This window comes from Modestobacter sp. SYSU DS0511, assembly GCF_054050755.1.
This window is the reverse complement of record NZ_JBJGZY010000027.1, coordinates 1-54,347: the sequence shown is the minus strand read 5'-3', so window position 1 is coordinate 54,347 and position 54,347 is coordinate 1. Positions and strand designations below refer to the sequence as shown.

The window sequence follows — 54,347 nt, the reverse complement described above, 5'->3', positions numbered from 1 at the left end:
GGGCGGGGGCCGGGGGGGGGGCGGACCCGCCCGACGACTGGCGTCCGGTCGGCGCTGGGTGATCGTGCCGGTCCGCGGCCGGCTCGGCGTTGTCCATCGGGGCTGACTCCTACACCGCCTGGCACGTGGGGCACCAGTAGAGGTTGCGGCCGACCATCTCCTGCGTGCGGATCTCGGTGTCGTCGATCCGGCAGGGCAGCCCGGTGCGCCGGTAGACGTAGTGGGCGTCGGCGAGCTCGGCCGGGCCCCGCTTGCGCTGCCGGTCGGCCCGCTCCGTGGTGACGATCCGCCCCTCGCGGACGCCGGCCCTCAGGAGCTTCACCAGGTCCGCCCACATCGCCGCCCAGGTGGCCTCGTCGACGTCCTTGCCGAGCCGGAACGGGTTCACCCGGTGCCGGAACAGGATCTCCGCGCGGTAGACGTTGCCGACACCGGCGAGCACCTCCTGGTCCATCAGCAGCGCACCGATGGGCGTCTTCGACCGGCTGATCCGGGCGAACGCCTTCCCCGGGTCCGACCGGCGGCGCAGCGGGTCGGGGCCGAGCCGGCCGAGGATCGCGGTGACCTCCGGCTCGGTGATCACCTCGCACACGGTGGCGCCGCGCAGGTCGGTCCACACCCCGGCGCCGTCCGGGCCGTCGCCCTCCCAGCGCATCCGCAGCGCCCCCTTGGCGGGCGGCGGCGTGCCGGTGCCGGTCGTGTACTTCCCGTACAGGCCCAGGTGCACGTGCACGGTGTCCGGCCCGAACCGGGCGAACAGGTGCTTGCCGTAGGAGGTCACCTCGTCGAGCACCCGGCCGTCGAGCAGCTCGGCGCCGGCGGTGAACCGGCCCTGCGGGCTGGTGACGTGCACCGGGCGGCCGGCGAACAGCTCGTCCTGCTCCTTCGCCAGCCGGAACAGGGTGTGGCCCTCAGGCACGGGCACCTCGCACGATCACGCCGTCCAGCTTCACCTGACCGGGCACCGTCTGCCATGGGAGGGTCAGCGGCGGGTGGCGCGGGTGTAGCGGTCCAGGGCGACCAGACGTTCGTGGGCGTGGTCGACGATCGGCTCGGGGTAGCCGGCCGGGACGCCGCCGGGCGCCGTCCACGGCTCGTGCACGTGCTTCACGTCCAGACCGCGCAGCTCGGGCACCCAGCGCTTCACGTACGTGCCGTCGGGGTCGAACCTCCTGCCCTGGGTGGTCGGGTTGAACACCCGGTAGTACGGCGAGGCGTCGGTGCCGGTGCCGGCGACCCACTGCCAGCCGTGCTGGTTGCTGGCGAGGTCGCCGTCGACCAGGTGCTGCATGAACCAGCGGGCGCCGAGGGTCCACTCCTGGTGCAGGTCCTTGACCAGGAACGAGGCGACGATCATCCGCCGTACTTCAGGTAGGGCGACAGCCGGCTCGTGCCGTTCGTGCCCGGGGTGTCGCGGCCCTCGGCGTAGCCGGGCAGCCGCTCGTCGCGGAACCGGTGCCAGGCCGCGGTCGCCGCGGCCTCCCCGGCCGGGGGCAGGGCGACGCCGTCCAGGTCCGGGGCCGGGGGAGGCTCCTCGGACCGGAGGCCGCTGGTCCAGGGGACGCCGTCCGGGCGGGCGGCGGGGGAGTGCCAGCCGTGCTCCCGCCAGACGCGGGCGAACGGGGAGAAGACCTGGAACGGCGTTCCGTCGCGCTTGACCACCCGGCCCGGGGTGACGGCGTACGGGGAGCCGGTGCGCACCAGCGGCGCCTCGCCCAGCGCCCGTTCGACGGCGGCGTCGCGGCGGCGGCCGTAGGGGCCGGCGTCGGCGGTGACGTGCACGCTCGACGCCCCGACCTCGGCGGCCAGCGCGGGCAGCACCCGCGCCGGGTCCCCGGACCGGAACACCAGGGCGCCACCGGTCTGCTCGCGCAGGTCGGTCAGGCAGTCGAGCAGGAACCGCCGGCGCGGGGCTCCCGACGGCCCCCACAGCCGGTCGTCGAAGACGAAGACGGGTGCGACGTCACCGCCCGGCCCGGCCGCGTCGAGCGCCGCGAGCAGTGCCGGGTGGTCGGCCAGCCGGAGGTCGCGGCGGAACCAGAGCAGCGCGGTGGGCACCCGGCCGAGCCTAGGGACGCCCCTGGCTCACCGCAGGGTCACAGCGGGGGTGCGCTCAGTGGTCGGCGGTGGCCAGGCCGAACGTCGGCTTGTCGTCCTCGGCGACCAGGTCCAGCTCCTCGGGGTGCTCGACCAGGTACTTGCGGACGAACGAGCAGTAGGGGAGCACGGTCAGCCGGCGGTCCCGGGCGGCGACGAGGACGTCGCGCACCAGGCGGGTGCCCAGGCCGCGGCCGCCCATCGCCGGATCGATCTCGGTGTGCGGCAGGGTCATCGAGCCGCCGTCGACGTGGTAACTGGCCAGGCCGACGACGCGCTCCCCGTCGCGGATCTCGAACCGCCCCTTCTCGGGGACGTCCACCACCGTGATGTCCATCTGCTCTCCACCTCCCGCGCCACCGGCGCCGTTGCCGGGGCTCGTTGCGTGCTGAGACAAGGTAGCGGTCACAACACGTTGTCGCCTGCATCTCCTCCGACGAGTTGGACCGCCGTGGCGTTCCCTCCGGCGCGCGCCGGGCGTGGCGGGGCTGCGCCGCGCAGGGGTGGGGAGTGCCCGGACCAGGCGCGCCCGGTGTCCCATCCGGTCACCCGGTGAGAATGGCGACGAGCACATTCTTTGCGATCGCATGAACATCGCAAACACTTCGCAAACCGTGCGTGACCCAGTTCCGGCACGAGTCGGTCGTGTCGCGGTCAGCCCATCGGTACTGGTCAGCGGGGTGCCGCTCGGCTCTCAGGGGGCGTCCCGAGGGCCGACTCGCCCGCCGGTGCAGTGTCGTCCGCCACATCGCCCGGGCGTCACGGGCCGATAACAGAATGGCTCGACCGGGCCATTCGTGCATTTTCCGACCAGCTCCACTGTTAACGTCCTCCACCGAGATGGCGGGTCCTCCCGCCCCCGGCTCGTCGGCCGGCGTCGCGTGAGGCGGGTGGAAGCGCTCGCGGCGTCCCCCGATGCGCCGGAGCCGCGTCGCCAGGCGTTGCTCGCCCGACCAGGGCGGCGCGTCCGGCGGGATGATGAGGCGTTCGACGTCGTTCCCGGAGCGGCGCGCCCAGCTGCGTCCCGCCCGGCGGCCGGGTTCGTCCGACGACGAGAGGTGATCGTGCCCGCGATACATGCCGAGGGGTTGTTCAAGGTCTTCGGTCGGCGTCCCGCAGAAGCGGTGCGCCGGCTCCAGGAGGGGGCGTCCGTCGCCGAGGTCAGGGAGCGGGGCGCGACACCGGCCGTCGTCGACGTCGGCTTCACCGTCGAGCCGGGCGAGATCTTCGTCGTGATGGGGCTCTCCGGCTCCGGCAAGTCGACCTTGATCCGGATGCTCAACGGACTGCTCGAGCCGACCGCCGGCCGGGTGACGATCGGGGACGCCGAACTGACCTCCCTGGACGCCCGCGGAGTGCGCCGCCTGCGCCAGGAGCGGATGAGCATGGTCTTCCAGCACTTCGCGCTCTTCCCGCACCGCTCCGTGCTGGACAACGCCGCCTACGCCCTCGAGGTGCGCGGTGTCGACCGCCGCACCCGCCACGCCCGGGCCCGCGAGGCGCTGGCCGAGGTGGGGCTGGCGGAGCGGGCCGACGCCCGGCCCGACCAGCTCTCCGGCGGCATGAAGCAGCGGGTCGGCCTGGCCCGCGCGCTCGCCGCGGAGACCGACCTGCTGCTCATGGACGAGGCGTTCAGCGCGCTGGACCCGCTGATCCGCCGGGAGATGCAGGACCAGCTGCTGGACCTGCAGTCCCGGCTGGGCAAGACCATCGTCTTCATCACCCACGACCTCAACGAGGCGATGCGGCTGGGTGACCGGGTCATGGTCATGCGCGACGGGCGGGTGGTGCAGCTGGGCACCCCCGAGCAGATCCTGGACCAGCCGGCCGACGACTACGTGGCCTCGTTCCTCGCCGACGTCGACCGCGGCCGGGTGTTCACCGCCGAGCACGTGATGGCGCCTGCCCCGGTGGTGGTGCCCCAGGTCGCCTCGCCGGCGGCCGCGCTGGACGCGATGCACGCCCAGCGCGCCTCCGCGGCCCTGGTGGTCGACGGGCTCGGTCAGCTGACCGGGACGGTCGGCCTCCGGGCAGCCCAGGCCGCGGTCGATGCCGGGCAGCCTGCCCTGAACGGGGCCGTGCGCCCGTCGGTGACCGTCGGACCGGAGACGCGCCTCGCCGACCTGCTCGTGTCCGCCGGTCAGGACCAGCAGCCGGTCGCCGTGGTCGACGACACCAACCGACTCCTGGGCGTCGTCCCGCCCACCGCGGTGCTGGCCGCGCTCGGTGGTGCCACCGCCGAGCCGCCGCGCCCGGGGCCGGCGACCCCCGCCGCGACGAAGGAGGACCCCCGTGGCTGAGACGTCCGTGCGCGCAGCGACCGACAGCGGGTCCGACAGCGAGCTGCTGCCCCGCATCCCGCTCGGCGACTGGATCGACACCGCGTTCGACTGGCTCAGGGACAACTTCGAGCCGGTCTTCGACGGGATCAGCACCGTGACCCGGACCGCCGTCGACGGGCTGGCCGACGCGCTGCTGCTCCTGCCGGCGATCGCGCTGGCCGTGCTGTTCGCCGTCCTCGGTGCCGTCGTCCGGTCGGTCCGGTTCGGCGTCGTGTCGCTCGTGGGCCTGCTGGTGATCATCAGCCTGGAGCTCTGGGAGCCGGCGATGCAGACGCTGGCGCTGATCCTGGTGGCCACCTTCGCCGCGGTCGTCATCGGCGTACCGGTGGGGATCGCGGCCGCACGGAGCGAGCGGGTCAGTGCGGTCGTCCGGCCGGTGCTGGACTTCATGCAGACGATGCCCGCGTTCGTCTACCTGATCCCCGCAGTGACGTTCTTCAGCATCGGGGTCGTCCCCGGCCTGGTCACCACGATCATCTTCGCGCTGCCGCCCGGCGTGCGCCTCACCGAGCTCGGCATCCGGCAGGTCGACCCCGAACTCGTCGAGGCCGGGCACGCCTTCGGCAGCCCGCCCGGTCAGATCCTGCGCCGGGTGCAGCTTCCCCTGGCGCTCCCCACGATCATGGCCGGCATCAACCAGGTGATCATGCTGGCGCTGTCCATGGCCGTGATCGCCGGGCTGATCGGCGCGGGCGGCCTGGGCAGCGTCGTGGTCACCAGCATCTCCCGCCTGGACATCGGACTGGGCTTCGAGGCCGGCCTCGCCGTGGTCATCCTCGCCGTCTACCTGGACCGGCTGACCGGTGCACTCGGCCAGCGCCGTGGGCGGCTCTCCGGTTTCCCGTCCTTCCTCAGCCGCGGTGGCAGCGTCGCCACCAGCCCCGTCGCCAACAGCCGGGGCGTCGACGCGCCGCTGGCCGGCGGCGGTGACCAGAACTCCCGAACCGAACCTGCCCGGTGACCGCACGGGCCCCCACCTCGTGGGAGCCCTCCGCGGACCGGAGCACCAGTGGTGCCGGGGCAGTCGACCGGCACCCGTACGAGAGGATGAGATGAACAAGCACCTGACCACCCGCACCACCCGGATCGCCGCCGGCCTGGCCGCGGTCGCCCTCACCGCCACCGCCTGCGGCGGGGACAGCGACACCGACGCCACCGCGGACGGCGGCGCCACCAGCGGCGCGGCCTGCGAGTCGGTGAACCTGGGCTTCATCCCGTCCTGGACCGACGGGCTGAGCATCGCCTGGCTGTGGGACGGGATCCTCGACGAGCAGGGCATCGAGGTCGAGATGACCGAGATCGCCGACGCCGCGCCGCTCTACGCCGGCCTGGCCGGTGGCGACGTCGACGTGTACCCCTCCGCCTGGTCGGAGGTCACCCACGCCGACTACATGGCCGAGTACGGCGACCAGCTCGAGGACCTCGGGGCCTGGTACGAGGGCGCGAAGCTGACCTTCGCCGTCCCCGAGTACACCGACATCTCCTCGATCGCCGACCTGGCCGGCAACGCCGACATGTTCGGCGGCCGGATCGTCGGCATCGAGCCGGGCGCCGGGCTGACCCGGACGACGAGGGAGAGCGTCATGCCGGCCTACGGGCTGGAGGGCGACTACACCCTGGTGGAGTCCTCGACGACGGCGATGCTCGCCGAGCTGCAGTCGGCGACCGAGGCCGACGAGGACATCGTCGTCACCCTGTGGCGGCCGTTCTGGGCCAACAGCGAGTTCCCGGTCAAGGACCTCGAGGACCCGCAGGGTGCGCTGGGCGACGCCGAGGGGCTGCACACCCTGGCCCGTGAGGGCTTCTCCGACGACTGCGCCGACGTCGCGTCGATGATGGAGAACTTCTCCCTGACCGACGAGCAGTACGGCTCGCTGGAGAACATGGTCGTCAACGAGTACGGCGAGGGCCGGTACGACGAGGCCGTCCAGGCCTGGCTCGAGGAGAACCCGGACTTCGTGGACTCCCTGCAGAGCTGATCGTCCGCCGCGCTCGGCGCGGCAGCAGTGAGGGGCTCGACGGCGACGCCGTCGGGCCCCTCACCCTTCCGGGCCCGCGCCTCGTCGGGCGCGGGCGGGCCGCATGCCAGGATGGACGCCGCCGCCCCCGTAGCTCAGGGGATAGAGCATCGGTTTCCTAAACCGTGTGCCGCAGGTTCGAATCCTGCCGGGGGCACTGCCGTGGTCGACCGCTGTCCGACGCTGATGGCGAACGCCTTCGCCTGGCGGCTCGGTCGGCCGCCCGGGAGCATGACCCTCCGTGCCACTGGAGCCCCTGCCGCGGTTGTTCGTCGTCGGCTGCCCGCGCTCGGGGACGACGCTGCTGCAGTCCTTCCTCGCCGCCCACCCGGACGTGCAGGCGTTCCCGGAGACGCACTTCTTCTACCGGCTGCCGACCGACCTCGACGCACTGATCGCACCAGACCTGGCGCGGGACCTGCCGGAGATCGCCGGCTTCCTCGGCCGGCCGGCGATGCGCTGGCCGGAGCCCGCGGCCGGGCGGTCGGTGGCCGAGGCGTTCCTGGCCACGGCGGAGGAGGTCACCCGCGCACACGGCCGGCGCACCTGGGTGGAGAAGACCCCGGCCAACCTCTACGCGATCGACCGGATCGAGCAGCTGGTGCCCGGCGCGCGCTTCCTGCACATCCTGCGCGACGGGGCCGACGTCGTGGCCAGCCTGCACTCGGTCTCCACGGGGTGGGGGAGCACCTACACCGTCGACCAGGCGGTGGACCTGTGGGCCGAGTGCGTCGCGATCACCGCCGAGCACCGCGGCCGGCCCGGGCACACGGTGCTGTCCTACGCGCGGCTGGCCCAGCACCCCGACCAGGTGCTCCGCGCGGCCTGCGCCGACGTCGGGCTGCCCTACGACCCGGCGATGGTCGCCGGGCGGGCCGGTGCGGCCCAGGGGCTGATCAAGGACTTCGAGACCTGGAAGGGCGACAACACCGGTCCGCTGGTGCACCGCCCCCGGGAGAAGTTCGCCCGGGTCTTCGACGCCGAGACGCGGCGCCACGTGGAGAAGCGGGTCGGGGAGGTCGTCGTCCCCGAGCTCACCGGCGACTGAGCGGGGGGCGTGGGCCGCTGGGGCTGACTACCGTGCAGGCATGGGTGCGGTGATCGCGGTCGTCGTGATCCTCGCCCTGCTCGCCGTGATCGCGGCCTGGGGTTCGGTGGCGTTGCGGAGCTCGGCCGGCCCACCGGCGCTGTCCGAGCGGGACCGGGCGCTGCGGGCGCAGGCGATCGCCACGGCCCGCTGGACCACCGCCCACGACGAGGTCGACGGGGTCACCCGGGTGCTGCTCCGCCGCGCGTGCACCGGCCCGGACGGGCGGCCCGAGGTGCTGGAGGAGCGGGTCTTCGAGAGCTTCCCGGCGCGCGACCCGCTGTGGGAGGCGCGCTTCACCGAGGCGATGGCCGGCGCGCGGTTCCGCTGCCAGTACCTCAACACCGAGGAGGGACTCGGCGGGACCTGACCCGGCAGGGGAGGATGGCCGGCATGGGTCAGGTCGTCGCCACCACCGAACGGATCGTCCGCGCGCCCGCCGAGCAGGTGCGCGCCGCGCTCGCGGACTACGCCGTCACCCGCCCGCGGATCCTCCCCGAGCAGTACAGCGAGTACCGGGTCGACGCCGGCGGCAACGGCGCCGGCACCCGTGCGCACTGGCGGCTGCAGGCCACGTCCAAGCGGGTGCGGGTGCAGGACGTCACCGTCAGCGAGGCGCCCGACGGCTCACTGGTGGAGACCGACGCCAACTCGAGCATGATCACCACCTGGAGCGTCCGGCCCGCCGACGAGGGCGTGAGCACGGTCCGGGTGAGCAGCACCTGGACCGGCGCCGGTGGCATCGGTGGCTTCTTCGAGCGCGCCTTCGCGCCGAAGGGGCTCGGCCGCATCCACACCGCGGTGCTCGACCGGCTGGAGCAGGCCGTCACCAACGGCTGAGCCCGCCTCCCTCCTGGGGATGAGGTGCCGTCAGGGAGCCGCCGCGACCTGTCGACAACACTCCGGTGAGCGTTCTCCAGCACGGCACCGGGCTCAGCTCGGACCCGAGCGCGGCCGTGGCCGGCCGCAGCGCCGCCGCCGCGGCGGTCGCCGGCCTGCCGTCGGGCAGCCCCGCGCTCGTGCTGGTGTACGCCTCGGTCCGCTACGACCTCGCCGAACTGCTCTCCGGGATCCGCTCGGTGACCGGGGACACGCCGCTCGTCGGCGCCACCAGCTGCGGCCACTTCGCGGGCGCGCAGGTCGCGGGCCCGGGCACCGGCGTCGCCGTCCTGGTCCTCGCCGGCGGCGACTACCGCTTCGGCGTCGGCTGGGCCGAGGGCATGAGCACCAGGCCCACCGAGGTCGGCGCCGAGGTGGTGCGCGCCGCGCGCGCCGGCACCGGCGACCACGACCTGCCGCACGCGGCGCTGTTGCTGCTCACCGACGGGCTGGTCGGCGGCCAGCAGTCCGTCGTCGCCGGGGCGCACCGGGCGGCCGGGGCCAGCGTGCCGATCGTCGGCGGGGTCGCCGGGGACGACTGGCAACTGACCAGCACCAGCGTGCTGATCGACGACACCGCCCGCACCGACGTCGCCGTCGGTGTGTGGATCGCCTCCCCGCGCCCGCTGCGCGTGGCCACCGCGCACGGCTGGATACCGGTCGGGCCGCCGCAGCTGGTCACCCACGCCGAGCGGGCCGTCATCCACGAGATCGGTGGTCGCCCGGGCGCCACCGTCTACGCCGAGGCGATCGACCTCGACGAGGCGCGGCAGCGGGGACGGTCCGAGGCGGTCGTGCAGAGCTCCTACGCCCTCGGCGTGCTCGAGCCCGACGGGTCGCACCTGGTGCGGGCGGTCTTCCTCGCCGACTCCGGTGACCTCAGCTGCTTGGAGCCGGTGCCCACCTTCGCCGCCGTCCAGGTGATGAGCGCCGAGCAGCCCACCCTGCTCTCGGTCGTGGACGACGTCGTCGCCGGCGCGCTGGGCACCGGGGGAGAGCAGGTGCTGCTCACCTTCGACTGCGCGGCACGGCAGACGATCCTCGGGGACGCCATCGGCGAGGAGATCTCCCGGCTGCAGCGCGCGGCGGGCGAGGCCACCGCGTTCGGTCTCTACACCTACGGCGAGTTCTCCCGTTCCCGCGGCGCCGGTGGCGTGCACAACGCCACCCTGACCGCGCTGGCGTTGTGACCGCCGACCCCGCTGCGCTGCCCCGGCTGCGGTGGCGCGGCAGCTCGGGAGCGGCGGAGCCGGAGACCGGCGAGCTGTGGGCGATGGTCGCCCAGGCGCAGTCCGCCGCCCAGGACGCCTACCGGCACTCCGCAGGCCTGGTCCGCATGCTCGACGTCATCGGGCAGGGCGGGCCCCCCGAGCAGCTGGCCGCCCGTGCGGTCGAGGCCCTGTCGGAGGTGTTCTCCGCCGACCTCGTGCTCTGGGGCCGCATCGGGTCCGACGGGATGGACGTCGCCGCCGCCTGCGGCTTCGGCGACCAGCACGCCGTCGCCCTGCCGGAGCTGCCCGGCGCTGCCGACCTGTTCACCGCCCGCACCCCGGCGGCCTGGTCCGTGCCGGCCGGCACCCGCCCGCCGGTCGTGGCCGGGGTGGCCGTGCAGCAGGTGGTGCACGTCCCGGTCGCGACCGGCGACCGGCCCGGCCCGGCCCTGCTCCTGCTCTTCTCCACCCCGTCGGGCCTCGGCCCGGGCGACCTGCTCATGCTGCGCGCGGTCGCCCAGCGGCTGTGCTCCTCCCTGGAGGACGCCGACCGTCGGCGCACCGTGGAGCGGCTGGCCACCACCGGCTCGCGGCTGACCCGTCAGCTCCATCGCCAGCCGCTGCTGGAGGAGGCGGCCCGGATCCTGGCGACCATCAGCGGCGCCCCCTGGACCAGCGCGGTCACCGTCGAGGACGGCATGGCGGCGATGACCGCCACGGCCGAGTGGGTCGAGGACGACACCGCGCAGTGGCCCCGCCCGGTGCAGGAGCTGCGGGCCTGGCCCGCGGCCTGCCGCGGCGAGCCGCACGTCATCCACGACATGGCCACCGGCCCCGGCGCCCTGCCCGGGCACCTGCGCGGTCAGGGCCGGGCGCTGCTGTGCATCCCGGTGGTCGTCGACGCCGAGCCGGTGGCCCTGCTGTACGCGGTCGACCCCCGACCCGGGGCGTTCACCTCCGCCGCGGTCGACGCCGCCTGCCTGCTGGCCGGCTACGTCGCCGCCGCGCTGGTCAACGCCCGGCTGTACTCCGCGCTGGCCGAGAGCGAGTCCCGGCTGCGGGTGCTCACCGACGCGATCAGCGACCTGGTGGCCGTCGTCGAGCGGGCCGGCACGGTGCGCTGGGCGTCCCCGTCCTACGCCCGCGGGCTGGGTGCCGGTCCGTCGCAGCTGGTCGGCACCAACTGGCTGGACCGGGTGCACCCCGACGACCGCGCCGTCGTCCGGGAGGCGCTGGCCGCCTGCCCGGAGGTGAGCAGCGTCGAGCACCGGCTGCGCCAGGGCACCGATGCCTGGGCCTGGGTGGAGACCCGGCTGGCGGTCGCCCCCGGCGACGCCGGCAGCACCGTGCTCTCCTCCCGGTTCGTCGGCGAGCGCCGCCGGCTCGAGGACGAGCTGCGGCTGCAGGCCACCTCCGACCCGCTCACCGGGCTGGCCAACCGGGCGCTGGTGCGCCAGGTCCTGGCCGACCGGCTGACCGGCCCGCGGACGGGGCCGGTGGGGGTGCTCTTCTGCGACCTGGACGAGTTCAAGGCGGTCAACGACCGGCTCGGCCACGAGGCCGGCGACGACCTGCTGTGCCAGGTCGCCGACCGGCTGCGCGGGTGCCTCCGCCCCGGTGACCTGCTGGCCCGCCTCGGCGGTGACGAGTTCGTCGTGGTGCTGGACGACGCCGCCGACCGGACCGCGCTGGCCACCGTCGGCGACCGCATGCTGGGCGCGCTGCGCCGCCCGTTCTCCCTCGATGACGAGCTGGTCCGGATCGGCGCCAGCATCGGCGGTGCGCTCGGCGACCGGGCCGGCGCGGCGGCCGTCAGCGACCTGCTGCGCGACGCGGACGCCGCGATGTACGAGGCCAAGCGCGCCGGGCGTGGGCGGGTGCAGGTGTTCGACGCCGCCGCTGCCGAGCGGTCGGTGCAGCGGCTCTCGCTGCGCCAGGAGGTGCAGGGCGCGCTGGCCCGCGGCGAGCTGCGGGTGGTCTTCCAGCCGATGGTCGCCCTGGCCAACGGGCGGCTCGAGGGGGTCGAGGCGCTGCTGCGCTGGCGGCACCCCGGCTTCGGCGACGTCCCCCCGGACGTCTTCGTGCCCCTGGCCGAGGAGACCGGGGCGATCGGCCCGATCGGCGACTGGGTGGTGGAGCAGACCTGCCGCGAGCTGGCCCGCTGGCGCGCCCTGCCCGACGCCGACCACGTGCGGGCGTCGGTGAACCTCTCGGCGGTCCAGCTGGAGGACCCGTCGTTCGTCGACCGGGTGCTGGCCACCGTGCAGCGGCACGGCGTGCCCGCCGGCTCGCTGCGGCTGGAGGTGACCGAGAGCCTGGAGAAGACCGCCGGGCAGCTCGCCCAGCTGCACCGGCTGCGCGCCGCGGGGGTGGGCCTGGTCCTCGACGACTTCGGCGTCTCCTACTCCAACCTGGTCCACCTGCGCGACCTGCCGGTCGACACCCTGAAGATCGACCGGTCCTTCGTCGCCGGGCTCGGCTCCGACGGGGACGACGCCGGGCTGAGCACCGGGATCGTCCGTGCGGTGCTGGCGCTGTCGGAGGCCGCGGGCATGGCGGTGATCGCCGAGGGCGTGGAGACCGAGCAGCAGCGCGACGCACTGCTGCGGCTCGGCTGCCGCACCGCGCAGGGCTGGCTGTTCGCCCCGGCGGTCGACGCCGCCGCCGTCACCGCGCTGCTGGTCGACGGCGGCGTGCTGGCCACCACGGGCTGAACGGCACGGGCTGAACGGCACGGGCTGAACGGCACGGGCTGAACGGCACGGGCGCGCCGGGGCTCCGGCGGGGACGATGGTGCGGTGACCGCAGCACCTCCCGTCGTCGACGGCCTCGACGAGCTCACCGGCCTGCTCACCGACGGCGGTGCGCTGGTGCTCTCCGGCGCCGGGCTGTCCACCGACTCCGGCATCCCCGACTACCGCGGCGTCACCGGCTCGCTGCGGCGGCACACGCCGATGACCTGGCAGACGTTCACCGGTGACCCGCGGGGGCGGCACCGCTACTGGGCGCGCAGCTACATAGGCTGGCGGCAGATCGCCGGGGCGCGGCCGAACGCGGGGCACGTCGCCGTCGCCGGTCTGCAGGCCGCCGGTGCGCTGGGCCCGGTGATCACCCAGAACGTCGACGGGCTGCACCAGGCCGGCGGCGCCCGGGACGTCGTGGAGCTGCACGGCGGGCTGGACCGCACCGTCTGCCTGGCCTGCCGGGACGTCGCCGACCGGGCGGCGCTCGATGCCCGGTTGCGGGCGGTGAACCCCGGGTTCCGGCCCGAGGTGACCGACGAGGTGAACCCCGACGGCGACGTCGAGCTGCCGGAGGAGGCGCTGGACGGGTTCGTGATGGTCGACTGCCTGGCCTGCGGCGGCGGTCCGCTCAAGCCCGACGTCGTCTTCTTCGGCGAGACCGTGCCGCGCGACCGGGTGGACGCCTGCTTCGCGCTGGTCGAGCAGGCCGGCTCGCTGCTGGTGCTCGGCTCGTCGTTGACCGTGATGAGCGGCTACCGGTTCGTCATCGCCGCGGCCAAGCGCGGCATCCCGGTGGGGATCGTCAACTCCGGCCCGACCCGCGGCGACGCCAAGGCCACCGTCCGGGTCGATGCGCCCCTCGGCGTCGTCCTGCCCGAGCTGGCCCGCCGGCTGCGCTGACCCGGCGGGCTGGGCGCCGCTGACCCAGGATGGGCGGTGATGCAGACCTTCCTGCCGGTCGCCGACTTCACCGAGTCCGCCCGGCTCCTGGACAACCCCCGGCTCGGCAAGCAGCGGGTGGAGTGCCTGCAGGTGCTGCGCGCGCTGGAGCTGCCCGACTACGGCTGGGCCAACCACCCGGTGGTCACCATGTGGCGGGGGCACACGGCGGGGCTGGTCGTCTACGCGCTGGCGATGGTGCGGGTCTGGCGCGAGCGCGGTTTCGCCGACAGCACCGAGACGCTGATCAGCGAGTTCGCCCCGGACGCGGCGCGGATGAGCCAGGACGAGGCGGCCGCGGCCGGGCTGCTGCCCAGCTGGGTGGGCGACGAGGAGCTGCACCTGTCGCACCGGTCGAACCTGCTGGCCAAGGACCCGGGGTTCTACCGCGCGCGCTTCCCCGCCGACCCCGATGATCTGCCCTACAAGTGGCCCGGCGCGGACGACGTGCCCTCGACCCCGGCACCCGAGGGCGTGCCGGTGTGGGTGGTGCGGCCACGGGCGCACAACGAGCTGGGCGCCGCGCTGGCCACCGGGGTGGTGGGGCTGGGCACCCAGTCCGGCGTCGACGTCGACGCGACCGGGATGTCACCGGCCGAGCTGCGCGCGCTGTCCAAGGAGCTCTCCGGCCGGCGCCCGGCCAAGGACCTGCGGCAGCTGTCGGCCTTCCTCGACGAGGTGCGCCCCGGTGACCTGGTCGGGCTGCCCGTCGAGCACGGGGCCGGGCTGCTGCTGGGCGAGGTGGTCGGCGACTACGCCTTCGCCGGCCGCGAGCTGCTGCCGCACCGGCGGGCGGCCCGGTTCGACCGGGTGGTGCCGCGGGCGGCGGCCCGCCCGCCCGCGACCCTGCAGGACCCTCGGGCGCTGTTCCGGGTGGTGCTCGACCCCGACGCCGTCCCGGGGGAGCTGCGGCGTGAGCACCCGTTGACAGGCAAGTCGCTGCTTGCCTAACGTCTCGTCCCGTGGGTGACGTGTCCGGTGACGTCTTCAAGGCGCTCGCCGATCCCACGCGCAGGGCGATCCTCGACGAGCTCACGGACCGGGACGGGCAGACGCTGTTCGAGCTCTGTGCCCGGCTCGCCACCAAGCACGGTCTGGGGTCGAGCAGGCAGGCGGTCTCGCAGCACGTCGGCGTCCTGACGTCGGCCGGTCTCGTCCGGACCAGGCGCGAGGGCCGCTACACGTTCCACCACCTGGACCCGGCGCCGCTGCGCGAGCTCACGCGCCGGTGGACGGATCCCCACCCGGAGGAGGACCCATGAGGATCAACGTCATGAGCGTGCTGGTCGACGACCAGGCGAAGGCGCTGCGCTTCTACACCGAGGTGCTCGGCTTCGTGCCGAAGCGGGAGATCCCGCTCGGGGAGCACTCCTGGCTGACCGTGGTCTCGCCCGAGGACCCCGACGGCGTCGAGCTCTTCCTCGAACCCGACGAGCACCCGGCCGCCCGGCCGTTCAAGGAGGCGCTCGTCGCGGACGGCATCCCGTTCACCTCCTTCGCGGTCGCCGACGTGGCGGCCGAGTACGAACGGCTGGCCGCGCTGGGCGTGCGGTTCACCCAGCCGCCCACCGACATGGGCGTGGTGACGACGGCGGTGCTCGACGACACCTGCGGCAACCTCATCCAGATCGCCGCGACGAAGGACTGACCCCGGGCGTCACCGCAGCCCGGCGCCGACCTCCGTGACCGCGGCGGCCAGTCGCTGCCGCGCCTCGGGCAGGTCGGCCGGTTCGCGCGCCGCGTGCACGAACCGCCAGGCGGCGGAGTACAGCTGCCGTAGCTGCAGGAAAGGCGCGAGCTCGGCGTCGCCCACCGGGTCGGGCATCGCGTCCAGCGCCGCCCGGCCGTCGAGCCGGCCGGTGGCGCGCAGGCTGGCCAGGTCCCAGGCGCGCGGGCCGCGTGAGGTGTCCTCCAGATCGGTCCAGCGCAGCCCCTCGCCGGTGACGAGCACGTTCCCGGGGTGGGTGTCGCCGTGCAGGGTCATCTCCTCGCCGATCAGCCGCGGCCCCAGCGCGGCCAGCAGGTCGCCGGCCGTGTGCAGCGCCGTCGGATCGGCACCCAGGTCGGCGCCGGAGGCCAGGAAGACATCCAGGTCCGCCAGTGGCCGGTCCAGCGGCGAGCCGTCCCACAACGGCGGCAGGGCGGCGAGCACCTCGTGCAGCTCGGCCAGTGATCTGCCGGCCTGCTCGGGGGTGGGTCGTTCTGGCGACACATCGACATGTCGCCAGAACGACACGGTGAGCCCGTCGTGCTCGTGCGGACCAGGCGGCAGCAGGTCCGATGGTGGCACCACCGCTGCGCCCGCCGCGGCCAGCGCCGTCGCGAGCGCCACCTCCCGGGCGAAGGGCTCGCGGATCCGCGGGCGCAGCAGCGGGGTGTACACCGCCACCCGGGCCACCAGCGGCGCCGGCGGCAGGTGCACCACCGCGTTGACGCCCCAGGACAGCAGGGCGGGTTCCTCGACCCGGACCCCGTGTTGCCGGGCCGCGGCGACCGCAGCGGCGACGGCCTGGTCCGCCGAAGCGGTCACGCCGTCGGCAGCGGCACGTTCTGCAGCCGCACCTGCCCGCGGGCGACGACCTTGCCGTCGTCGGCGCGGGTGATCGTGACCAGCCACAGCTGCAGCGTCTTCCCCTGCTGCACCGGCTCGGCGAGCACTTCGACCCGGCCGGCCGTCATCGGGCGCAGGAAGTCGGTGCTGTTGTTGACGCCGACGGCGAACTGGCCGCGCTCGGTGACCGCCAGGCTGGCACCGACGCTGGCAGCGCCCTCCACGATCGTGCAGTAGACGCCGCCGTGCACCACGCCCCACGGGGTGTGGTGCTGCGGCCCCAGCTCCACCGAGCCGGTGACGCGGGCGCCGCTGACCTCGGCGAGCTCCAGCCCGCTGGCGGCGACGAAGGCGCTCGTGTTCGTCAGGTCCGGCGTCACGGGGCGTCCCAGACCAGGCAGAACGGGTGGCCCACCGGGTCGGCGTAGACGCGGAAGTCCCCGCCACCGCCGGGCAGCCGTCGCGCGCCCAGCTCGAGCACCTGCGGCTCCGCCACGTCGATGTCGGCGACCCGGATGTCGAGGTGGAACTGCTGGGGGCGGGCCGGGTCCGGCCAGTCCGGCGGCACCAGGTCGGGGGCCTGCTGGAAGGAGATGCGGTACCCGGCGCCGGTGATGGTCACCCAGTCGTCGCCGGGGGAGCCGTGCACCTCCATGCCGAGCAGCCCGGCGTAGAAGGTCGCCAGGGCGTGGGCGTCGGGCGCGTCGATGACCACCGAGTGCAGCTGACCGATCATGACCGCATCCTCTCCCGGCCGCTCCGGACGGCGACAGCGGTGGTCCGGCCACCGACCGCAGCACCCCGGCCGTTCAGCGGGCCGGGGCGTGCCGCACGATCGGGGGCATGGCCGACGTCGCACCGTCCCTGGGCACGCTGAGCTGGCTGCCCGCCGCCGAGCACCCCGAGCTGCTGGCCGCACCGGTGGCGGCCGCCCTCCCGGCGCTGGTCGGCCCGGCGTGGGTGGCGTCCATCGACGACGGCGCTGCCGACACCGCCGACTTCACCGACGCCTACTCGGTGCCGCTGGCCGCCTCGGCCAACTGCGTGGTGGTCGCCGCCCGGCGTGGGGGCGAGACGACGCTGGCCGCCTGCCTGGTGCTGGCCACCACCCGCGCCGACGTCAACGGACTGGTCCGCCGGCACCTGGGGGCCCGCAAGGCGTCCTTCGCCCCCCAGGACGTCGCCGTCGCCGAGAGCGGCATGGCCTACGGGGGCATCACGCCGGTGGGGCTGCCGGCCGGCTGGCCCGTGCTGGTCGACGCCGCCGTGGCCGCCAGCGACCTGGTGGTGATCGGCTCGGGCACCCGGGGGAGCAAGCTCGCCGTGCCCGGGCCGGTGCTCGCCGCGCTGCCGGGCGCGGAGGTGCTGGAGGGCCTGGGCCGGCCGGTGGGCTGACCCGGCCGACCTACGCTCGGGGCGTGACCGGACCCGACGAGCAGCCCGCTCAGCCCCCACGGCCCGCCGTGCACCCGTCGCGGCCCGACCGCGCGCCGGACGACAGCGACGTCGGCTGGGGCGAACGGTTGACCGACCCCGACGACGGGGACCGCCGCTACCTGGAGGACCGGCCGCCGCACTGGGGCAGCGACTGAGCGAGGAGCTCGTCCAGAGGCCGTTCCAGCACCCCGCCTCGTGAGTTCGGCACCGGCTCGCGGTCACGGCCGGCCGAGGGTGACGGTGAGCGTCCCGGTGGCCGCGGCGACGGCCAGCCGCCCGGCGGTGTCGGGATCGACGGCGAGCACCAGCAGCCCCGAGTCGGGCGGGGGCGGGCTGTCTCCGGACGGCGCCGGGGTGGTGACGACGAGCGCGTCAGTGGCGACCACCTCGACCGCCGGCTCGGCCCCCGCACCGGCGGTGACGAGCACGTCGACCCGGTCGCCCGGGCGCAGCAGGGTGGCCACCGCGAGGTCGGCCAGCCGGACCGGGGCGGCGACCTGACCGTCGGGGACGGCCGACCACAGGCCGGGCCCGACCAGGCGGACGTCGGTGACCGGCTCCCCGGCGCGCACCGGGGACGCCAGCACCTGCCCGGCGAGCGCGCCCGGCTCGGCGGCCGCCCCCGCAGGCGCTGCGGTGCCCGGCAGCCGGGCGACGGCCAGCACGTCGGCGGTCAGCGCCGCGCCGGTCGGCAGGTCGGTGGCGGCCACCACGACCGGCACGGTGACCGGCTCCGCCGGGAGCGCCGGTGCCGGCTGGAGCGCCAGCACCAGGGCCAGCCCGGCGAGCGCGGCGGCGGCCGCCTGACGGAGCAGGTGGACGGGTGAGCGCGGGCGGTGGAGGCGGATCACCCACCCAGCGTCGCCCCGGCGCGAGCGGCTGTCGCCGTCGCGCCGGGACCTGGGGACGGAGCGGCCGGCTGTGGACGACGGTCGGCGTGAGCCGCCGGCGTCAGCTCAGCTGGCGGCCTTGCTGGCCGAGCCGGAGGTGCTGCTGCTCGACCCCGAGGAGCTGGTGGTGGAGCTGGAGCTGTTCGTCGAGCTGGAACCGGAGTCGCCGCTCTTCGCGGTCGAGGTGCTGCTGCCGCCGTCCTTGCTGCCGCTGCCGCCGTCCTTGCTGCCGCTGCGGCTGTCGGTGCGGTAGAAGCCCGACCCCTTGAAGACGACGCCGACCGAGCCGTAGACCTTGCGCACCGGCGCCTCGCACTCCGGGCAGGTCGTGACCGCCGGGTCGCTGAAGGACTGCACGCGCTCGAACTCGTGCTTGACCTCGGGGTTGGTGCAGACGTACTGGTAGGTGGGCACGGTGCTGGGAGCTCCTCGTCTCGTGGCCGGGCTGGCACTCGACCCCGGCGACTGCCAATGATGCGCTGCGCGGGGCCGCGCCGTCCACGCCGGACACCCGCGCCGGGGGAGTGGGCCGCGTCACACGATGCCGGCGGGTCAGCGCAGGTGCCGCAGGAACGACTCCGGGGCGGCCAGGAACTGACGCCAGCTGGCGGTGAGCTCCAGCTCCGACCACACCGCCGGCCGCAGCCCCCACTCGCCGACCTCCAGCAGCGCCGCGCCGGGCAGTGCGGCCACCACGGGTGAATGGGTGGCGACGACCACCTGTGCGCCCCGGTCGACCAGCGCTAGCAGGTGCGACACCAGCGTCAGGCTGCCGCCGAAGGACAGCGCAGCGTCCGGCTCGTCGAGCAGGTAGGTGCCCTCGCCACCGGCCCGGCTGGTAAGCACCTCGAGGAACGCCTCGCCGTGGGAGAGCTCGTGGAAGGCCGGGCCGCCGCCGACGGACTCCAGGTAGGTGTAGAGGCCGTGCAACGTCTCGTCGCGCAGGAAGTAGCCCCAGCGGGAGGCGCCCGGGCTGCGTTCGACCAGCAGCCCCAGCGACTCCGGTTCGCTGGGCCGGGTGCGGTGCCGGGCGTTCGCCGAGCCACCCTCCGGGTTGAGCCCGAGCGTCACCGCCAGCAGCTCCATCACCGTCGACTTCCCCGACCCGTTCTCCCCGACCAGCACCAGCGCACCGGCGGGCAGCTCCAGCCCTTCGTCGACGAGCTGGGCGACCGCCGGCACGGTCAGCGGCCAGCGGGCCCGCTGCTCGGCGGTGGGCGGCGCGGTGCGGTCGGGCTTGATGCGGCGGATCGGTCGCTGGTCCACGCCGGACATCCTGGCCGGGCGGTACGACGAACCGGACGTCGTCCTCCCGCACCAATGGCTGTCCTCCCGCACCGATGCTGGTGCGGGGGGACAGCCGGTGATCAGGTCACCTGATCACCGCTGGGCGAGGCACGGGGCAGCGGGGGGCCTGCGTCAGCGGCCGAGGTGGCGGTACCGGCGGGTGCGGCTGCGCATCCGCTCGACGTCGTCGCGGCCCAGCAGCCCGGCCAGCTCCTCGGCGAGCACCCGGCCGAGCCGGCGGCAGAACTCCACCGGCTCGTCGGCGGCGTCGGGGCGCTCGGGCACCACCCGGTCGACGATCCCGGCCCGCCACAGGTCGGTGGCCCGCACGCCCTGCGAGGCGGCCAGCTCGTCGGCCCGGTCGACGGTGCGGTGCACGATCGCCGAGGCGCCCTCCGGCGGCAGCGGGCCCAGCCAGCCGTTGGCCGTCGCCAGCACCCGGTCGGCCGGTACCAGCGCCAGCGCGCCGCCCCCGGTGCCCTGGCCCAGCAGCACGGTGAGCGTGGGTGCGGAGAGCATCACCAGGTCCTGGAGGCAGCGGGCGATCTCCCCGGCCAGCCCGCCCTCCTCGGCCGCGGCCGACAGCGCCGCACCCGGGGTGTCGATCAGGGTGACCAGCGGCAGGCGCAGCTCGGCGGCCAAGCGCATGCCCCGCCGGGCCTCCCGCAGCGCCGCCGGCCCCAGCGGCGCGGTCAGCGACTGCCCGCGCCGGTCCTGCCCGAGCACCACGCACGGCGCGCCGCCGAAGCGGGCCAGCGCCAGCAGCAGCCCGGGGTCCTTCTCCCCGGCGCCGGTGCCCGACAGCGTCACGACGTCGGTCGCCGCGGTGCGCAGCAGCTGCCGGACGCCGGGCCGGTCGGTGCGCCGGGACGCGGTGACCACCTGCCACGCCGTCCGGCCGTCCTCGGGGTCGTCGGCGTCGGTGCCGTCGCCGTCGACCGGGCCCTCGACCGGGGCGCCGCGGTGCCAGGTCTCCCGGGCGGAGAGCACCCGCAGCGCGCGGTCGGCCACCTCGGCGACCTCCGCGTGCGGCACCACGCCGTCGATCACCCCGTGCTCGGCGAGGTTCTCCGACGTCTGCACGCCCTCGGGGAAGGCCTCGCCGTACAGCGCGGAGAACACCCGCGGGCCGAGGAAGCCGATCGCCGCCCCCGGCTCGGCGATGGTGACGTGCCCGAGCGAGCCCCAGGAGGCGAGGACCCCACCGAAGGTGGGGTCGCGCAGGTACACCAGGTAGGGCAGGCCGGCCTCCTTGTGCCGGGCGATCGCCTGGGTGATGCCGATCATCTGCAGGAAGGCGACGGTGCCCTCCTGCATGCGGGTGCCCCCGGAGACCGGGGCGGCCAGCAGCGGCAGGCCCTCGGCGGTGGCCCGCTCGACGGCGGTCATCAGCCGCTCCGCGGTGGCGACGCCGATGGAGCCGGCGAGGAAGCCGAACTCCCCGGCGACGACGGCGACCCGCCGTCCGCGCAGCAGCCCCTCGCCGGTGACCACCGCCTCGTCCTGCCCGGTGCGCTCGACGGCGCGGGCCAGGTCGCGGGCGTAGTCGTCGTCGACCTCCCGCGGCGGTACCGGGGTGTCCCAGCTCCGCCACGACCCGGCGTCCAGCACCAGGTCGCGCAGCGCGCGGGCGTCCAGGCGGGTCACGAGTCGCCGGCCAGCCAGGCGCGGATCGCCTCGCCGTCGGCGCCGAGCACCGGGGGAGCGGTGTGCTCGCGGCGGGTGGTCTCGATCTCCCCGTCCGGTCCGGGAGCGAAGAACCGGAGCGGCGGGCCGGGCAGCGTCAGCGCACCCGCCGTCGCGTGCTCGACGGTGATCTTCAGCCCCTGGGACTCGACCTGGTCCCAGGCGTAGACCTCGTCCAGGGTGCGCACCTTCCCCGCCGGCACCCCGGCGGCGTCCAGCCGGGCCAGCAGCTCGGCGGCGGGGATGTCGGCGAAGGCGTCCTCCAGCAGCTCGATCACCTGGTCGCGGTGCTCGACCCGCTCGCCGTTGGTGGCCATCCCCGGCGCCGCGGGGTCCAGCCCGAACTCGCTGCACAGCCGCCGCCACAGGCCCTCGCTGCCGCAGGACAGCTGCACGCTGCCGCCGGCGCAGCGGAACAGGCCGTAGGGGGCGATCGAGGGGTGGTGGTTGCCCTGCGCGCGCGGCACCCGGCCGGCCACCGTGTGCGCCGTGCCCTGGAAGGCGTGCACGCCGACGACCGAGGCCAGCAGCGAGGTGCGCACCACCTGGCCGCGCCCGGTGCGCTCGCGCTCGTAGAGCGCGGCGACGACGCCGTAGCCGCCGTACATGCCGGCGAGCAGGTCGCCGATCGGCACGCCGACCTTCTGCGGGTCGTCCGGGCCCGGGCCGGTCAGCGACATCAGCCCGGCCTCGCCCTGGGCGATCTGGTCGTAGCCGGCCCGCTGGCCCTCGGGCCCGTCGTGCCCGAACCCGCTGATCGACAGCTGCACCAGCCGCGGGTTCAGCTCGGCCAGCACGTCGGTGCCGAAGCCGAGGCGGGCCAGCGTGCCCGGGCGGAAGTTCTCCAGCAGCACGTCGGCGCGGCGCAGCAGCTCGGTGAGCACCGCCTTGTCGCCGTCGTCCTTCAGGTCGAGGGTGATCGACTCCTTGTTCCGGTTCGCGGAGAAGAAGTAGGTGGACTCGCGGCCGTCGGGGGTCTCGACGAACGGCGGGCCCCACCCGCGGCTGTCGTCCCCGGACCCGGGGTTCTCCACCTTGATCACCCGGGCGCCCAGGTCGCCGAGCATCATCCCGGCGTGCGGCCCGGCCAGCGCCCGGGTCAGGTCGACGACGAGCACGCCGTCCAGGGGGCCAGTCACAGCTCGCAGGTCCTCTCGTCGGTGGGTGGTCCGGTCAGCGTCCCACCGGGACGGGACCGCGTCAGGCCGCCTGCCATCCGCCGGCAGGCCGGTGGTCACAGCCAGCCCGGGACGACGAACACCAGCCAGGCCAGCAGCGGCCCGGCGGCGACGACGAGCCCGGAGTAGCCGAGCATCTGCTTGTAGAACCGGTCTCGGTCGACGTGCTGCGCGTTGGCCAGCACGAGCGCGCCGTTGGTGGAGAACGGGCTGACGTCGACGATCGTCGAGGCCACGGACACGGCGACCACGACGCCCACCGCCCCGATGTCCCCGGCGAGCAGGAACGGCACGGCGAGGGAGATCGCGACGCCGATGATCGCCGTCGACGAGGCGAACGCCGAGACCACGCCGCCGATGTAGGCCAGCAGCAGAGCGATCAGCAGGGGTGCGCCGAGGCCGATGACCGCGTCGCCGACGAAGTCGATGGTGCCCGCCTCCTCGAGCACGAAGACGAACGTCAGCACCCCGGCGATGAGCAGGACGGTCGACCAGCTGATCTGCGCGACGGCGCCCTTGTGCTTCTGCGCGGAGAACAGCGCCAGCACCACGGCGACGGTGATCGAGACGAAGCCGATGTCGAGGTCGAAGACCAGGGCCAGGACGGCGAGCGTCGCCAGGCCGACCAGCGTCAGGACCTGCTCGAACCCGACCGGCTCGGGGCGGTCCGGGTGCACGTGCTCGTCGTCGTCGCCGCCGACGCCGGGTCCGGGGGCGGCCCCGTGCCCGCGGACGACGGTGCCGTGCGCGTGCTCGGTGTGCGGCACCGGCCCGGCGGCGACCTTGCGGCCGAGGAGCGTGCGCCCACCGAGCACGAAGAACAGCACCAGGGCGATCGCGATGTTGAACAGCAGCGCGCCGAGGAACACCACGAGCGGGCTGCCCTCGAGGTCGGACCGGTCGACGATGTCGTTGACGGTGACGCCGTAGACGCTGATGGGCGAGAAGCCGCCGCCCTGCGCCCCGTGGACGACCATCATCCCCATCAGCAGCGGGCTGATGTCGTGCCGCGCGGCGAAGCTCAGCGCGATCGGCGCGATGATCGCCACGGCCGCCGGGGAGAGCGCACCGATGGCGGTGAGCACCGCGGTGACGGCGAACATGACCCAGGGGATGGCTGCCACGTGGCCGCCGACGAGCCGCACCGCGCCCCGGACCAGCAGGTCGACCGTGCCGTTGTTCTGTGCGATGGCGAACAGGTAGGTGACGCCGATCAGCGTCAGCACCAGCTCGCCGGGGAACCCGGCGATGATGTCGTCGGTGGTCATGCCCACCGCGAGGGTGCCGACCCCGAAGGCGGCCACGAACGCCAGCGCGCCCATGTTGATCGGCAGGACCGTGGCGATCGCGAAGATCACCACCAGGGCGATGATCGAGATGATCTCGGGCGACACGGGACCTCCAGGGCGGTGCTCTTACGGGCCGGGCGCCCGGAGACGGAGGTCACCTTCTCTCACGGTCCGCGCGCGTGCACGCCCGGGGGCCCGGTGGCGCGTGCTCCGACATGTGCCCGGTGGCATGTGCGCAGCGTCGCCTCCCGCCTCACCACCTCGGGTGAGTCGACGACCCGCGCGGGCTGGCTAGGGTGGCCCGCATGCCGAGCCAGCCTGCCGAGCGCCCGACCACGACGAAGGCCGTCATCCCGGTCGCCGGGATGGGAACGCGGTTCCTGCCCGCGACCAAGTCGGTGCCCAAGGAACTGCTCCCGGTCGTCGACCGCCCGGCCGTGCAGTACATCGTCGAGGAGGCGGCCCGCGCCGGCCTGGGCCAGGTGCTCATGGTGACCGGTCGCAACAAGGGCGCGATCGAGGACCACTTCGACCGGACCCCGGAGCTGGAGACGGCGCTGGAGGCCAAGGGCGACCAGAGCCGGCTGGACGCCGTCGCCGAGTCCACCGACGTCGCCCAGGTGTTCTTCGTCCGCCAGGGCGAGGCGAAGGGGCTCGGGCACGCCGTCCTGCAGGCCGACGGCTTCGTCGGGGACGAGCCGTTCGCCGTGCTGCTGGGCGACGACATCATCGACGCCCGCGACCACCTGCTGGAGCAGATGCTCGCCGTCCAGGCCGAGCACGGCGGCGCGGTGATCGCGCTGCTGGACGTGGGTGCGGAGAACATCTCCAAGTACGGCGCGGTCGCCGTCGAGGACGCGCACGTCTCCGGCGACGCCGCCGGTGACCCGGTGTTCCGGGTGACCGGCATGGTGGAGAAGCCCCCGGCCGACGAGGCGCCCAGCTCGCTGGCGATCATCGGCCGCTACGTCCTGCCGCCGGAGGTCTTCCCGGCCATCCGCGACACCCCGCCCGGCCGGGGCGGGGAGATCCAGCTGACCGACGCGCTGCTGAAGCTGGTCGACGACGGCGTGCCGGTGCACGGCGTGGTCTTCTCCGGCCGCCGCTACGACACCGGTGACAAGCTCGACTACCTCAAGGCCGTGGTCCGGCTGGCCTCCGAGCGCGACGACCTCGGCCCCGCGTTCGGCCCCTGGCTGCGTGAGTTCGTCGCCGACATGCCCGCCGAGGGCGCGTCGCCGGCCTGACCGGAGCCGTCAGGGGGCACCATCGGAGGTCAGGCCCGTCGAACGGCGGCCCGGCCGGGCACCCCGGCCGGCGGAGATGACCGACGACGGTCGGACGACGGTGGTGGGGATGAGCGAGGACGACACCCGAGGCTGGCTGGCCACTGGGACCCGGGACGCGAGCGGCCCGGATCCGGCGGCGGTGGGCGTGCCCACCCCGCGGGACACCCAGCTGATCGACCCCGGCAGCGGCCCGCGGGCGCTGGGCCGGGACACCGTGCAGGTCGACCGGTCGGTGTTCGCCTCCGACCGGGTGCCCTCCCCGGCGATCGCCACCGGTGACCGCACCCCCGACCCGCAGGCCGACACCGGTTCCGTCGACGTCTCCGGTGTGCGGCTGCGCACCGTCGAGCACCACCTGGACGTGATCCTCGGCGCGGTGCCGCAGCCCGACCCGATCGAGCTGGCCGTGCTCGACGCGCAGGGCCTGCTCTGCGCCGAGCTGGTCACCAGCGAGCTGGCGCTCCCGGCCTTCGACCAGGCCGGACTCGACGGGTACGCGGTGCGGTCGGTCGACATCGCCGCGGCCACCGTCGAGGAGCCGGTCGACCTCGCCGTCGTCGGCGACACCGAGGCCGGGTCGACCGGGGCGCCGGCGATCTCCGCCGGGCTGGCCGTGCGGGTCGCGGTGGGCGCGATGCTGCCCGCCGGGGCCGACGTCGTCGTCCCGGCCGCCTGGACCGACCAGGGTGTCGCCCGGGTCCGGGTGTTCGCCGCGCTGGCGCCGGGCAGCTACGTGCGCCGGGTCGGCGACGACGTCTCCCCGGGCGACGTCGCGGTGCAGGTCGGCACCCCGATCGGCCCGGCGCAGATCAGCCTGCTGGCCGCGGTCGGGAGGGAACGGGTGGCGGTCCGGCCGCGCCCGCGGATCTCGGTGCTCGCCGCCGGCGACGAGCTCGTCGACGTCGGCACCCCGCCGGCGCCCGGCCGGGTGGTCGACGTCAACAGCTACGCCCTGGCCGCCGCGGCCCGCGACGCCGGGGCCGAGGCGTACCGGGCCGGCATCCTGCCGCCCGACCGGCGCCGGATGGTGGAGCTCATCGAGGGGCAGACGCTGCGCAGCGACGTCGTGCTGATCGCCGGCACCTTCGCCAACGCCGGCCCCGACCTGCTGCAGGAGGCGCTGGCCGAGCTCGGCGGGCTCACCTTCACCCAGGTCGCGATGCACCCCGGCCCGGTGCACGCCTTCGGCAAGCTCGGGCCCAACGACGTCCCGGTCATCTGCGTGCCGGGGGAGCCGGTCGCCGCGCTGGTGGCCTTCGAGGTGTTCGTGCGCCCCGCGATCCGGCTGATGCTCGGCAAGCGGCAGCTGTTCCGCCGCACCGTGCAGGCCGTCTCCGCGCAGCAGCTGCTGTCGCCGTTGGGCTACCGCCAGTACCTGCACGGCCAGGTGATGCGCCACCCCGACGGCGGCTACGTGGTCGAGCCGATCGGCGACGGCGACCAGGCGATGCTCGCCCGGATGGCCAAGGCCAACTGCCTGATCGTCGTGGACGAGGACGTCACCGAGGTCGCTGCCGGCGGCCTGGTCACCGTCATGCCCATGCTGCTGGGCGGCTGAGCTGGAACCGGTTCCGCACCCGGGCTGGCCGGCGCGGCTGGCCTGGGGCGCGGTCGAGCTGCACCCCCTGCGGCGCGCCGACGCCGTCGGCTGGTCCCGGCTGCGGCTGGACAACGAGCAGTGGCTGGCGCCGTGGGAGCCGTCGTCGGAGGTGCCCTGGTCGCAGCGGCACACCCCGTCGGCGTACCGCCGGATGCGGCGGGTCGCCGGGCGGCGGGCCCGGACGGGCAGCTCGCTGCCGTTCGCGATCCGCTGGCAGGGCCGGCTGGTCGGGCAGGTCACCGTGGACAACATCGTGCGCGGGGCGCTGCGGTCGGGGCACCTGGGCTATTGGGTCGACCGGTCGGTGGCCGGGCAGGGGGTCACCTCGCTGGCCGTGGCGCTGGTCTGCGACCACGCGTTCGGCCCGGTGGGGCTGCACCGGCTGCAGGCCGACATCCGCCCGGAGAACCGGCCCAGCCGGCGGCTGGTGGAGCGGCTCGGCTTCCGGCAGGAGGGGCTGCTGCGCGGCTACCTGGACATCGACGGGGCCTGGCGGGACCACCTGGCCTACGCGCTGCTCGCCGAGGACGCGCCCGCCGGCGTGTTCGAGCGCTGGCGCTCCCGCGTCCCGGACGCACCACCCGGGGCGTAGGGGGCTCTGCACCCGGTCCTCTGCCGGAGACCGGGTGCGGAGCCTCCTGTGCCTGGGGGTCCGGCGGCCCGAGCGCGCAGTCCGGGGGCGACGAGGAGGATCGCGCGACGGCTCAGCGGTACCGCTCCGGGACCCGCCCGGGACGCCGACACGCCGGTGCGGGCAGGCATCGCGCCGACACACCGGTGAACGTCCCGTCCATCGGCAGACCGCGCCCTTACCTTGACTCCGCGAGTGACTGATGTGACTCGTGTGGCCCCAGGGATCGGGGTCGTGTCGTGGTGCCAGGGATGGATCGGGGTGTTCGTGATGGGATCAGGCGTGCTGCTGGCCGCTCTCGTCGTGTTGTGGTTCGTGGTCCTGGTGCCGATGGTGGTCACCCGGGGCGACGGCTCCAGCAGGACGGCGGCTCCCGACTCGGGTCGCACGCTCCAGCGTCGGCGTGCGGTGGACCCGGTGGTCCACGCCGAGACCGAGCGGGTGTCGATCGACCGCGCCCTGCTGCGCAGCAGCGGTGAGCTGCAGGTCGACGTGCACGCGCTGCGCCGGCGCACGCTGGCGGGCCTGCTCGCGCTCGCGCTGCTGGCCCTCGTCGGGGCGCTGGCCTGGCGCAGCTGGATGTGGGCACCGCAGGTGCTGCTCGACGTCGCCGTCGTCGGCTACCTGATGGTCACCCGCGCCGCCGCCCAGCGGGAGCGCCGCGCGGCGGCCCGCCGCGCCGCCCGCGCCGCCCAGCGCCCGGTCCGCCGGCCGGCGCCGCGCGCCGAGGGCCACCCGAGCGCCCGCCCCGCCGCGGGCTGGGACGACGCCCGCCCGGCCGCGGCCGTGGTGCCGCCCCAGGCACCGGCCGCACAGCACCCCAGCCTGCCGCTGGCACCGGTGCACCCGCTGCGCCCGGGGCGCGTCGTCGCCGCCCGCACCCCGGCGCCCGCCGGCTGGCAGCACAGCGCGGTCGTGGGCCTCGACGACGACGACATCGGCTTCGCCGACGTCGACGTCTACCAGCCGCGCCGGGTCGCCAACGGCTGAGGCGGACCCGCCGGCGCTGCCCCCCTGGCAGCGCCGGCGGGAGCGGGAGGTAACCTCGTTCCCGCACCACGGGGCTGTGGCGCAGACCGGTAGCGCACCTCGTTCGCATCGAGGGGGTCAGGGGTTCAAATCCCCTCAGCTCCACCAGACAGGCCGGGTCCCGCCAGGGGCCCGGCCTTCGTCGTCTCCGGGGTCACGCCGACCTTCGACGTGCTGCCCCGCGGGCAGCCCGGTCGCCGATCCGTGGTCACCCACCGCGCCGTGGGGCCGGACGAGCCCGACCACCCCAGCGACCTCGCCGTCCGGGGTGAGGCGCACGGGACCAGGCGCACGGGGCTCTCGGTGTCCCTGCTGGGCAGCTGTCGGGACGAGCTGACCGTCCCGGGGTCCAGCCCACCGGCACCGTGGGCGTGGCGCTCAGAACCAGGAGGGGAACCACATCCGCTGCAGCCACTCCGCGTGCGACAGCGGCGACCCGGTGAGCACCGGGTGGAAGAAGACGAACGTCATCGCCACCACCGCCAGGTAGAGGCACACCGCGCCCAGGCCCACCTGCCGGCGGAACGTGCCCGCGCCCGGTCGGCCCAGCACGTCCTGCAGCACCAGCGTCACCGCCAGCACGAAGAACGGCACCGCCGGTGCCATGTAGAAGATGAACATCGTGCGCTCGGTGTTGATGAACCAGGTCAGCCAGCCGGCGGCGATCCCGGTCGCGGCGACGGCCGCGGCCCGGTCGCGACGGGCCACGATCCGCCAGAACAGCCACAGCGTCGCCGGCAGGAAGAGCCACCACAGCGTGGGCGTGCCGAGCATCAGGATGTAGCGGACCACCTGCCCGCCGTCGGCGTCGGTGAGCCCCTGCGGGTTCCACAGCAGGATCGGCCGGCCGTCGACGATCCACGACCACGGCCCGGACTCCCACGGGTGCGGGCTGGACAGCCCGCTGTGGAACCTCAGCCACTCGGCGTGCATGTGCCACAGCGCACGCAGCGCCCCGGGCACGAACGGCCAGTCGGTGTCCGGGTTCTGCTCCGCCCAGTGCCGGCCCTGCGCGTTCTCGCCGCGGAACCAACCGATGAAGGTGGCCAGGTAGGTGAGCACCGGGACGACCGCCAGCGCCCACGTGGCCCCGGGCAGCCCCCGGCGCAGCGCGGCGAGCGTCGGCCGGGCCGCCCCGGCCTCGCGCCAGGTGGCCCGGTCCCACCACAGCGACAGGATGGCGAAGGCGGCCAGGAACCACACGCCGCTCCACTTCACCCCGCAGGCGCAGCCGAACAGCACCCCCGCGGCGATCCGCCAGCCGCGCGGCCCCAGCCGGAACCCGGTCGCGGTCACCCGGTCGGCGCCGGCGCGGACGCGCTGGGCCACCCGGTCCCGGTCGACGACCAGGCAGGCGACCGCGGACACCACGAAGACCTGCAGGAAGACGTCGAGCAGGCCGATCCGGCCCAGGGTGAAGGAGAACCCGTCCAGCGCAAGCAGCAGGCCGGCGACCAGCCCCAGCAGCGTCGACCCGGTCAGCCGCCGGGCCAGCCGGGTCAGCACGACGACGGCGATCGTCCCGGCGACCGCGCTGGGGAACCGCCAGCCCAGGGAGTCGTAGCCGAACAGCTGCTCGCCCACCGCGATCAGCCACTTGCCCAGCGGCGGGTGGACGATGAACGTGTACCCGCGGTTGTACTCGTAGCCGAGCTCCAGCAGCTCGGCGGCCTCCGGCGGGTAGTACGCCTCGTCGAAGACCAGCTCCCGCGGGTAGCTGATGCCCCACAACCGGGACGCCAGGGTGGCCAGGCCCAGCAGCGCGGTGAGCACCGCGGCGAGCCGCCGGTCGTCGGGGAGCCGGGGCACCGGCTGACGACGCGGCCGTGGCGGGCGCCGGAGCCGGCGCGGCCGAGCGGGGTCCTCCGGTGCCGACTCGATCCGCTCGGGGGCCAGCACCGCCATGCCGGTCAGGGTAGACAGCGGACCTGCCCGCGCCCGGGAGCTCGCGCCGGGCCCTGCGGGCGGGCCGGCTGCTGGCGGCGTGACAGGCTCGGCACCGTGACTGGACGACTCGTGCTCGGCGGTGCCCCGCTGGGTCAGCCCGGCGACGTCGGCCCGCGGCTGCGGCAGGCGATGGCCGAGGCCGACGTCCTGGCGGTCGAGGACACCCGGCGGCTGCACCGGCTGGCCAAGGACCTCGAGGTGACCCTCAGCGGGAAGGTGGTCACCTTCCACGAGAGCGTGGAGCGGGCCCGGCTGCCCGGGCTGGTCGCCGCGCTGACCGAGGGCCGCACCGTCCTGCTGATCACCGACGCCGGCATGCCCTCGGTCTCCGACCCCGGCTACACGCTGGTGCGCGCCGCCATCGAGGCCGGCATCGAGGTCACCTCCGTGCCCGGGCCCTCCGCCGTCGTCACCGCCCTCGCCGTCTCCGGCCTGCCGTGCGACCGCTTCACCTTCGAGGGGTTCCTGCCCCGCAAGGGCGGGGAGCGGCGCTCGACGCTGGCCGCGCTGGCCGCAGAGCCGCGGACGATGGTCTTCTACGAGTCCCCGCACCGGCTGGCCGACGCGCTCACCGACGCCGCCGCGGCGTTCGGCGCCGACCGGCCCGCCGCGGTCTGCCGGGAGCTGACCAAGACCCACGAGGAGGTCCGTCGCGGCGGGCTGGGGGAGCTGGCCACGTGGGCCGCCGAGGGCGTGCGCGGGGAGATCACCCTGGTGGTGGCCGGCGCGGTCGCCGGGCCGGTCTCGCTGGAGCCCGCGGAGCTGGCGGCCGAGGTCGCCGCCGAGGAGGCCGCCGGGGCCGACCGCAAGCAGGCGATCCGCACCGTCGTGGCGCGCACCGGCCTGCCCCGCCGGGTGGTCTACGACGCCGTCGTCGCCGCCAAGTCCCCCTGACCCCTTCGGCGCCGGCGTTTGCGCGTTGGAGCACGCATCAGCCGGTGCCCATGCGTGCTCCAGCGCGTAATCGGGTTCACGCGGCCAGGGCCGCGGCGATCCGCGCGACCAGCCGGGCGGGGTCCCGGAGGTCCGCGGCGGTCACGAACACGACCCGCCAGCCGGCCTCGCGCAGGCGGTTGAGTCGCTCCCGGTCACGGGCGAACTGACCCGGTTCGGCGTGCCAGAGCCCGTCGTACTCCAGGGCCAGACGCTGTGCCGGCCAGGCGAAGTCCACCCGCGCCACGAACCGGCCGCCGTGACGCACCTCGAACTGCGCGACGGGGGCCGGCAGCCCGCTCCAGCCGATCAGCAGCCGCACCCGCGTCTCCTGGGGTGAGCCGGCCCGGCCGTCGGCGAGCGCAGCGACGGTCCTGGCCCGGGCCGACCCAGGACCGCGAGCGACGGTCGCGCGCGCTCGCACGGCCGCGAGGTCCACGACGCCCCGGGCGACGAGCTGGTCGACCGCGCAGACGGCAGGCTCCAGCGGCAGCTCCGCGGCCAGGCGCACTGCCGTGGCGGCCGGCGTCGTCGTCCGCAGCCCCTTCCTCCGGACGACGTCCGCAGGTCGCAGTCGGGCCCGGCGGGCGCGCAGCCCCGCGACCCGGACCATGGAGGTGCCCGGCCGCATCGTCACCTCGACGTCGTCGTCCGGCCCGGCCGCGTCCAGTCCCCACAGCACGGCCGCGCTCGCCCCGGTGACGACGGCGGAGGGGAGCAACAGCGCCGCCCCGCGGGCCCGGAGGTCGTGCGTGACCGGCTGGTCGCGGTGCACGTAGACGTCGTGGAAGAGCCGCCGCCAGCTGGCCCCGCTCAGCTGGCGGCGGGTCAGCAGCCCCGCACGGACGGCGGTCGAGCCGCGGAAGGCGCCGCTGCGCAGCTCCTCGGGCACCAGCGGGACGGGCGGCACCGGGGCACCCTGCCCGATCGGCGCCCCGTCCTGCCCCCGTCGTCCACAGCCCCGGCCGTTTGCGCCATGGCGCACCCATCACGGGTCAGTGATGCGTGCTCCATGGCGCAAACGGCGGAGCGGAGCGGGAGGGGTCAGATCCAGCCGTTGCGCTTGAAGCCGCGGTAGAGGCCGAAGCAGACGCCGACCATGAGCAGGAGCGCCGCCGGATAGCCCCACACCTGGTGCAGCTCGGGCATCACGTCGAAGTTCATCCCGTAGATCCCGGCGATGAGCGTGGGGGTCGCGATGATGCCGGCCCAGGCAGAGATCTTGCGCATGTCCTCGTTCTGCGCCACCGAGATGCGGGCCAGCGCCGCCTGCAGGATGTTCGACAGCAGCTCGTCGAGCCCGGCGACCTGGTCCCGGGTGCGCAGCGCGTTGTCCTGCACGTCGCGGAAGTACGAGCGCATGCCCTCCGGCACCAGCTCCAGTGGCCGGTCGGCCAGCGTGGACAGCGGCAGCTCCAGCGGGCCCACCGCCCGGCGCAGCTGCATCAGCTCGCGCTTGAGCTGGTAGATGCGCGGGGTGTCGTCGGTGCGGGCCGCGCTGAAGACCGAGACCTCGAGCTCCTCGACGTCGTCCTCGACCGCCTCGGCCACCTCGACGAAGTCGTCGACGACGTGGTCGGCGATGCCGTAGAGGACGGCGGCCGGGCCGAGGCAGAGCAGGTCCGGCTGCTGCTCCAGCGCCTTGCGCAGCCGGCTGAGCTCGCTGTGGTTGCCGTGCCGGACGGTGATCACGTGGTCGGCGCCGACGAACACCATGATCTCCCCGGTCATCACCACCTCGCTGGTGGCGGTCAGCTCGTCGTGCTCCACGTACCGCGCCGTCTTCAGCACCATGAACAGCGCGTCGTCGTAGCGCTCCAGCTTGGGCCGCTGGTGGGCGTAGACGGCGTCCTCCACGGCCAGCGGGTGCAGGCCGTAGTGCTCGCCGAGGGCGGTGAGCTCCTCCTCGGTGGGCTCGAACAGCCCCAGCCACACGTACCCGCCCTGCTCGCGGGCCACCGACAGCGCCTGGTCGGGAGACGTGTCGTGCCGCTCGCCCGCCACGTAGACGGCGCAGTCGACGACCGGGTCGGGGGTGTCGCGGGTCGACCGCCGTGGCAGCCGCGGCGCCCCGGCTGGCCGTGGGCGCACCGTCTCGGGGAGCGTCGCTGCCGGCGGGGCCCCGGCAGGTCGCTGGGTGCGGGGGTCGGTCTCGCTCACGGCTCTCCTCGAGTGGTCGTGGGGACGGCGGGTGGGCGCCGGCCGGACCCGGGCACGCCCCGCGTCGATGATCACCGCTGCGACACCGCGCCGCCCACCCGGGGCCGCGCCGGGGCCTCACCCCTCCGGGTGAGTGCTCGCCGATGGCGCTCGGGCGCCTGCCCGCAGGGGCCGACGGAACGGGTGACACCCGTCCCCGGCCCGGAGAGCTCCCGTGACCAGCGCAGTCCTCGACGTCCCCCGCCCGGCCCTCCGCCCGTCGGCACCGGTCGCGGCCCGCTCGCTGCGGCCGCCCGCCGCCGTGGTCGCCGCGGGGGGGCTGGCCGTGGTGGAGGCCCTCGGCCTGCTCGCCCTCGGCCTGGCCGCGCTGGACGGCGTCTTCGGCACCGGGGTGCGGCCCTCCGGGATCCTGGTGGCGGTCAGCCTGCTGCTGCTGGCCGGCTGGGTGGTGCTCGCCGCCGGTGGCGGGGCCAGCCTGGTCGACGGCGCGGGGCGGGGTCTGCTGGTCGGCGTCAGCTGCGCGGAGATCGCACTGCTGGCGGTGCTCGGCACCGCCGGACTGCTCGGCGCCGAGCTCACCGTGGCCGGGGGGCTGCCGCTGCCCGGCCTGGCGCTGGTCGCCCTGGGCGTGCCGACCGGGAAGCTGCTGCTGGCCACCAGCCCGTCGGCCGGGGCCTGGGTCGCCGCCGGTGGGCGCCCGCGCCCCGCGCAGCGCACCGTCCCCGTCGTCGAGCACCGCGGCCTCCGGCTGGTGACGGTCGCCTGCATCGGCCTGGCGCTCACCGCCGTCGCCCTGCTGGGTGCCTCCGCCGCGGAGGCCCCCGCGCCCAGCACCGCCGCCGTCGTCGACGCCCCCTGACCTCCCCGTACCCTCGTGCCGTGACTGATCGGCACATCCTCACCGCCGTCGCGTGGCCCTACGCCAACGGCCCACGGCACATCGGCCACGTCTCCGGCTTCGGCGTCCCCTCCGACGTGTTCAGCCGGTACCACCGGATGACCGGTGACCAGGTGCTGATGGTCAGCGGCACCGACGAGCACGGGACGCCGATCACCGTGGCCGCCGACGCCGAGGGCATCACCCCCCGGGAGATCGCCGACCGCAACAACCGGGTGATCGTGAACGACCTGGCGAGCCTCGGGCTGAGCTACGACCTGTTCACCCGGACGACGACGGCCAACCACCGCGCGGTGAGCCAGGAGATCTTCCTCGGCCTGCTGAAGAACGGCTACGTCTTCCCCAAGACCACGCTGGGCGCGATCAGCCCGTCGACCGGGCGCACCCTGCCCGACCGCTACATCGAGGGCACCTGCCCGATCTGCGGCTACGACGGCGCCCGCGGCGACCAGTGCGACAACTGCGGCAACCAGCTCGACCCGACCGACCTGGTCAACCCGGTGAGCCGGATCAACGGTGAGACGCCGAAGTTCGTCGAGAGCGAGCACTACTTCCTCGACCTGCCGGCGTTCACCCGCGCGCTCGGCGACTGGCTGGCCACCCGCAAGAGCTGGCGGCCCAACGTGCTCAACTTCAGCGTCAACCTGCTGGAGGACCTCAAGCCGCGCAGCTACACCCGCGACATCGACTGGGGTGTGCCGGTGCCGCTGGACGGCTGGCGCGACCGCAACGACAAGCGGATCTACGTGTGGTTCGACGCCGTGGTCGGCTACCTGTCGGCGTCCATCGAGTGGGCCCGCCGCTCCGGCGACCCGGAGGCGTGGCGGCAGTGGTGGCAGTCGCCGGACGCCGACGCCTACTACTTCATGGGCAAGGACAACATCGTTTTCCACTCCGAGATCTGGCCGGCCCAGCTGCTCGGGTACAACGGCGCCGGCGACAAGGGCGGCACGCCCGGTTCCTACGGTGCGCTCAACCTGCCCACCGAGGTGGTCTCCAGCGAGTTCCTCACCATGGAGGGGCGCAAGTTCTCCTCCTCGCGCAACGTGGTCATCTACGTGCGCGACTTCCTGTCCCGCTACGACGCCGACGCCCTGCGGTACTTCATCGCGGTGGCCGGGCCGGAGAACCAGGACACCGACTTCACCTGGGCGGAGTTCCTGCGCCGCAACAACGACGAGCTGGTCGCCGGCTGGGGCAACCTGGTCAACCGCACGGTGTCGATGGCGGCGAAGAACGTCGGCGCCGTCCCCACGCCCGGTGAGCTGACCGACGCCGACCGGGCGCTGCTGGCCACCACCTCCGGCGCCTTCGCACCGGTGGGCGAGCTGCTGGGGCGCAACCGGCAGAAGGCGGCGGCCACCGAGGCCATGCGGGTCGTCGGCGAGGCGAACAAGTACCTCTCGGACCAGGCGCCGTGGAAGCTCAAGGAGGACCCGGCCCGCCGGGACACCGTGCTGCACACCGCGCTGCAGGCGATCAAGGACTGCAACGCGTTGCTGACGCCGTTCCTCCCGCACTCCGCGCAACAGGTGCACGAGCTGCTCGGCGGCACCGGCCCCTGGTCGGTCGCGCCGAGCGTGGTGGAGACCGAGGACCTCGACGACGGCTCGCCGTACCCGGTCATCACCGGCGACTACGCCGCCGGGCAGGCGGTCTGGGCGTCCACGCCGCTGCCGCCGTCGGGCACCCCGCTGGCCCCGCCGAAGCCGGTGTTCACCAAGCTCGACGACTCGATCGTCGCCGACGAGCTCCGGCGGCTCGAGGAGGGCGGCCAGGGCGGCACGGGGAACGGCGAGGCATGAGCCGCTCGGCCGCGTCCCGGGCCAACCGCCGGGGTGAGCCGCCGCCGTCCCCGGAACCGCTGCCGGCGCCGGCGGTCGACAGCCACACCCACTTCGACATCGCCGTGGGCGGTGACGACCGGGCGCCCACCGACGCGGAGGTCGACGAGGCGGTCGCGGCGGCCGTGGCCGTCGGCGTCCCGCGGCTGGTGCAGGTCGGCGTGGACGTCGAGTCCTCGCGCTGGTCGGCCGAGCTGGCCGCCCGGCACCCGAACGTGCTGGCCGCGGTCGCGCTGCACCCCAACGACGCCGGGGCCGGTGCGGCCACCGAGGCGGCGCTGGCCGAGATCGACCGGCTGGCGGCGCAGCCACGGGTGCGGGCGGTGGGGGAGACCGGGCTGGACCGCTACCGCACCGGCGAGGACGGCTGGGCGGCCCAGGAGGCGTCGTTCCGGGCGCACATCGACATCGCCAAGCGGCACGGCACCGCTCTGGTCATCCACGACCGCGACGCGCACGAGCACGTGCTGCGCGTGCTGGAGGAGGAGGGCGCGCCCGAGCACACCGTGCTGCACTGCTTCTCCGGCGACGCCGCGTTCGCCCGGCAGTGCGTCGACCGGGGCTACGTGCTCTCCTTCGCCGGCACCCTCACCTTCGGCAGCGCCGGGTACCTGCGGGAGGCCGCGGCGCTGACCCCGCTGGACCAGCTGCTGGTGGAGACCGACGCCCCGTTCCTCACCCCGGCACCGTTGCGTGGCCGGCCCAACGCGGCCCGGCTGGTGCCGCACACGGTGCGGGCGCTGGCCGAGGTCACCGGCACCGACCTCGAGCAGCTGTGCGGCGCGCTCACCGCCACGGCGGAGCGTGTCTTCGGCCCGTGGCAGTAGCAGGGCGGCGTCGCCCGGACTGCTGAGCGGTCCAGCCCAGGTCGGGCACCGGCCCGAGCCGGACCGGTCGTCCCGTGGGGGTCCCCGGCGCGGACGAGGGCAGCGGCTCCGCGCACACCGGGAACGACACCTGGCAGCGGTGCGGTGCGGAGCACCGCGATGGACATGGTGGCGGTGTCGTCCGGAAGGACGACAATGGGCAACGTGGGTCGCCTCATCGCCGTCGTGCTGTTCATCGCCCTGATGGCACCCGCTGCGCTGCTCGTCCGGGCATGGGCGCACGCTGCCGGCCGTCGGGCCGTGGCCGCTGCCGCCGTGGCCTTCGTCCCGGTGAGCGCGGGGACGGCGACGGAGCTGCAGCGGCAGGCCGCGCACGGCCGCCGGGTGCGCCGGCTGGGTCTGCTGCTCGGCATCGCCGGGATCATCGCCTCGGTCGTGCTGCTCGCCGAGGCGTCGGTGTTCCTCTGGGTGCCGCTGCTGGTGGCCGGCCTGCTGGCCGGTGTGCTGCTGGCCGAGGCCACCCGGCCCTGCCCGCGCTGGGCCGTCGCCTCGCCGGCCCAGCGGCCGCGCCGGTCGGACCAGATCTCCCCCTGGCTGCTGTGGACGATGCGCGGCGCCGTCGCCGGGGAGGTGGCGATCGCGCTGCTGCTGCGCGACGACCTCGCGGAGCCGGTGCTGGTGGCGGCCCTGGTCGCGCCGCTGACCGGGTGGGTGCTGGCCGAGGCCGCGCTGCTGCGGGTACTGCTGCGGTCGCTGCCCGCCGAGGGCGCCGACGTGCCGGTCGACGAGGCGCAGCGCACCTGGACCGCGCACCTGGTGGTCGCGGCCGCCAGCGTGCTCGCGCTCCTCCCGGCGGGCGGGCTGCTGCTGCGGGCCGCCATCGACCTCGACGAGCGGGTCACCTCCGACGCCGGTGGGCTGGTGCCGGTGGCGCTGGTGGCCGGCGGCTTCTCCACCCTGGTGGCCGGGCTGGCGGTGGCCGGCTTCCTGGTCACCTGGCTGCGGCCGGTCCAGCAGCGCTCCCCGGCGCTGACCTGAGGCTCAACGGCTGCGCATCACTGTGCAGTTGCCCACGTGGCCTGCCGGTGGACGACGCGCGGACACGCCGTCCAGTCTCACGCCCCGTGTCGGCGTGCCTGCGAAGCGACGTGTCGACACGGTGATCTGCTGTTCCGGCACGGTTGTGTCAGCGAGCCCGTTCGTTATCGTGTCGTGACCGACAGCCGGGGTGGGGAACGCCCAGGTGGTCGTCCACCGCCCCGGGAGAGCCGGGACCACGACGACGACGGGTCCGCATGGTCCCGGGCGCCACCTCTCCGGTGGAGCCCACCGCCTGCTGCCCGGTTCCCCTGCCCGGGTCCTGTGAACCTGGATGTGTTGTGCGCCGATCGCTCCGAGTCAGCCTGTTCGCCCTGGTCCTGCTGGGCCTGGTCGGCGGCTCCGCCGCCTTCTACCTCGCCCAGAAGTCGGTGACCCTCACCATCGACGGCCAGTCGCGGGAGATCAGCACGTACGCCGGCACCGCCGGTGAGGTGCTCGCCGACGAGGGGCTGACGCCGGCCGCCCACGACGTGGTCCTGCCCACCGCGGACTCGGTGGTGCACGACGGGGACACCGTCGTGCTCAACCGGGCCCGCCCGCTGACGCTGACGGTCGACGGCGTGCGCAGCGAGGTGCTCACCACGGCCCTCTCGGTCGACGGCGCCCTGCAGGAGCTGGGCCTGCGCGGGGACGACCTGGTCCTCTCCGCCTCCCGCAGCGAGCGGGTGCCGCTGAACGGCATGGACCTGGCGATCAGCACCAGCAAGGACATCACCCTCATCGCCGACGGGCAGCACCGGACGCTCACCACGACCGCCGCCACCGCCGGCGACCTGCTCGCCGAGCAGGGGATCGCCCTGTCGGCGACCGACCGGATCTCGCTCTACCCCGACCAGCCGCTGCTGGACGCCATGGTGCTGCAGGTGACCCGGGTCCAGGTCGCCGAGGTCGTCGAGGTCCAGCCGGTCGACTTCGCCACCGTGGAGACCCCGGACCCGGACGTCGTCACCGGGCAGAAGACGGTGACCCAGGAGGGCGTCCCCGGCGAGCGGACCGTCACCTGGCGCGTCACCGTCACCGACGGCGTCGAGACCGGCCGCGAGCAGCTGTCCACCGCCGTCACCAGGGCCCCGGTCGACCAGCTGGTCACCGTCGGCACCAAGCCCCGGCCCGCCGGCACCGTCCCGGCGACCGCCGACGGGCTGAACTGGGCCGCGCTGGCCAAGTGCGAGTCCGGTGGGCGGGCCGACGCGGTCAGCGGCACCGGCAAGTACCGCGGCATGTACCAGTTCTCGACCAGCACCTGGGCCGCCGTCGGTGGCTCCGGTGACCCGGCCGCCGCCTCGGCCGAGGAGCAGACGATGCGGGCCCAGATGCTCTACGCGCGATCCGGTGCCGGTCAGTGGCCGCACTGCGGGCCCCGCCTGTTCGGCTGATGGAGGACCCCGCCGCCCTGGGAGGACCGTCCTCCCCCCACCGCCCGCACGCTCGGGGCGGTGTCCTGCAGAGGGTCGTGGGCGCTCTGGGCGGGCACCCGGAGCGGGGCCGGTCCTGAGCACCACACCCGAGCAGCCCGGCGGGCTGCTGGGCCCGGCCGCGATCCGCGAGCTGGCCCAGCAGCTCGACCTGCGCCCCACCAAGACCCTCGGGCAGAACTTCCTGCACGACGCCAACACGATCCGGCGGATCGTGCGCACGGCCGACCTCGCGCCCGACGACGTCGTCCTGGAGGTCGGCCCCGGCCTCGGCTCGCTGACCCTGGGTCTGCTCGGCGCCTGCGCGCACGTCACCGCGGTGGAGATCGACCCCCGGCTGGCCGACCAGCTCCCGCACACGGTGGCCGACCGGCTGCCCGAGCTGGCCGGGCGCCTCACCGTGGTCACCGCCGACGCGCTGCGGGTCGCCGAGCTGCCCGGCCCGCCGCCGACGGCCCTGGTCGCCAACCTGCCGTACAACGTCGCCGTGCCGGTGCTGCTGCACCTGTTGGAGCTGCTGCCCTCGCTGCGCAGCGCGCTGATCCTGGTGCAGGCGGAGGTCGCCGACCGGCTCGCCGCGGGGCCCGGCAGCCCCGCCTACGGGGTGCCCAGCGTGAAGGCCGCCTGGTACGCCGACGTCCGCCGGGCCGGCAACGTCCCCCGGCCGGTCTTCTGGCCGGTGCCCAACGTCGACTCCGGGCTGGTGGCGCTGACCCGCCGCCCGCAGCCGCCCGGTGACCGGGCCGCCACCTTCGCCGTCGTCGACGCCGCGTTCGCCACCCGGCGCAAGGGCCTGCGTGCGGCGCTGGCCCGCTGGGCGGGCAGCCCGGCCCTGGCCGAGCAGCGGCTGCGCGCCGCCGGCATCGACCCCACCACCCGGGGCGAGCAGCTCTCCGTCGAGCAGTTCGCCCGGCTCGCCGCGACCGACCCGGTGGGCGGGTAGCGGATGCCGGCGACGACGGGCAGGGTGCTCCGGTGAGCAACGCGACCGCCGGTGGGCCCGGCCGGCTCGCCGGCAACGGTGCGGTGAGCGCCCGTGCGCCGGCCAAGATCAACGTGCACCTGGGCGTCGGGCCCCTGCGGCCCGACGGCTTCCACGAGCTGGAGACGGTGTTCCTGGCCGTCTCGTTGTTCGACACCGTCACCGTGCGCCCCGGCGACGGGCTGTCGCTGAGCCTGCGCGGGGAGGGCAGCGAGACCGGCCGCGGAGCCGGCACGGTGCCGACCGACCGGGGCAACCTGGTGTGGCAGGCGGCGGAGCTGCTGGCCCGGCACGCCGGGGTGCGACCCGACGCCCACCTGGAGATCGACAAGTCGATCCCGGCCGCGGCCGGGCTGGCCGGGGGCAGCGCCGACGCCGCCGCCGCGCTGGTGGCCCTGGACGCGCTCTGGGGCACCCACGCGACCCGCGGCGACCTGGCCCGGCTCGCCGCCGAGCTGGGCAGCGACGTCCCCTTCAGCCTGCTCGGCGGCGTAGCGCTGGGCACCGGGCGGGGGGAGCAGCTGTCCCCGGTGCTGGCCCGTCGCCGGTGGGACTGGGTGCTCGGCATCGCCGGCGAGGGCCTGTCCACGCCGACGGTCTTCCGGGAGCTCGACGACATGCGGGCGGCCGGGGCCGTACCGGACGGCGAGGCCGGGGCCGGCACCGAGCCGGTCATCGCCGCCCTGCGGAGCGGACCGCCGTCGGCGCTGGCCGCGGTGCTCGGCAACGACCTGCAGGCCCCGGCGCTGCGACTGCGGCCCGGGCTCCGCCGGGCGCTGCGCGCCGCCACCGAGGCCGGTGCCCGCGCCGCGCTGGTCAGCGGCTCCGGCCCGACCGTCGCCGCGCTCGCCGAGGACTCCGACGCCGCCGTGGCGCTGGCCGCGCAGCTGGCCGGCGCCGGCGTGTTCCGGACGGTCCGCGCGGTGCACGGGCCGGTCCACGGGGCCCGCCTGGTCGGTTGAAGGCGAAAGGCCCTCCTGCCCCCCACCGCTCGCAGGCTCGCGGCGGGCCCCTGCAGGAGGGCCGGGGACGGGGCCGGTTCAGCGGCGGTCGACGAGCCTCGGTTCCGGGTCCAGGTGGGACAACCCGTTGTAGGCGAGGTTGACCAGGTGGGTGGCCACCTCCCGCTTGTCCGGTGAGCGGGTGTCCAGCCACCACTGCCCGGTGAGCGCGACCATCCCGACCAGCGCCTGGCTGTAGAGCTCGGCCAGTCCCGGGTCGTAGCCGCGCAGCGCGAAGTTCTCGCCCAGGATGTGCTCCACCTTGCTGGCGACCTCGCTGATCAGCGAGGAGAAGCCGCCCTGGGTGCCGGCCACCGGGGAGTCGCGGACCAGCACCCGGAAGCCGTCGGTCTCCTCCTCGATGTAGTCCAGCAGCACCGACGCGGCCCGTTCGGTCAGCTCCCGCGGGTTCCCGCGGATCGACAGGGCGGAGGTGAAGCGGTCCAGCAGCTGCTGCATCTCCCGGTCGACGACGACCGCGTAGAGGCCCTCCTTGCCGCCGAAGTGCTCGTAGACGACGGGCTTGGAGACGTCGGCGCGCGCCGCGATCTCCTCGATCGAGGTGGCCTCGTAGCCGCGCTCGGCGAACAGCTCACGGCCCACGTCGAGCAGCTGCCTGCGCCGCTGGGCGCCGGTCATCCGCACCCGCGCACGGCCCGTGCCGCCGCCGGAGGGTTCGCTGCCGGCCGCCGGCCCCGGGGTGCTCATCGCCCCATGGTGCCCCGGGAGGCGCCGGCCGGGGCGGTCACCCGGTCCGCCTCGCGCGGCGGGTGCCGGGCGGTGGTGGATGCCCCGATCGGGGCGCGGCCCTACGCTCAGGACGGCCCCGGTCGCTCGCGACCGCCGGCCGTGCCACGCGCGCGGACCTCCGCGCGGATGGGGGATGGGGTAATCGGCAGCCCGCCGGCCTTTGGAGCCGGGAAGTCTCGGTTCGAGTCCGAGTCCCCCAGCCAGCGCACACCCCCGCACCCCTGCCGAGGAGACCCGTGAGCCCGTCCGACCCCCGTGCCGCCGTCGGCGCCGTCATCGTCCTCGCCGCCGGGCAGGGCACCCGGATGCGCTCGCGCACGCCCAAGGTGCTGCACGAGATCGGCGGCCGCAGCCTGCTCGGGCACGTCCTCGCCGCGGCCGAGCCGCTGGGCGCGACGCAGACGGTCGTCGTCGTCGGGTCCGGGCGCGAGGCCGTCGAGGAACACCTGGCCCGGACCGCGCCGCTGGCCCGGCCGGTCGTGCAGGAGGAGCAGCGGGGCTCCGGCCACGCCGCCGCCGTCGCCCTCGACGCGCTGCCCGGGCTCACCGGCTCGGTGGTCATCCTGAACGGCGACGCCCCGCTGGTGCGCCCGGAGACGCTCAGCGGGCTGGTCGCCGCACACTCCGCCGCGGGCGCCGTCCTCACCGTGCTCACCGCCGAGGTCGACAACCCGACCGGCCTCGGGCGGATCGTCCGGGACGACGACGGCGCGGTGCGGGCCATCGTCGAGGAGAAGGACGCCGACGCCGCGCAGCGGGCCATCACCGAGGTCAACGCCGGGGTCTACGTCGGTGACGCCGCCGCCGTCCGGGAGGCGTTGACCCGGGTCGGCTCGGCCAACCAGCAGGGTGAGCAGTACCTCACCGACGTGCTCGGCCTGCTCGTCGCCGACGGGCGGCCGGTCGCCGGGCACCGGGCCGACGACCCGGACGACACCCTGGGCTGCAACGACCAGCGGGAGCTGGCCGCCCGCCGCCGCACGCTCAACGACCGGGTGCTCGACCGGTTGATGCGGGCCGGTGTCGTCGTCGTCGACCCGCTGACCACGTGGGTCGACGTCACCGTCGAGGTCGCCGCCGAGGCCGTGCTGCACCCCGGCACGCAGCTGCTGGGGGCCACCACCGTCGCCGCCGGCGCGGTCGTCGGCCCGGACACCACCCTCGTCGACACCGAGGTGGGGGAGGGCGCCTCCGTGGTCAGGTCGCACGTCCACCTGGCCGAGATCGGCCCGGAGGCCTCCGTCGGGCCGTTCAGCTACCTCCGCCCCGGCTCGCGGCTGGCCCGCAAGGCCAAGGTGGGGGCCTACGTCGAGACGAAGAACGTCCAGCTCGGTACGGGATCGAAGGTGCCGCACCTGTCCTACGTGGGCGACGCGACGATCGGCGAGGGCACCAACATCGGCGCCGCCACCGTGTTCGTCAACTACGACGGCGTGGCCAAGCACCACACCACCGTGGGCGACCACGTCCGGATCGGCTCCGACACCATGCTCGTGGCGCCGGTCACCGTCGGGGACGGCGCCTACACCGCCGCCGGCTCCGTCATCACCGGCGACGTCCCCCCGGGTGCCATGGGCGTGGCCCGGGCCACTCAGCGGAATGTGGCAGGCTGGGTGAGTCGCAGGCGCCCGGGATCCCCCGCGGCGCAGGCCGCGGAAGCGGCGCAGCGATCAGCAGCACCGGCCGCGGACGCGGCGGGCGCAGGACCGATCCCGATCACGGACGAGGGCACCACCCCGTCCGCTGGCTCGGGGGCCGACCAGTAGGGGCGGGGCAATGAGCGCCATCCGGCAGACCACCAACAAGAGCCTGATGCTCTTCTCCGGGCGCGCGTACCCGGAGCTGACCGACGAGATCGCCGGGCACCTGGGCGTCACCGCGACCCCGACCGCGGCCTACGAGTTCGCCAACGGCGAGCTGTTCGTGCGCTTCGAGGAGTCGGTGCGCGGGTGCGACGCCTTCGTGGTGCAGAGCCACACGGCGCCGATCAACACCTGGCTCATGGAGCAGCTGATCATGGTCGACGCGCTCAAGCGCGCCTCGGCCAAGCGGATCACCGTCGTCGCGCCGTTCTTCCCCTACGCCCGGCAGGACAAGAAGCACCGCGGTCGCGAGCCCATCTCCGCCCGGCTGGTCGCCGACATGTTCAAGACCGCCGGCGCCGACCGGCTGATGACCGTCGACCTGCACACCGCGCAGATCCAGGGCTTCTTCGACGGGCCGGTCGACCACCTGTTCGCCATGGACCTCCTCATCGAGGAGGTCAAGCGCAAGTGGGGGCACTGCGACCTCACCGTCGTCTCCCCGGACTCCGGGCGGGTCCGCGTCTCCGAGCGGTGGAGCGACAAGCTCGGGGGCACCCCGCTCGCCTTCATCCACAAGACCCGCGACGTCACCCGGCCCAACGAGGTCGTCGCCAACCGCGTCGTCGGTGAGGTCGAGGGCCGGGTCTGCATCCTGGTCGACGACATGATCGACACCGGCGGCACCATCGCCAAGGCCGCCGAGACGCTCTTCGAGGCCGGCGCCGCCGACGTGATCATCGCCGCGACCCACGGCGTGCTCTCCGGCCCGGCCGTCGACCGGCTCAAGAACAGCCGGGTCAGCGAGGTCATCGTCACCAACACGCTGCCGATCGAGCCGGCCCGCCAGTTCGACAAGCTCACCGTGCTCTCCATCGCCCCGCTGCTCGGCCGGGCGATCAAGGAGGTCTTCGAGGACGGCTCGGTGACCAGCCTCTTCGGTGGCGCCAGCTAACTGGCGACCCTCCGGGCCGCACCGCGGCCAGGAGCCGTTCCCCTGGTGAGCTGAGCCGTTGGCCGCGGCGGTGGCAGGGACCCTCCGGGCCCCGTGCCTCCGCCGCGGACGGACCCACCCGCAGCTCCCGGCGGGAGCCTCCGGCCCCGCGCCGGCTGCTGCGGAGCCCCTCCGGGGCGAGGGTCCGGGGATCCTCCGCTGGTCGCCTCCGCGTCCCCGGCTCCGGCCGGGGCATCGCTCGACCTGCCTCGTGTAACCTCTACCGAGTTGCCCGGCGAGGGAGCGGTTCTCCGACTCCGTTATCGACGTGCGTGTGCTCCTCAGGGTGTGCTGCGCGCCGAGCGCCGGCCCCCGACCACTGATCTAGGAGCACACCACCGTGGCTGACTTCCGCCTCGTCGCCGAGCCCCGTACCGAGTTCGGCAAGGGCAGCGCGCGCCGCACCCGCCGGGCCGGCCGCGTCCCCGCCGTCATGTACGGGCACGGCCAGGACGTCGTCCACCTGTCCGTGCCTGCCCTCGAGTTCGCCGCGGTGCTGCGCAACGGCGGCACCAACGCGCTGATCACCGTCACCCTGGACGGCAAGGACCAGCTCGTGCTGATCAAGGCCGTGCAGCGCGACCCGCTGACCCGCGTGCACGAGCACGTCGACCTCGTGGTCGTCCGCCGGGGCGAGAAGGTCACCGTCGACGTGCCGGTCCTCATCACCGGCCAGGCGGCCCCCGACGCGATCAGCAACCACCAGCTGAACGCCGTCTCCCTCGAGGCCGACGCGACGAACCTGCCCGAGTCGATCGAGGTGGACATCACCGGCCGGGGCGCGGGGGAGAACATCACCGCCGCCGACCTCACCCTGCCGGCCGGCGCGACGCTGATCACCGACCCGGAGGCGCTGGTCATCGGCTTCCTGGGCGCGCCGTCGGCGGCCGAGCTCGAGGCCGACCTGGGCACCGAGGCGACCGACGCCCCCGAGGGCGACATCGTCCCCGAGCCGCTGGACCAGGGCAGCGGTGAGTCGATGGACTCCGCCGAGAAGTCCAGCGACGACTGAGGCGATCCGCTGACCGAGAGCACGACCCGCAGGGGCGCCGGCGCTGCCGGCGCCCCTGCGGCGTCTCCCGTCTCCGAGGGCCCGTTCCTCGTCGTCGGGCTGGGCAACCCCGGCCCCGGCTACGCCGGCAACCGGCACAACGTCGGCGCGATGGTGCTGGCCGAGCTGGCCGCCCGGGCCGGGGTGAAGCTGTCGGCCGGCAAGGGGCCGCGCGCCCGGGCGCTGTCCGGTGAGGGGCGCCTGGCCGGCCGCCGGGTCGTCCTCGCCCAGCCGCTCACCTACATGAACGAGTCCGGCGGTCCGGTGCGCGGGCTGCTGGACTACCACCACCTCCCCGCCACCGACCTCGTCGTCGTGCACGACGAGCTGGACCTCGACTTCGAGGTGGTGCGGCTCAAGCGCGGCGGGGGAGAGGGCGGGCACAACGGGCTGCGCTCCATCACCCGCTCCACCGGGACCAAGGACTACCTGCGCGTGCGCGTCGGCATCGGTCGCCCGCCCGGGCGCCAGGACCCCGCCGACTTCGTGCTCAAGGACTTCTCCGCCACCGAGCGCAAGACGCTGGACCTGCTGGTCGCGGAGGCCGCCGACGCCACCGAGCTGCTCCTGGAGCGCGGCCTGGAGGCCGCGCAGAACGTGGTGCACCCCCGCAGCTGAACGACCGGTCACCCCTGCCCGGTGCAGACGGGTGACTCCGGCGTCCCAACGGGTGAACGTCCCCCCGCCCGATTGCTGACGGCGGTGACTTCCTGTGATCGTCACTGTGCGTTGCTGCAGAGGTCGCTCGTGGGCCACCTACACCCGTTCGAGCCGGTCCCGCCCGCAGCGACCGCACGCTGAGTGAGCGAGATCGACCGTCTGGGGGGAACGTTGCTGCTGCTGCGCACCGAGTCCACGGAGGCCGTGCCCGCCCTCGTGCCGTCCCCGCGCGCGGACGGCGACGCGCTCGTCCCCCAGCTGACCGCCGCCCCGCGGGCGGACCGCCCCCGGGCATCCTGGGTCCGCCGGCACCGGCTCCGCCTGATCGGCGTCGAGGCCGGCCTGGCGGCCGCCGCCGGCACCGCCGTGCTGGTCGCCCGGGACGGCGCCACCGGCGGCGCGCTGTGGTGGGCCTGCCTGTCGCTGGTGGTCGTCTGGCCGCTGCTGCTGGGCGCCACTGGCGCGCACCAGGAGCGGTTCTTCGGCGTGGGCAGCGACGAGTTCCGGCGCATCGGCCGCGCCGGCCTGCTGCTGCTCGCCGGCCTCGGCTTCGTCAGCTACGCCGCCGCGCTCGAGCTCAGCCGGGCCCTGGTCGTCCTCGCCGTCCCGCTGCTGACGCTGGCGACCCTCGTCGCCCGGTACGCCGCCCGCCGCAGGCTGCACCGGCGCCGCCTGCGCGGTGAGTGCGGCAAGCGGGTGGTGGTGGTCGGCCGCGGCGGCGCCGCGCTGGAACTGGTCGACCGGCTGCGCAGCACCGGTCACGCCGGGCTGGACGTCGTCGCCCTCTGCGTCACCCCAGGTGATCGCGACCGGGTGGGCCGGGCCACCGACCTGCCGGTCGCCGGGCTGGACGACGTCGTCGCGACCGCCGCGCGGACCGGTGCCGACACCGTCGCGGTGACGTCGGCCTCGGAGACCGCCGCCCAGTACCTGCGCTCGCTGTCCTGGCAGCTGGAGGGCACCGGGCTGGAGCTGCTCGTGGCCCCGGGCCTGGTCGAGGTGGCCGGTCCGCGGCTGCACATCCGCCCGTTCGACGGGTTGCCGCTGCTCGCGGTGGAGCAGCCCCGGTTCGAGGGGTGGCGGCGGGTGGTCAAGGGCGCCCTGGACCGCTCGGTCGCGCTGACCGCGCTGATCGCGCTGGCCCCGGTGTTCGCCGTCCTCGCGGTCGCCGTGCGGCTCTCCGGGCCCGGCCCGGTGTTCTTCCGCCAGCGGCGGGTGGGCGTCGGCGGCGCGGAGTTCACCATGCTCAAGTTCCGCAGCATGGTCGACGGAGCGCACCGCCAGGTCGCCGGGCTCTCCGACGGCAACGACGCCGACGGCCTGCTGTTCAAGATGCGCTCGGACCCCAGGGTCACACCGGTCGGCCGGTGGCTGCGCCGCCTCTCGCTGGACGAGCTCCCGCAGCTGGTCAACGTGCTCACCGGGTCGATGTCGCTGGTCGGGCCGCGTCCACCGCTGCCGGAGGAGGTCGCCCGCTACGACTCCTCGGTGAGCCGGCGCCTGCTCGTCCGCCCCGGGCTCACCGGGCTGTGGCAGATCTCCGGCCGCAGCGACCTCGCCTGGGACGAGGCGGTCCGGCTGGACCTCCGCTACGTGGAGAACTGGTCGCTGGCGCTGGACGCCCAGATCCTCTGGAAGACCGCCCGCGCGGTGGTCACCGCCAGCGGGGCCTACTGACCGCCGCGGCGACGGCCCCGGCCGGGTGACGGGACGCCCCGCGGGTCTTCCTCCCTCCGGGTGACGGCGGGCCCGGAGACGGCGACGCCGGCGTCCGGCCGGGGGATGGTCGGACCCGGAGCGGCCGGTACCAGGCACCGGCCCACCGTGTCCGGGCCCGGCCCGGACCCGGAACGAGGCGCCCCCGCCGAGAGGGCGCGACGCTCAGCACGGGAGAAACGGAGCCGCAGACCATGCCATCCAGGAGGTCGGATCCGCTCCGCATCGCGCTCGTCGGGACCCGCGGGGTCCCGGCCCGGTACGGCGGTTTCGAGACCGCCGTCGAGGAGGTCGGTCGCCGGCTGGCCGACGCCGGCCACGACGTCGTCGTCTACTGCCGGACGGCGGCCGACCAGCCGCGCCCGGCCACCCACCTGGGCATGCGCCTGGTGCACCTGCCGGCGCTGCGCCGCCGTTCGCTGGAGACGCTGAGCCACACCGGGCTGTCCGTGGCCCACCTGCTCGCCCACCGGGTCGACGCCGCCGTGGTGTTCAACGCGGCCAACGCCCCCTGGCTGCCGCTGCTGCGCGCCGCCCGGATCCCCGTCGCCACCCACGTGGACGGCCTGGAGTGGCAGCGCGCCAAGTGGGGTGGGGTGGGCAAGCGCTACTACCGCGTGGTCGAGGCGCTGTCGGTCCGGTGGTCCGACGCGCTCATCGCCGACGCGCAGGGCATCGCCGACTACTACCGCGACGAGTTCTCCGCGCCCACCGAGCAGATCGCCTACGGCGCCCCGAAGCTCGACGACCCGGCCGACGACAAGCTCACCGCGGCCGGCCTCACCGCCGGCGGTTTCCACCTGGTCGTGGCCCGCTTCGAGCCGGAGAACCACGTCGACGTCATCGTCGACGGGTACCGGCGCAGCGACGCACGGCTCCCGCTGGTCGTGGTGGGCTCGGCCCCCTACGCCGACGACTACACCCGCCGGGTGCACGCGCTCGCCGACGACCGGGTGCGGTTCCTGGGCGGGGTCTGGGACCAGGAGCTGCTCGACCAGCTCTACCGGCACTGCGCCACCTACCTGCACGGGCACTCGGTGGGCGGGACCAACCCCTCCCTGCTGCGCGCGATCGGCGCCGGTGCGGCCACCATCGCCTACGACGTCTCCTTCAACCGCGAGGTGCTGGAGACCAGCGGCCGCTACTTCCGCACCGCCGGCGACGTCGCCGCCGCCCTGGCCGAGTCCGAGGCCGACGTGGCCGGCACCCGGCGGCGGGGCAAGCGTGCCCGGCTGCTGGCGGCCCGCTACGACTGGGACCACGTCGCCGCGGCCTACGAGGCGCTGTGCCAGCGGCTCGCGACCCGGGACTTCCCGCGCTCCCGGCCCAGCGGCCGCCGACTGCGGCTCGGCCCCGCGGCCGCCCCGGGCGAGCCGGTCGCCACCCCGCGGCCCGCCGTGCCACCGGTGTCGCCGACCCCCCGGGCCTCGACCGAGTACGCGCCGGGGGCGGCGTCCGCCGCGGCCGACGCACCCGCCGCCCGGTCGGCCGGGTCATGAGCGCGACCCTGGACCACCCCGTGCCGTCGGGCCCCACCCGACCCCGCCCGGACGGGGAGACGCTGCGGGAGACGCTCGACCGCCTGGGGTCGGCGCAGAAGGGCGCCACGGGCGCGCCTGCGTACTCCCGCTTCGTCAACCGCAAGCTGGGTCGGGTGCTGGCCGCGCTGGCCTTCCATGCCCGGCTCACGCCGAACGGCGTGACCGGCATCAGCGCGCTGTTCACCTTCACCGGCGTCGCCGTGCTGGCGCTCGTCGCGCCCTCGTGGTGGACGGGCGTGCTGGTCGCCGGCTGCCTGGTGGTCGGCTACGCGTTCGACTCCGCGGACGGGCAGCTCGCCCGTCTGCGCGGCGGTGGCTCCCCGGCGGGGGAGTGGCTGGACCACATGGTCGACGCCGCGAAGATCGCCAGCCTGCACCTGGCCGTGCTGGTCGGCTGGTACCGCTTCGAGTACGTCGAGCGGGGCACCTGGCTGCTGCTGCCGCTGGGCTTCTCGGTCGTGTCGGTGGTGCTGTTCTTCGCCACCCTGCTCAACGAGGCGCTGCGGGCCCAGCACGGTGCCCGCACCCGCGCGGCCCGCACCGCGGGCGAGCGGCCGAGCGTCCTGCGCTCGCTGCTCGTGGTGCCCACCGACTACGGGTTGCTCTGCCTGGTGTTCGCGCTGCTGGGGGCGCCGGCGGTCTTTCTCCCGGCGTACGTCCTGCTGCTGCTGGCCACCGCCGCGTACCTCGGTCTGGCCTGCGTCCGGTGGTTCGGTGAGATGGAGAGGCTGGCCCGGTGAGCGACGCGGACCCCGTCCCGACCGGAGCCGGTCGATCGCGCGGCGCGGTGGTGGCCGCGGTGGTGGTCGCCGCCCTCGTCGTCGCCGCGGTCGTCCTGGCCCTGACCTCCGGCGGAGGGGGCGGTCCGGCGCCGGCCGCGTCGCCGAGCACCCCGAGTGCGACCCCGACCAGCGCCGCGGCCACCGACACCCCGGAGCCCGGTGCCGCGACCACGGAGCCCTCGGCTCCGGCGGAACCGGCGGAACCGGCGGCGCCCGTGGACGGGGTCCCGGCCACCGTCGCGCCGGTCGCACTGGACGAGGAGGCGACCTCCGGCGACGGCGTGGTGGCCACGCTGTCGGCGATCGAGGCGGTGGAGGCGTCGGGGACCGGGCCGGGGAACATCGCCGGTCCCGCGTTGCGGGTCACCGTGCGGATCGCCAACCGGACCGACGACGCGATCTCGCTCGACGGGGTCGAGGTCACCCTCACCCACACCGCGGAGGAGCTGCCCGGCTCGCCGGTCGACGATGCCGCCGTCTCCCCGCTGCGCGGGCAGCTGGCAGCTGGGAGCTCCGCCGAGGGGACCTACGTCTTCTCCGTACCGGCCGACCAGCGGGAGGTCGTCCGGGTGCTGGTGGGTCACTCGGCGGGCGCACCGCTGCTGGTCTTCGCCGGCGCGGTCTGATCCCGTCAGCACCTGGGCGCTGACCGCCCAGCTCGCCCCACGGCCCCCCGGTCACCGACCGGGGGGCCGTGCTGGTGTCGCACCCTGATCACGTCCCGAAGTTGGTCACTCACCGTATGTCAGCTCATTGCTCGGAGGAGTGGTGACCTGCACGGACTGTCACCGGTTCAGGGGATGCCGCCCCCTTCCTGGTCACGCTTAGTGTTCGAGCGCTGCTCTGGACGCTAGGCCTGAGCAACCTCTGGACGAGTGGGGAACGGAATGTCTGCACGTGTGGCGGCGATGCCCAGAGCGGTGCTGGCCGGGCTGCTCAGCCTCTTGATGGTCGCCGGTGCCCTGGGCGGGCTCCTCAGCGGAACCGCGCGTGCGGACTCGGCCCCGCTCGACCCGACCGATCCGCTGTCGCCCGCGACGGTGACCGCTGACGGGCTGCCGACGGTGCAGATCGACGGCGTCGCCTGGGCGCAGGCCGTGGTCGGCACCACCGTCTACGTCGGCGGCCGGTTCTCCTCCGCCCGCCCGGCCGGGGCGCCGGCGGGCAGCCAGGAGACCACCCGCAACAACCTGCTGGCCTACGACATCCGCACCGGCAACCTGATCACCTCCTTCGCGCCAGACCTCAACGGCCAGGTGCTCGCGGTGACCGCCTCCCCGGACGGCAAGCGCCTCTACGTCGGCGGCGACTTCACCACCGCCAACGGCCAGGACCGCTACCGCGTCGCCGCCTACGACACGGCGACCGGCGCCCTGGTCCCGGACTTCCGCCCGATCGCGGGCTACCAGGTCGCGGCCATCGCGGCCACCGACTCGACCGTCTACCTCGGCGGCGGGTTCTCCTCGATGAACGGATCCCCCCGGACCCGGCTGGCCGCCGTGCGCGCCTCCGACGGCAGCCTGCTGCCGTGGGCACCGGTGGCCGGGGCCGGCGTCAACAAGGACGGCAGGACGGCGGCCAACTACTCGGTCACCGGCATCGTGCTGCCCCGCGACGGCGGCAACGTCGTCGTCAGCGGCCGGTTCGGCTCGCTGAACGGGGTCCGGACCACCGGCATCGGCTCGGTGGACGCGATCACCGGCGACACCCTGCCCTTCGCGGTCGGCGGCATGGTCACCAACCAGGGCGACAACGCGGCGGTCTACAGCCTCTCCACCGACGGCACGAACGTCTACGGCACCGGCTACGACTACAACGGCCCCGGCAACGTCGAGGGCACCTTCGCCGCGGACGCGGCCACCGGTGAGCTGGTCTGGATGGCCGACTGCCACGGTGACTCGTACTCGTCGGTCCCGCTGGGCGGCGTCGTCTACGTGGCCGGCCACCCGCACGTCTGCAGCAACATCGGCGGCTTCCCCGAGGCGAACCCGCGGCTCTCGCAGTACTCGCTGGCGCTCAGCGCGGCGCCCAGCGGCACCACCGTCGGCAACGCGACGTTCAACAACGACCCGGCGTTCCGGGGCAAGCCCGCCCCCCGCATCCTCGACTGGTGGCCGACCTTCCTCTCCGGCACCGTCACCGGGCAGGGACAGGCCGGGTGGTCGGTGGCCGGCAACAGCCAGTACGTCGTGTTCGCCGGGGAGTTCCCGGGCGTGAACAACAAGGCGCAGGCCGGCCTGGTCCGCTTCGCGGTCCCCAGCCTCGCGCCCAACGCCATCGGGCCGGACAGCAGCGCGGGGCTGACCCCCACCGTCAGCTCGTTCGCCGCCGACTCCGCCCGGGTCAGCTGGTCGACCACGACCGACCGGGACAACGCCAACCTGACCTACTCGGTCCACCGCAGCGACCGGCCCGGTACGCCCGTGTACCAGACCACCGCCGCCTCGGTGTACCGGCTGCCGGCCCAGCGGCTGGGCTTCCTGGACACCGAGGTCACCGCGGGGCAGACCTACGACTACCGGGTGACGGCGTCCGACCCGTTCGGCAACACCGTCTCCAGCGGCACCACCTCGGTCACCGTCGCCACGACCGGCTCGCTGGGCGGCGCCTACGCCCGGACCGTCCGCAACGACGGGGCGACCAACTACTGGCGGCTCGGTGAGCGGTCCGGCAGCACCGCCTACGACCAGGGTCTGGCCGGGCTGGACCTGAGCACCGGCAGCGGCGTGACCCGGGGTCGGTCGGGGGCGCTGACCGGGGACACCGACACCGCCTACCAGTTCAGCGGCAACTTCACCGGCCTGGCCAGCACGCAGACCGCCGTGCCCGGCCCGGACACGTTCACGATCGAGACGTTCGTCCGCACCACGACGACCTCGGGTGGCAAGCTCGTCGGCTTCGGCAGCTCGCGCACCATGGCGACCAGCAGCAACTACGACCGGCACCTGTACCTGGACCGGTCCGGCCACCTGTACTTCGGCGTCTACCCCGGGGCCGAGCGGACGCTCCGGAGCACCAGCCGGGTCAACGACGGTCAGTGGCACCAGGTCGTCGCCACCCTCTCCTCGCAGGGGATGGCCCTCTACGTCGACGGGGAGCTCGTGGGCTCCCGGGCCGACACGACCTCCGCGCAGGCCTACAGCGGCTACTGGCGGCTGGGCGGGGACTCCACCTGGGGCGGCAACGGCACCTGGTTCAACGGGCAGCTGGACGAGGTCGCGATCTACCCGACCGCGCTGACCGCCGAGCAGGTGGCCGCGCACCACACGGCAGCCACCACCGGCAAGGCGCCGAACCTGGCGCCGACGGCGGCCTTCACCTCCTCGGCCGACCAGCTGGCGGTCTCGCTCGACGGGTCGTCCTCCAGTGACCTGGACGGGCGGGTCGTGTCCTGGGCGTGGGAGTTCGGGGACGGGGCCACCGGGTCGGGGGCGACGGCGTCGCACACCTACGCGGCGGCGGGCAGCTACCCGGTGACGCTGACGGTGACCGACGACCAGGGGGCCACGTCCTCCACCACCCGCACCCTCACGGTGACCGCGCCCCCACCGAACGTCGAGCCCACCGCGGCCTTCACGGTGACCACCGCGCAGCTCACCGCCTCCCTCGACGGGTCGTCCTCCAGTGACCTGGACGGGCGGGTCGTGTCCTGGGCGTGGGAGTTCGGGGACGGGGCCACCGGGTCGGGGGCGACGGCGTCGCACACCTACGCGGCGGCGGGCAGCTACCCGGTGACGCTGACGGTCACCGACGACGAGG

52 protein-coding genes and 3 tRNA genes are annotated in these 54,347 nt (G+C 74.9%); 38 read left to right on the top strand and 17 right to left on the bottom strand.

What is annotated here, in order from left to right; translation table 11 throughout:
* Nucleotides 1-109: 109 nt before the first annotated feature.
* The 4 genes from ACI783_RS14160 to ACI783_RS14145 form a co-directional block, all read right to left on the bottom strand.
* A complete protein-coding gene (locus ACI783_RS14160; protein ID WP_457081482.1) occupies nucleotides 110-919 on the bottom strand; it encodes an Fpg/Nei family DNA glycosylase in 810 nt (269 codons plus the stop codon).
* A 63-nt stretch (nucleotides 920-982) separates the two neighbouring features.
* Nucleotides 983-1,357 (bottom strand): FAD-binding domain-containing protein, encoded by a 375-nt coding sequence (locus ACI783_RS14155; protein WP_457141032.1) that lies wholly within the window; start codon nucleotides 1,355-1,357, stop codon nucleotides 983-985.
* Complete coding sequence (locus tag ACI783_RS14150; RefSeq protein WP_457141031.1) at nucleotides 1,354-2,058, bottom strand: deoxyribodipyrimidine photo-lyase; 705 nt, start codon at nucleotides 2,056-2,058, stop codon at nucleotides 1,354-1,356. The genes ACI783_RS14155 and ACI783_RS14150 overlap by 4 nt, the downstream gene beginning before the upstream one ends.
* A 55-nt stretch (nucleotides 2,059-2,113) precedes the next feature.
* On the bottom strand, nucleotides 2,114-2,434 hold the full coding sequence (locus ACI783_RS14145; protein ID WP_457141030.1) for a GNAT family N-acetyltransferase: 321 nt from the start codon (nucleotides 2,432-2,434) through the stop codon (nucleotides 2,114-2,116).
* A 721-nt stretch (nucleotides 2,435-3,155) separates the two neighbouring features.
* Here ACI783_RS14145 and ACI783_RS14140 point away from each other — a divergent pair.
* The 13 genes from ACI783_RS14140 (at nucleotide 3,156) to ACI783_RS14080 (ending at nucleotide 14,965) form a co-directional block, all read left to right on the top strand.
* A complete protein-coding gene (locus tag ACI783_RS14140) occupies nucleotides 3,156-4,397 on the top strand; it encodes a quaternary amine ABC transporter ATP-binding protein (protein ID WP_457141029.1) in 1,242 nt (413 codons plus the stop codon).
* Complete coding sequence (locus ACI783_RS14135; RefSeq protein ID WP_457141028.1) at nucleotides 4,390-5,400, top strand: ABC transporter permease; 1,011 nt, start codon at nucleotides 4,390-4,392, stop codon at nucleotides 5,398-5,400. The genes ACI783_RS14140 and ACI783_RS14135 overlap by 8 nt, the downstream gene beginning before the upstream one ends.
* 91 nt (nucleotides 5,401-5,491) lie before the next feature.
* The gene (locus ACI783_RS14130; RefSeq protein WP_457141027.1) at nucleotides 5,492-6,418 is read left to right on the top strand and encodes a glycine betaine ABC transporter substrate-binding protein; all 927 of its coding nucleotides are present in this window, start codon (nucleotides 5,492-5,494) and stop codon (nucleotides 6,416-6,418) included.
* 123 nt (nucleotides 6,419-6,541) lie between these two features.
* Nucleotides 6,542-6,614: transfer RNA gene (locus tag ACI783_RS14125), tRNA-Arg, on the top strand.
* A gap of 84 nt (nucleotides 6,615-6,698) precedes the next feature.
* Nucleotides 6,699-7,505 carry a sulfotransferase family protein gene (locus ACI783_RS14120; protein WP_457141026.1) on the top strand — a complete coding sequence of 269 codons (807 nt, stop codon included), beginning with the start codon at nucleotides 6,699-6,701 and terminating at the stop codon, nucleotides 7,503-7,505.
* A gap of 40 nt (nucleotides 7,506-7,545) precedes the next feature.
* Nucleotides 7,546-7,914, top strand: a complete 369-nt coding sequence (locus tag ACI783_RS14115; protein WP_457141025.1) for a hypothetical protein — start codon at nucleotides 7,546-7,548, stop codon at nucleotides 7,912-7,914.
* Nucleotides 7,915-7,937: 23 nt separating this feature from the next.
* Nucleotides 7,938-8,384: an SRPBCC family protein gene (locus tag ACI783_RS14110; RefSeq protein ID WP_457141024.1), complete on the top strand. Its 447-nt coding sequence runs from the start codon at nucleotides 7,938-7,940 to the stop codon at nucleotides 8,382-8,384.
* A gap of 65 nt (nucleotides 8,385-8,449) precedes the next feature.
* On the top strand, nucleotides 8,450-9,613 hold the full coding sequence (locus tag ACI783_RS14105) for an FIST signal transduction protein (protein ID WP_457141023.1): 1,164 nt from the start codon (nucleotides 8,450-8,452) through the stop codon (nucleotides 9,611-9,613).
* The gene (locus ACI783_RS14100) at nucleotides 9,610-12,348 is read left to right on the top strand and encodes a putative bifunctional diguanylate cyclase/phosphodiesterase (RefSeq protein WP_457141022.1); all 2,739 of its coding nucleotides are present in this window, start codon (nucleotides 9,610-9,612) and stop codon (nucleotides 12,346-12,348) included. The genes ACI783_RS14105 and ACI783_RS14100 overlap by 4 nt, the downstream gene beginning before the upstream one ends.
* An 84-nt stretch (nucleotides 12,349-12,432) precedes the next feature.
* On the top strand, nucleotides 12,433-13,278 hold the full coding sequence (locus ACI783_RS14095; RefSeq protein WP_457141021.1) for an NAD-dependent protein deacetylase: 846 nt from the start codon (nucleotides 12,433-12,435) through the stop codon (nucleotides 13,276-13,278).
* 39 nt (nucleotides 13,279-13,317) lie between these two features.
* Nucleotides 13,318-14,268 (top strand): MSMEG_6728 family protein, encoded by a 951-nt coding sequence (locus ACI783_RS14090; protein ID WP_457141020.1) that lies wholly within the window; start codon nucleotides 13,318-13,320, stop codon nucleotides 14,266-14,268.
* An 11-nt stretch (nucleotides 14,269-14,279) separates the two neighbouring features.
* Complete coding sequence (locus ACI783_RS14085) at nucleotides 14,280-14,579, top strand: ArsR/SmtB family transcription factor (RefSeq protein ID WP_457141019.1); 300 nt, start codon at nucleotides 14,280-14,282, stop codon at nucleotides 14,577-14,579.
* Complete coding sequence (locus ACI783_RS14080; protein WP_457141018.1) at nucleotides 14,576-14,965, top strand: VOC family protein; 390 nt, start codon at nucleotides 14,576-14,578, stop codon at nucleotides 14,963-14,965. Before ACI783_RS14085 ends, ACI783_RS14080 begins: the two co-directional genes overlap by 4 nt.
* Before the next feature lie 9 nt (nucleotides 14,966-14,974).
* On the opposite strand, the gene ACI783_RS14075 is transcribed toward ACI783_RS14080, so the two are convergent.
* From ACI783_RS14075 to ACI783_RS14065, 3 genes are read right to left on the bottom strand one after another with little or no spacing between them, the layout of a single operon-like run.
* Complete coding sequence (locus tag ACI783_RS14075; RefSeq protein WP_457141017.1) at nucleotides 14,975-15,847, bottom strand: phosphotransferase; 873 nt, start codon at nucleotides 15,845-15,847, stop codon at nucleotides 14,975-14,977.
* On the bottom strand, nucleotides 15,844-16,248 hold the full coding sequence (locus ACI783_RS14070; protein WP_457141016.1) for a PaaI family thioesterase: 405 nt from the start codon (nucleotides 16,246-16,248) through the stop codon (nucleotides 15,844-15,846). The genes ACI783_RS14075 and ACI783_RS14070 overlap by 4 nt, the downstream gene beginning before the upstream one ends.
* A complete protein-coding gene (locus ACI783_RS14065; RefSeq protein ID WP_457141015.1) occupies nucleotides 16,245-16,604 on the bottom strand; it encodes a VOC family protein in 360 nt (119 codons plus the stop codon). The genes ACI783_RS14070 and ACI783_RS14065 overlap by 4 nt, the downstream gene beginning before the upstream one ends.
* 107 nt (nucleotides 16,605-16,711) lie before the next feature.
* Here ACI783_RS14065 and ACI783_RS14060 point away from each other — a divergent pair, with 107 nt between their 5' ends.
* Nucleotides 16,712-17,263, top strand: a complete 552-nt coding sequence (locus tag ACI783_RS14060) for a YbaK/EbsC family protein (protein ID WP_457141014.1) — start codon at nucleotides 16,712-16,714, stop codon at nucleotides 17,261-17,263.
* A 23-nt stretch (nucleotides 17,264-17,286) separates the two neighbouring features.
* Nucleotides 17,287-17,460, top strand: coding sequence for a hypothetical protein (locus ACI783_RS14055; protein ID WP_457141013.1), 174 nt, complete (start codon nucleotides 17,287-17,289; stop codon nucleotides 17,458-17,460).
* Nucleotides 17,461-17,523: 63 nt separating this feature from the next.
* On the opposite strand, the gene cpaB is transcribed toward ACI783_RS14055, so the two are convergent.
* The 6 genes from cpaB to ACI783_RS14025 all read right to left on the bottom strand — a co-directional run bounded on the left by cpaB (nucleotide 17,524) and on the right by ACI783_RS14025 (nucleotide 23,740).
* A complete protein-coding gene (cpaB, locus tag ACI783_RS14050) occupies nucleotides 17,524-18,156 on the bottom strand; it encodes a Flp pilus assembly protein CpaB (protein WP_457141012.1) in 633 nt (210 codons plus the stop codon).
* 105 nt (nucleotides 18,157-18,261) lie between these two features.
* The gene (locus ACI783_RS14045) at nucleotides 18,262-18,609 is read right to left on the bottom strand and encodes an FmdB family zinc ribbon protein (RefSeq protein WP_457141011.1); all 348 of its coding nucleotides are present in this window, start codon (nucleotides 18,607-18,609) and stop codon (nucleotides 18,262-18,264) included.
* 138 nt (nucleotides 18,610-18,747) lie between these two features.
* On the bottom strand, nucleotides 18,748-19,461 hold the full coding sequence (locus ACI783_RS14040; RefSeq protein ID WP_457141010.1) for an AAA family ATPase: 714 nt from the start codon (nucleotides 19,459-19,461) through the stop codon (nucleotides 18,748-18,750).
* Between the two features lie 153 nt (nucleotides 19,462-19,614).
* Nucleotides 19,615-21,129: a carboxyl transferase domain-containing protein gene (locus ACI783_RS14035; RefSeq protein ID WP_457141009.1), complete on the bottom strand. Its 1,515-nt coding sequence runs from the start codon at nucleotides 21,127-21,129 to the stop codon at nucleotides 19,615-19,617.
* Entirely contained in the window at nucleotides 21,126-22,307 is a 1,182-nt protein-coding gene (locus ACI783_RS14030; RefSeq protein ID WP_457141008.1) for a CaiB/BaiF CoA transferase family protein, read from the bottom strand. The genes ACI783_RS14035 and ACI783_RS14030 overlap by 4 nt, the downstream gene beginning before the upstream one ends.
* A 95-nt stretch (nucleotides 22,308-22,402) precedes the next feature.
* Nucleotides 22,403-23,740 carry an SLC13 family permease gene (locus tag ACI783_RS14025; RefSeq protein WP_457141007.1) on the bottom strand — a complete coding sequence of 446 codons (1,338 nt, stop codon included), beginning with the start codon at nucleotides 23,738-23,740 and terminating at the stop codon, nucleotides 22,403-22,405.
* A 200-nt stretch (nucleotides 23,741-23,940) separates the two neighbouring features.
* Between ACI783_RS14025 and ACI783_RS14020 the strand changes: the two genes are divergently transcribed.
* The 5 genes from ACI783_RS14020 to ACI783_RS14000 all read left to right on the top strand — a co-directional run bounded on the left by ACI783_RS14020 (nucleotide 23,941) and on the right by ACI783_RS14000 (nucleotide 28,292).
* The gene (locus tag ACI783_RS14020) at nucleotides 23,941-24,882 is read left to right on the top strand and encodes a UTP--glucose-1-phosphate uridylyltransferase (RefSeq protein WP_457141006.1); all 942 of its coding nucleotides are present in this window, start codon (nucleotides 23,941-23,943) and stop codon (nucleotides 24,880-24,882) included.
* A 76-nt stretch (nucleotides 24,883-24,958) separates the two neighbouring features.
* Nucleotides 24,959-26,482, top strand: a complete 1,524-nt coding sequence (gene glp / locus ACI783_RS14015; RefSeq protein ID WP_457141005.1) for a molybdotransferase-like divisome protein Glp — start codon at nucleotides 24,959-24,961, stop codon at nucleotides 26,480-26,482.
* The gene (locus ACI783_RS14010; RefSeq protein ID WP_457141035.1) at nucleotides 26,436-27,116 is read left to right on the top strand and encodes a GNAT family N-acetyltransferase; all 681 of its coding nucleotides are present in this window, start codon (nucleotides 26,436-26,438) and stop codon (nucleotides 27,114-27,116) included. The genes glp and ACI783_RS14010 overlap by 47 nt, the downstream gene beginning before the upstream one ends.
* A gap of 309 nt (nucleotides 27,117-27,425) precedes the next feature.
* The gene (sepX, locus tag ACI783_RS14005) at nucleotides 27,426-28,145 is read left to right on the top strand and encodes a divisome protein SepX/GlpR (RefSeq protein ID WP_457141004.1); all 720 of its coding nucleotides are present in this window, start codon (nucleotides 27,426-27,428) and stop codon (nucleotides 28,143-28,145) included.
* A gap of 70 nt (nucleotides 28,146-28,215) precedes the next feature.
* Nucleotides 28,216-28,292 (top strand) — tRNA-Ala (locus ACI783_RS14000).
* Nucleotides 28,293-28,562: 270 nt separating this feature from the next.
* Here the strand turns inward: ACI783_RS14000 and ACI783_RS13995 are convergent.
* Nucleotides 28,563-30,089: a dolichyl-phosphate-mannose--protein mannosyltransferase gene (locus ACI783_RS13995; protein WP_457141003.1), complete on the bottom strand. Its 1,527-nt coding sequence runs from the start codon at nucleotides 30,087-30,089 to the stop codon at nucleotides 28,563-28,565.
* 96 nt (nucleotides 30,090-30,185) lie between these two features.
* Between ACI783_RS13995 and rsmI the strand changes: the two genes are divergently transcribed.
* A complete protein-coding gene (gene rsmI, locus ACI783_RS13990; protein ID WP_457141002.1) occupies nucleotides 30,186-31,025 on the top strand; it encodes a 16S rRNA (cytidine(1402)-2'-O)-methyltransferase in 840 nt (279 codons plus the stop codon).
* A 76-nt stretch (nucleotides 31,026-31,101) separates the two neighbouring features.
* Here the strand turns inward: rsmI and ACI783_RS13985 are convergent, their stop codons facing one another.
* Both ACI783_RS13985 and corA read right to left on the bottom strand, forming a co-directional pair.
* On the bottom strand, nucleotides 31,102-31,974 hold the full coding sequence (locus tag ACI783_RS13985; RefSeq protein ID WP_457141001.1) for an endonuclease domain-containing protein: 873 nt from the start codon (nucleotides 31,972-31,974) through the stop codon (nucleotides 31,102-31,104).
* Between the two features lie 134 nt (nucleotides 31,975-32,108).
* The gene (gene corA, locus ACI783_RS13980) at nucleotides 32,109-33,224 is read right to left on the bottom strand and encodes a magnesium/cobalt transporter CorA (RefSeq protein ID WP_457141000.1); all 1,116 of its coding nucleotides are present in this window, start codon (nucleotides 33,222-33,224) and stop codon (nucleotides 32,109-32,111) included.
* A 214-nt stretch (nucleotides 33,225-33,438) separates the two neighbouring features.
* Here corA and ACI783_RS13975 point away from each other — a divergent pair, with 214 nt between their 5' ends.
* The 7 genes from ACI783_RS13975 to ACI783_RS13945 all read left to right on the top strand — a co-directional run bounded on the left by ACI783_RS13975 (nucleotide 33,439) and on the right by ACI783_RS13945 (nucleotide 41,253).
* Nucleotides 33,439-34,083: a hypothetical protein gene (locus tag ACI783_RS13975; protein ID WP_457140999.1), complete on the top strand. Its 645-nt coding sequence runs from the start codon at nucleotides 33,439-33,441 to the stop codon at nucleotides 34,081-34,083.
* A 20-nt stretch (nucleotides 34,084-34,103) separates the two neighbouring features.
* Complete coding sequence (gene metG, locus ACI783_RS13970) at nucleotides 34,104-35,927, top strand: methionine--tRNA ligase (protein ID WP_457140998.1); 1,824 nt, start codon at nucleotides 34,104-34,106, stop codon at nucleotides 35,925-35,927.
* On the top strand, nucleotides 35,924-36,793 hold the full coding sequence (locus ACI783_RS13965) for a TatD family hydrolase (protein WP_457140997.1): 870 nt from the start codon (nucleotides 35,924-35,926) through the stop codon (nucleotides 36,791-36,793). The genes metG and ACI783_RS13965 overlap by 4 nt, the downstream gene beginning before the upstream one ends.
* A gap of 195 nt (nucleotides 36,794-36,988) precedes the next feature.
* Nucleotides 36,989-37,831 (top strand): hypothetical protein, encoded by an 843-nt coding sequence (locus tag ACI783_RS13960; protein WP_457140996.1) that lies wholly within the window; start codon nucleotides 36,989-36,991, stop codon nucleotides 37,829-37,831.
* A 341-nt stretch (nucleotides 37,832-38,172) separates the two neighbouring features.
* The gene (locus tag ACI783_RS13955; protein ID WP_457140995.1) at nucleotides 38,173-39,270 is read left to right on the top strand and encodes a ubiquitin-like domain-containing protein; all 1,098 of its coding nucleotides are present in this window, start codon (nucleotides 38,173-38,175) and stop codon (nucleotides 39,268-39,270) included.
* Between the two features lie 115 nt (nucleotides 39,271-39,385).
* A complete protein-coding gene (gene rsmA, locus ACI783_RS13950; protein WP_457141034.1) occupies nucleotides 39,386-40,252 on the top strand; it encodes a 16S rRNA (adenine(1518)-N(6)/adenine(1519)-N(6))-dimethyltransferase RsmA in 867 nt (288 codons plus the stop codon).
* A 32-nt stretch (nucleotides 40,253-40,284) separates the two neighbouring features.
* Entirely contained in the window at nucleotides 40,285-41,253 is a 969-nt protein-coding gene (locus ACI783_RS13945; RefSeq protein WP_457140994.1) for a 4-(cytidine 5'-diphospho)-2-C-methyl-D-erythritol kinase, read from the top strand.
* 78 nt (nucleotides 41,254-41,331) lie between these two features.
* Here the strand turns inward: ACI783_RS13945 and ACI783_RS13940 are convergent, their stop codons facing one another.
* A complete protein-coding gene (locus ACI783_RS13940) occupies nucleotides 41,332-42,000 on the bottom strand; it encodes a TetR/AcrR family transcriptional regulator (RefSeq protein WP_457140993.1) in 669 nt (222 codons plus the stop codon).
* A 169-nt stretch (nucleotides 42,001-42,169) separates the two neighbouring features.
* On the opposite strand from ACI783_RS13940, the gene ACI783_RS13935 reads away from it, so the two are divergent.
* The 10 genes from ACI783_RS13935 to ACI783_RS13890 form a co-directional block, all read left to right on the top strand.
* Nucleotides 42,170-42,245, top strand: a tRNA-Gln gene (locus ACI783_RS13935).
* A 33-nt stretch (nucleotides 42,246-42,278) separates the two neighbouring features.
* The gene (glmU, locus tag ACI783_RS13930) at nucleotides 42,279-43,808 is read left to right on the top strand and encodes a bifunctional UDP-N-acetylglucosamine diphosphorylase/glucosamine-1-phosphate N-acetyltransferase GlmU (protein ID WP_457140992.1); all 1,530 of its coding nucleotides are present in this window, start codon (nucleotides 42,279-42,281) and stop codon (nucleotides 43,806-43,808) included.
* A gap of 10 nt (nucleotides 43,809-43,818) precedes the next feature.
* A complete protein-coding gene (locus ACI783_RS13925; RefSeq protein ID WP_457140991.1) occupies nucleotides 43,819-44,799 on the top strand; it encodes a ribose-phosphate diphosphokinase in 981 nt (326 codons plus the stop codon).
* A gap of 379 nt (nucleotides 44,800-45,178) precedes the next feature.
* The gene (locus ACI783_RS13920; RefSeq protein WP_457140990.1) at nucleotides 45,179-45,850 is read left to right on the top strand and encodes a 50S ribosomal protein L25/general stress protein Ctc; all 672 of its coding nucleotides are present in this window, start codon (nucleotides 45,179-45,181) and stop codon (nucleotides 45,848-45,850) included.
* 9 nt (nucleotides 45,851-45,859) lie between these two features.
* Nucleotides 45,860-46,507: an aminoacyl-tRNA hydrolase gene (gene pth, locus ACI783_RS13915; protein WP_457141033.1), complete on the top strand. Its 648-nt coding sequence runs from the start codon at nucleotides 45,860-45,862 to the stop codon at nucleotides 46,505-46,507.
* A 183-nt stretch (nucleotides 46,508-46,690) separates the two neighbouring features.
* Nucleotides 46,691-48,226 (top strand): sugar transferase, encoded by a 1,536-nt coding sequence (locus tag ACI783_RS13910; protein WP_457140989.1) that lies wholly within the window; start codon nucleotides 46,691-46,693, stop codon nucleotides 48,224-48,226.
* 233 nt (nucleotides 48,227-48,459) lie between these two features.
* A complete protein-coding gene (locus ACI783_RS13905; protein ID WP_457140988.1) occupies nucleotides 48,460-49,764 on the top strand; it encodes a DUF1972 domain-containing protein in 1,305 nt (434 codons plus the stop codon).
* The gene (locus tag ACI783_RS13900) at nucleotides 49,761-50,546 is read left to right on the top strand and encodes a CDP-alcohol phosphatidyltransferase family protein (protein WP_457140987.1); all 786 of its coding nucleotides are present in this window, start codon (nucleotides 49,761-49,763) and stop codon (nucleotides 50,544-50,546) included. The genes ACI783_RS13905 and ACI783_RS13900 overlap by 4 nt, the downstream gene beginning before the upstream one ends.
* Complete coding sequence (locus ACI783_RS13895) at nucleotides 50,543-51,214, top strand: hypothetical protein (RefSeq protein WP_457140986.1); 672 nt, start codon at nucleotides 50,543-50,545, stop codon at nucleotides 51,212-51,214. Before ACI783_RS13900 ends, ACI783_RS13895 begins: the two co-directional genes overlap by 4 nt.
* 282 nt (nucleotides 51,215-51,496) lie before the next feature.
* Nucleotides 51,497-54,347: PKD domain-containing protein (locus ACI783_RS13890; protein ID WP_457140985.1), on the top strand; the 2,851-nt coding region annotated here is incomplete at its 3' end.

Bases quoted from the DNA above. Each gene is read 5' to 3' on its own strand.
- ACI783_RS14155 (WP_457141032.1), bottom strand. From the start codon at position 1,357: ATGATCGTCGCCTCGTTCCTGGTCAAGGACCTGCACCAGGAGTGGACC.
- ACI783_RS14145 (WP_457141030.1), bottom strand. From the start codon at position 2,434: ATGGACATCACGGTGGTGGACGTCCCCGAGAAGGGGCGGTTCGAGATC.
- ACI783_RS14130 (WP_457141027.1), top strand. From the start codon at position 5,492: ATGAACAAGCACCTGACCACCCGCACCACCCGGATCGCCGCCGGCCTG.
- ACI783_RS14115 (WP_457141025.1), top strand. From the start codon at position 7,546: ATGGGTGCGGTGATCGCGGTCGTCGTGATCCTCGCCCTGCTCGCCGTG.
- ACI783_RS14110 (WP_457141024.1), top strand. From the start codon at position 7,938: ATGGGTCAGGTCGTCGCCACCACCGAACGGATCGTCCGCGCGCCCGCC.
- ACI783_RS14090 (WP_457141020.1), top strand. From the start codon at position 13,318: ATGCAGACCTTCCTGCCGGTCGCCGACTTCACCGAGTCCGCCCGGCTC.
- ACI783_RS14080 (WP_457141018.1), top strand. From the start codon at position 14,576: ATGAGGATCAACGTCATGAGCGTGCTGGTCGACGACCAGGCGAAGGCG.
- ACI783_RS14065 (WP_457141015.1), bottom strand. From the start codon at position 16,604: ATGATCGGTCAGCTGCACTCGGTGGTCATCGACGCGCCCGACGCCCAC.
- ACI783_RS14060 (WP_457141014.1), top strand. From the start codon at position 16,712: ATGGCCGACGTCGCACCGTCCCTGGGCACGCTGAGCTGGCTGCCCGCC.
- ACI783_RS14020 (WP_457141006.1), top strand. From the start codon at position 23,941: ATGCCGAGCCAGCCTGCCGAGCGCCCGACCACGACGAAGGCCGTCATC.
- glp (WP_457141005.1), top strand. From the start codon at position 24,959: ATGACCGACGACGGTCGGACGACGGTGGTGGGGATGAGCGAGGACGAC.
- sepX (WP_457141004.1), top strand. From the start codon at position 27,426: ATGGGATCAGGCGTGCTGCTGGCCGCTCTCGTCGTGTTGTGGTTCGTG.
- ACI783_RS13995 (WP_457141003.1), bottom strand. From the start codon at position 30,089: ATGGCGGTGCTGGCCCCCGAGCGGATCGAGTCGGCACCGGAGGACCCC.
- ACI783_RS13965 (WP_457140997.1), top strand. From the start codon at position 35,924: ATGAGCCGCTCGGCCGCGTCCCGGGCCAACCGCCGGGGTGAGCCGCCG.
- ACI783_RS13960 (WP_457140996.1), top strand. From the start codon at position 36,989: ATGGGCAACGTGGGTCGCCTCATCGCCGTCGTGCTGTTCATCGCCCTG.
- ACI783_RS13940 (WP_457140993.1), bottom strand. From the start codon at position 42,000: ATGAGCACCCCGGGGCCGGCGGCCGGCAGCGAACCCTCCGGCGGCGGC.
- ACI783_RS13925 (WP_457140991.1), top strand. From the start codon at position 43,819: ATGAGCGCCATCCGGCAGACCACCAACAAGAGCCTGATGCTCTTCTCC.
- ACI783_RS13905 (WP_457140988.1), top strand. From the start codon at position 48,460: ATGCCATCCAGGAGGTCGGATCCGCTCCGCATCGCGCTCGTCGGGACC.
- ACI783_RS13900 (WP_457140987.1), top strand. From the start codon at position 49,761: ATGAGCGCGACCCTGGACCACCCCGTGCCGTCGGGCCCCACCCGACCC.